The organism is Paenibacillus sp. NEAU-GSW1, assembly GCF_009737085.1.
Taxonomy (GTDB): Bacteria; Bacillota; Bacilli; order Paenibacillales; family Paenibacillaceae; genus Pristimantibacillus.
Genome location: NZ_WOVL01000026.1, coordinates 1 through 57,671, shown reverse-complemented (window position 1 = coordinate 57,671; position 57,671 = coordinate 1). Strand labels below are relative to the sequence as shown.

Sequence of the window (57,671 nt, the reverse complement as noted above, 5' to 3'; positions counted from 1 at the left end):
AAACACGGTGGATTATAATGCCGTTCCAGGCGTCACCATCATTACCTCGACAATTCGTCCACAGTTTATGCAACAGATTTTTCAAAACTACGCACGTCAAAAATGGGTGAAAAAAGAATTAATTATCGTTCTTAACCGCAACAAAATCAGTATCGAACCTTATTTGCAACTGGCGCAGCAATATCCGGGCGTTAGAATACTGCGCCAGCCCCAATCGAAAAATCTCGGAGCGTGCTTGAATTTTGCGGCGGCACGCGCGCAATATACGTATATCGCCAAATTTGACGACGACGATTATTATGCGCCGAGCTATATTCCGGAGGCGATGGCGTTGTTCCGGAAGGTGAAAGCGGATATGGTGGGCAAACGAACCTGTTTTTTCTATATGCCGCACCGTTCGTTGCTTCTCCTGCGCCAAATGCCGATCCGCCCTTACAGCCGATGCCGGAAAATCGCCGGAGCAACCATTATGTTTCATCGCCGCGTGTTCAATAAGGTGAAGTTTTCGACGCAGGTGCGGCAAGGTACGGACGTCCGTTTTGTATCGGCGTCTGTTCGCAAAGGTTTTCGAGTATTTACGACATCGCCTTATAATTTTGCGGCGATTCGCCGGGCCAACCGATATTCGCATACGTGGAAAATTAGCGATCAAAGGTTGCTCGGGTCTAAGAAGAGGCTGCTTATCCGAACCGGCGATTATAAGAGACATGTCAACCGATCGTTGGATCAGCTAAAAGGGATTCGGGCATATCCGGCGCCGCAGCCTCTTTATGGGAAGGATAGTTTGCCATACAGCTTATAGAACAAATACGGCAGGGGTTGCCCTAAAGCTATCTATAACGGCTTTGGCAGCATGACCCCGAGTTCAGCAATTCTCTCTCTCTTGGTGAAAGTTATTAAGTCGATAAAAAAACCGTGCGATTATGCACGGTTTTATGCGATGAAGGCATCCTCTGCCCGTTAATGTTCGCTATCGTCTACTGCGACGCCAAGCTGACGATTCTTTTCTTTAAATTTCGCATTGTGGGAGGAAACATAAGCGACCTTATCGGCCGCAGGATCAATGTACAGCTTGGCGCTGTTGAGCGCGTTAACCGCGTCGGGGAACGTGCCTGCGATCAAGTGAATCTTGCTGTCATGCTTGACGAAATCGCCTGCTGCAAAAATGCCTGGAATATTCGTTTCCATCTTGCTGGACACGTTCGCGTTCCAGTCGCCCATATCGAGTCCCCATTCTTTAATCGGCCCGAAGTTATAGCGGAGTCCGTGATTGACGATGACCGCATCAACTTCGATGGTTTGCTGCTCCCCTGATTCCGTATGACAGATCGCCACTTTGTCGATATCAGCGCCGTTGCTGCTGTGAAGCGACTCGACGGCGTATGGCGTAAGCACATTGGCCGAGGAAGCTTTCATCTTGGCCACATTTCGCTCATGACCGCCGAATTGGTCGCGGCGGTGGACAACGGTTAATTCTGTTGCAAGCGGTTCAATCGCGTTAGCCCAGTCGACAGCGGAGTCGCCGCCGCCGGAGATGAGCACTCTTTTGCCCCGGAAAATCTCCAATTCCTGAACCGTATAGTGCAAATTGCTGACCTCGAATCGGTCGGCGCCCTCAATTTCCAGCTTGGCTAATTGGAGGATACCATAGCCAATAGCCAGCACCACCGTGCGCGTCCAGTGACGCTCACCCGCAGCCGATGTCAGAATGAACGTATTGTCGGGCTGACGTTCATAAGAAGTAATGTATTGGCCAAGCACAATCGTCGGATCGAACGTTTTGGCCTGCTGAACCAGTTGCTCGATCAGTCTGCTGCCCAGCGTAGGCGTCAGGCCGCCGACGTCCCAGATCATCTTCTCGGGATAAATCAGAACGCGGCCGCCAAGCTCGTCGCTCGCTTCAATCAGCTTCGTCTTCAAATCCCTCATCCCGCTGTAGAAAGCGGTGTACATGCCTGCGGGACCTCCGCCGATGATCGTGACATCAAATAGCTCCAGCTGTTCGCTCATGTCGTAGACTCCTTATATTTAACTGCCTCAATCGGGCATAGTTGTTATAAGCATATATCCCATTTTATTTGATAACGATTATCATTGTCAATTTTTAATAGCAAAAAGGCTGTCTTCTCAGGTCGTTGCGACCCGGGAGACAGTCTTTTCTGTTGAAGCTAAGCTTCCAATTGGCAGCGGGCGAGCATTTCTCCCCAAGGCGCGATGCCCTCTTCTTGAAAACCGATTAGATCATCCTGCCCAATTCCAAGGCTCTCTTGGCAAGTCCGTTTCAAGGGAAGCCGCTTCCATGAACTCAGGGCAGAAATAATAGCCGCTGATTTTGATAATCTTGTCATTCTCTATTTCAAAAGAAAGCACTTCGTTTAATTGTGCCGGGGTACTATTCGGCGCGACATTCGCAAAGATAACCGCCTGTTTGCCCCACAGCTCGCGTGTAAACGCCTGCAGATTTTGATTTTCATAGTGTTTAGGATGATGTGAGGCATTCATGATCGTGTCCCGTCCGTATTCCTGACTGCCTTGAGCGACAAAGCTGAATACCGCGTGGTCTGCCAGCAGCTGAGCGATGCCGTTGAAATCGCGTTGGTTAAAGCAGGATACATATTGCTGGATGATGTCTTGATGCTTATCCGAATTTGCCGAGGCCATCGCCAGCGTTTTTGCTGGATCGCCGGTATCCCGCATCTGTCTTAATTTCTTTCTCGCCCGGAAAAGCAGTCCCGTTACGGCTCCTTCTGTCGTTCCGATAATTTCAGCAGCCTCAGCCGCCGTAAATCGGAATGCATCAATGAGAACGATGGCGGCAATTTGACGCGGAGGCAAATATTGCAAAAGCTTCTCGAAAGCTTCGTGCAGCTCGAAGGGATCAACGGCTGCGACATGTCCAACATAGGCTTCATCCATATATTCTTCTGGTGCATGCTTTCGTTTACGGCATGTATCAATCCAATGGTTGGTTGCTACCCGGAAAAGAAATGATTTCGGATGAATCGGCTGTTGCCGATGTGAAAGAGCGGATAATGAAGTAAACAATTTGAGGTAGGTGTCCTGAAATAAATCTTCTGCATCCCAAGGCGACCTTGTAATCTTTAGACAATACCGCCATAAGTCATTCCGGTACGGATTCATAATGGCACAAAACTGATCGAAATAAGGCTTTGTTGCATCTCCAAGCTTTTGTAAATCAGTTTGTTGGGTCATGAATGAGTGAACCTCCATCGCGTTTTTCTATAAAGACGTATGAAGGCGGTACATATTTACGCTGTACTTCACCTTATTTTTCATTCGACATCCGCCCTTTCTGTCATTTCGTATTGCGGAGGGGCTGCGTACGCATCTCTATCATACGGCATGGAAACAAAATTTTACAGGATTGAGTATACTTCATGCACTTTGCGTCATATTATATGACGTGTAAAAGTTCCCTTACAGGTGAAAACCAGCTGAAACAACTAATTTAAAAATTTTATGTAATATTAGTTGACATCAGTTATAAGGGAAGTTTATAGTATCAATATAAGAAAGTGATACTTGATCTTGAACGACACAATGTTGTGTCACCCCCCTAAGGCAATGGAGCCTATCCCTTACAGTATTGTAGACGGATAGGCTTTTTGTGTGCAGTTATTGAAAACAACATGAAAAAAGTCAGTTACGATGGCGTGACTGCAAGGGCAAAGAGGCCGATTAACCGAATTCGCGACTGCGCGGGTTCTGTCAGTCGGCCCTTATTGTTCAGGCGGGATTTGATTTTATTCTATATTGGAGGGATCGACGAACCGAAATGCTGCTTTGCCGAAGAAAAGGATAGAAAAAATGAATGGATAATGAAGGGGAGGAAAAAAATATGGATGCAAAAAGTTTTCGTAAGGCGGGTCACACACCGAGTTTGTTGTCAGCTTTTCTCTACTTTGATGTAAGTTTCATGATTTGGGTGTTCTGTGGAGCGTTGTCGCTCTACATTACGAAAGATTTCGGTTTGACGGATACGCAGAAAGCGACGATGGTCGCGATTCCGATTCTGGGCGGTTCCTTCTTCCGGATTCCAATGGGAATTCTGGCGGACCGTATTGGCAGTAAAAAAACAGGCTTGATCGGGATGGCGATCACAATCGCGCCGCTAATGTGGGGATGGCTTGGCGGAACGAGCTTGCTGCAAATTCACTGGATCGGCTTCTTGCTTGGCGTGGCAGGCGCAAGCTTTGCGGTTTCGCTCTCGCTGGCTAGCCGCTGGTACCCGCCGCAATACCAAGGTCTGGCAATGGGCATTGCCGGAGCAGGGAACAGCGGTACAGCATTGGCTACATTCTTCGGACCGCAATTGGCGCAAGCGTACGGCTGGCATAACGTTTTCGGCATGGCAATTATTCCGCTTGTTATCGTAATGATTATTTTTGCACTGATTGCGAAGGATGCTCCAAATTCGGAAGCTCCAAAAACGTTGAAGGATTACACTAGCGTATTTAGAAAGGCGGATACATGGTGGTTCTCCTTGTTCTATGCGGTTACGTTCGGCGGCTTTGTCGGATTTGCTAACTACTTTGCGATTTTCTTCTATGACGTATACGGCGATGCGGCAGTAGCAGGCGGTTTGACGAAGGTTCAAATCGGTTACCTGGTTACAATAACCGTTATCGCGGGCAGCTTCTTCCGTCCGATCGGCGGCTGGATTGCGGACAAAATCGGCGGCATGCGGTTCCTGACGATGCTTTTCGCAGTCGTTACGCTCAGCTTGTTCGCTATCTCCACAATGCCTGGCTCGTATCTTGTTATGTTGCTGTACACAAGCATTATGATGGCGTGCCTTGGCATGGGCAACGGTTCTGTATTCCAAATCGTTCCGCAACGCTTTTCCAAAGAAATCGGGATCGTAACGGGTATCGTTGGCGCTGCAGGCGGCCTTGGCGGGTTCCTGTTGCCGAAATATATCCTCGGTCCATTGAAAGAATCGACAGGCTCCCATGTTGCGGGCTTCTTGGTTATCGCATGCATTGTCATGGTGACGACACTCATTTTCTACGCGGTTACACGTTCGTGGAAAAAATCGTGGGCAACGACCAACAGCGGCGTTAACTTCTAAATCTTCATTTTAAAATAGCCTTCCGGCAAAGCTCTTGGCTTTGCCGGAAGGCTATTTTGTTGATTGATGCCGTTTCGTATGCGTCTGTGACTTCTGTCCGGGATTGGAAGCCTGCAAATATGCAGTTTTCAAAACGGACGCAACAAAATATAGTACAAATTCCGCGATCAATACAGCTGTGCTCGAGTTGACAGTGAGTTGGGCGTCACGAGCGGAAATCGAACAAGCTGTTTTCTCTTCACTTCCTCCCACGTCGTATCGCTCAAATTTTTTTGAAATGCCATACGAACACCTACCATCCAAATGTGAGCAAGGTATAGAAAATAAAACCGAGAGATACAAGTCCGGATATAAGATTTAACGCGATTACGGCCTTGTTCGAGCAACGATGTTTAAGGAGTCGATAGACGGTAAACAAGATTGTCGCCATTGTAACTACAATCATGAACCTTCGCAGCCAGAGCATATTTTGCATCGTAGACATCATCGAAGCGGAGCTTCCGAGGAATAATAGAATGATCATATGGAGCCAATGATGGGATGCTGCCAGAATGGAAAGAATGACCGATATAATCGGGGAGACGACGGGCGTTTTAACTTTTGCCACTGGTTTCGCTCCTTTCTTTCAGAAGAGCGGCGTTCATTAATTGGAACCCCTCAATTACCTTCTGCTGATCAAGCCCATCCATATGGTTAAGTATGCTTGTATAATAAGACACCGATTGCTCCCGTACCTTGGTCAGCGCATGAATCCCTTTTTGCGTTAAAGAAAGCAGCACCTCCCTGCGGTTCTCTTCATTGGTCTCGCGATGGATGAACCCTTCCTTCACCAGCTGATCCGCCAAGCGGCTTACGGATGAACGCTCAAGCAGCAGCTTTTCCGTCAGTTCATTTAACGTCAGTCTGTGATGCTCCAGTTCCTGAAGGGCCATCACTTGCGATACAGAAAGCGGAAAGCCGCACGGTGTCACATGCTTATCTTGCAGTCCAAATAAACGGACGAACTTTTGAACGTCTAGCCGAAGCTGTAATACCGCTTCTTTTTCCATTATTTAACGCCTCCTTATGTGTGTATAATACAACAGTTGTAAAATACACGCAATAGTCAATAAAGAACCGGCAGCTCTGCAAGGGCCGGCCTTTAAAAACCTCTGCCTGCGTTCGCGACTATAGCGTACGATTAATTTGCTCATGAACCTCAAGGTGAAGAACCGCCTATTTCAAGGCGGTTGAACTGAACGGATTGAACTAACGTTTCCCGTTGGTCAATCACCAATAACTCTTTTTCTATTATCAATGGAATATTTACGTGTACCTTTCGAGGCAAATTTAGTCCATTGCTCATGATAGATATAAAACATTTCTCCAAAGTTAAGTCCTTCAGGGTATGTATCTACAAACTGTAATTCTTCAATCTCATATTGAGGCAAAGTCTCAAATTGATATACGTCTGCAAAAAAAATCATTCCATAGCTGCCGTTCCAAAAATATACTCCAAATGGTTCAATACCCAGTCGGGTCTATAGGTAGGAATTGTCTTTTTTGAAGTAGCAGTGATTACTCCCGGTTGGGGCTTCTTTAAACACTGCGGCTTCATCATAACCATTTTTCAGCTAAAATTTTGGCGCCCGGAAAACTGAAGGCGGGATTTTCTAAATCTTCTGCGAATTGCGCAATCGGTAAATAAAAAGAACCGCAAACTGATGCGGTTCTTCAACATTTTAAATATGGCGCGCCCGATACGATTCGAACGTACGACCTGCAGTTTAGGAAACTGTCGCTCTATCCTGCTGAGCTACGGGCGCGCAGCAACTCTTATTTTAGCATGGCAGCTTTTGGGGTGCAACTTCGTATCTGTTCGCCATGGAATTAGGCTTGCGGCATGGGGTTGTTATGCCTAGCCAGAGCTCATTTTTGGTATGGCTACCGATAATAGTTAGTCGTTTTGGACTAGAACTTTTGGAAGTTATGCCAGCAGCTGTCGAATAATGCCTGAAAATTGTATCTTTCTGTCGACAGGTTTTTACAAACACCTGACATGAAAAAAAGTATAATGTTCGTATTACCACATGAGTGCTGATAAGGAGCGTGCCCCAAAGCGAGCTATGGACAAAACGATACTGCTTAATCAATTGCAATCGCTGCGGCTGAAGCTTCATGAAATCGCTGAGGCACGCGGCAGTTTGACAGATCCGGATGTGATCGCGATTAGCGAAGAGGCGGATGAATTAATTGTGGCGTTGCAGCAGCTGCAACGCGCCCGACTCATTGAACCTCCGCTCCGCACTTATCCAGACAACTTCCAATCCAAATAAAATATTATTTTTGCTTGCGCAGCTTTCGGAAGAACTGGGTCAGCAGCGTTGCACACTCCTCTTGGAGGACGCCGCTGGTCAGTTCCGTTTCGTGATTAAACCGAGGCTCTTGCAGCAAGTTCATCAAAGTGCCGGCGCAGCCGGCCTTTGGATCCCCTGTTCCGTATACGACCCGTTTGATGCGCGATTGGACGATTGCGCCGGCGCACATGGGACAAGGTTCCAAAGTGACATATAGCGTACAATCCAGCAGTCGCCATGCGCCAAGCTTGTCGCATGCCTCTCGGATTGCGACCATTTCGGCATGAGCCGTAGGGTCATGATTGATTTCTCTTAAATTGTAGCCGCGGCCGATAATTTCGCCATCTTTGACAACAATGGCGCCGATCGGCACCTCGCCGATAAGCTCCGCACGACGCGCCTCTTCTATTGCATGCCGCATCCATGCTTGATCTTCTTGCTCTCTAATCATTGCAAATATACCTCCATATTAGATTAAAGCGGTAAATGTATAATTATGCATCGAACAAATATTCCGTTGTTAACATGTAGTGGATAATTCTGTGGATAACTATATGATTGTCCACAAAGATACACACAAACTATTCGAACCATATGTGGATGCATTGTAGATAACGTGAATAACTTGTGGATAAGAACAGTCGAATTCTTACAAAGGAAGTGTTGCATCATTGTCATTCAAAACTAAGTTTTCCATTATTATTACACTTATTATCATGGTCGTGTTCCTCGTTATTGTTATTGTGGACGAAATATCGGCGGTGCGCAATATGGAGCAAGAGGCTAACAAGGAAATGAGAGTCATTGCGACCCAGTTTTCAAGTACGATAGCTGAAGAAATGCGGTATTCCGAACAGAGTGGGGGGAATTTATATTATAACGCAGCAGGTAAGCTGCAAAGTATTGTGGATATGTTGAAGAAGACCGATCCGCAAATTTTGGAGGTTTCCGTGTTTGTTCATCGTTCCGACGTATCCGAGGGGAATAGCTTGAGCGTCGAGGAGCAAGCCCGGCCGTATGTAGCTTTCGGCGACTACAATTATCGCGATGAGTCCAACGATGCGGCCAAAATAGCGCAAGCAGTTAAAGAGCAATATGTCGTTCGAGAGGTCATGCTGCTTGACCGGGAAGTGCTTAAAAGCTATTACAGCAGCGGGCCGTCGTCTCCCTATGTCGTTGGCATCGTATACGATTGTACCGGATTTCATCAAATAGTCGATCTCAAACGGATGAGGGCGCTTCAGCATGCCGGGTTTATTTTTTTATTCGCATGGGTTAGCAGTTATTTGTTGTCCGGGGTGCTGCTGCGGCCGCTTCGCGATATTTTGTGGAAAGTAAACGAGGTTTCGCAGGGGCGGTTTGACTCTGTTATACAAGTGCATGGGAAGGATGAATTTAGTCTTCTCGGGCTGAAAATAAATGCGATGTCGCAAAATCTCACCATTTATATGGACAAGCTGCGCAAAGCGTTCGAAGACAATCGCAGAATGAATAATTATTTGCAATCCTTCATTAATCATACGAGCGATGCGATTCATGTCGTCGATCTGGAAGGGAGAATTACGCAAGTCAACCATGCGTTCGAGCAGCTTTTTGGCTATACCAGCGAGGAGGCTGTGGGCGGCAATTTGCAGCTTATACCGGATTCTCATCGTTCGGAGATGAAGCTGATCATCAATTCCTTGCTGTCAGGGAGGGTATTGCCGGCGCAGGAGACGGTAAGAGTTACGAGAACAGGCGAGATTATTCCGGTCAGCGTGACAGTGTCGCCGATTCGTAACGACCAGGGCGCGGTTCAGGCATTCGCCAGCATTACGAGAGATATGAGAAGCCGTAACCGGATGGAGGAGCTATTGCGCCATTCTGAGAAACTGACGACTGTCGGGCAGCTGGCTGCGGGTGTGGCGCACGAAATTCGCAATCCGCTAACAACGCTCAGAGGCTTCCTGCAGCTGCAGCAGCAGAGCCAGCAGCTGAAATTGGAGCATACTGCGCTCATGCTGTCGGAGCTGGATCGGATCAATCTAATTGTAGGCGAGTTTTTGATTTTGGCTAAGCCGCAGGCAACTCGGTTTGCGACCAAGGATGTCCGGAACGTGCTAAAGGACGTCATGTCACTGCTGGACAGTGAAGCCAATATGTATAACGTTGTGTTTACGACTTCCTTTACAGACAGCCCATGTCTCGTTTCTTGCGAAGAAAACCAGCTTAAGCAGGTTTTCATTAATTTGTTGAAGAATGGCATCGAGGCGATGCCGAGCGGCGGACGCATTCATTCGCACATCGCGGTCAAAAACGAGCAGATTACAATCGCAATTACGGATGAGGGCATCGGCATTCCGGAGGATATGATTCCGAAGATCGGCAATCCGTTTTTCACGGGCAAGGAAAGCGGTACGGGGCTTGGCATGATGATAAGCCAGCGCATCATACATAGTCATCAAGGGTTGATGGACATTCAAAGCCAGGTGAACGTTGGAACGACGGTAACCATTACGCTCCCGGCTTTGAATAACGAGCAGAATGAAGGTATACTGAACGTAATGGAACAATCATAACGCAACGCAATCATTAACTATGGCGGCGGGTGAGCAAATGGCGGAAGCAAAGGAAGCGTATCATACGAGCCGAAACCAGACGGCTCGCGGAATGTTCGGAACGTACCGCTGTCTGTTGGCGGGTGCGACAGGTATGGTTGGAGGGGCATTGTTAAGGCAGCTTCTTGCGGATCCAGCCTGCAGCGCAGTCACTGTTCTGGCCAGAAGGCCGTTGGAGCTTAAGGATGCGTCGCTGGATCGGTCAAAGCTCCGCGTCATCATTGCGGATTTCGATTGTTTAGGAGATGCGCTGGACGATGTCGCGGTTGACGTCGTTTTTTGTGCGTTAGGGACAACGATCAAGACGGCCGGCTCTCAGGAGGCGTTCCGTAAAGTGGATTATCAATATCCGCTTGAGCTTGCCAGATGGGCGGAGCTTTCGGGCGCGAAGCACTATATGGTAATAACGGCGATGGGCGCGTCGACAAGCTCGGCGTTTTTTTATAGCAGAGTAAAGGGAGAATTGCAGGAGCGTTTGGCGGAGCTGCCGCTGGAATCGATCCATTTCTTCCAACCGAGCTTATTGCACGGGGAACGGCAGACGTTTCGTCTGGTCGAGTCTATTGGAGCGGTGCTGTCCAAAGGGATAAGCTGGCTGTTGGTCGGGCCGTTGCGTCCGTATCGTCCGATTGCGGGGGAGGCGGTGGCGAGCGCAATGCGCGCGGCCGCAAGGCAGGCGGCGTCAGGAAAGCCGGCGCATCAGGCGCACGGCGAAAACAAACGGCCGACAGTCTATACGTATCCGTCGGATATGATTGCGGCAATGGCAGTACATACAGATGGGGTGAACAGCAGTGCGGATTAACAAGTTTATTAGCGAGACCGGTTTCTGCTCCCGCCGCGAGGCGGATAAGCTCGTAGAGAGCGGCCGAGTGACGATTAACGGCGTCAAAGCGGAGCTTGGCAGTCAGGCGGAGCTTGGCGACGATGTGCGTATCGACGGCAAGCGGATCGGCGAGCAGAAGCGCCATGTTTATATCGCTTTGAATAAGCCGGTAGGCATTACGAGTACGACGGAGTTGCATATTCCAGGAAATATCGTAGATTTCATCGGGCATCCGGAGCGCATCTTCCCGATTGGACGGCTGGACAAGGACTCCGAGGGGCTCATACTGCTTACGAATGACGGCGATGTCGTCAATCCGATCTTGCGTTCGGAGGGCAAGCATGAGAAGGAGTACATCGTGACCGTCGACCGTCCTGTGACGGACGAGTTTATTAAAGGGATGTCGAGCGGCGTTAGAATTTTGGGGAGCATGACGCTGCCTTGCGTCGTTACTCGCATAGCCCAGCGAACGTTCCGTATTATTCTGACGGAAGGGAAGAACCGGCAAATTCGCAGAATGTGTCAAGCTTACGGCTATCATGTCCACAAGCTGAAGCGCATTCGCATTATGAATATTGAGCTGGGGGAGCTCGCGACGGGCCGCTGGCGCGATCTGACGGATGAAGAACGCGAGAAGTTGTTTCACACGCTTCAGTACGAACCGGCCTCTTTGGCGTAAGAACAAAGAAACCTGACTGTTCGCCGCTTGCAATGAGCGGCCAGTCAGGTTTTTTTGTGTTACTGTTTCGGCGTTGCCGGCACTTGCTGCGCTTTCTCTTGATCGACGTACTTCCGGATAATCGAAACTTCTACGCGGCGGTTTTTCGCACGGCCGTCGATGGTGTTGTTCGTTGCAACCGGGCGATATTGCCCGTAGCCGATTGCGCTGAAGCGTTCCGGTTGCAGATTGGCGTTCTGCAGCAGAACGTCCATAAAGCGGATGGCGCGGGTAGAGCTCAGATCCCAGTTCGACTTGAACTCATGCGTGGAAATCGGCTCGTTATCCGTATGTCCAGCTACGATAATCTCATATTCAGGGTATTGCTGCAGCATCTTCGCGATCGCTGAAGCAAGCTCTTCCGAGTCATCCTTCAAGTCGGCGCTGCCGGAAGCGAACAAAGCATTGTCGCTAATTGTAATCATCAGCTGCGATTGGTTCAGCTTCGTCTCCAGCTCTGTCGTCAGGCCGTTCTTCTTAATGTAATTATCGAGGCTGCGCTTGAGCTTCTCGAGGTCCTCTTGCTCTTTCTTCCGGAGCTCTTCAAGGCGAGCTTCTTCTTCAGATTTCGATTCCGACTTCGAATCTTTCTCTTTGTCTTCTTCTTGGTCTTCATTGATGATTTCTTCTTTTTGCTGTCCCTTCTGAATGATGGAAGGGTTATCCAAAACACCGACACCGTCGTTTAATGCGATGTTGAACGCTTGGCTTAATTCTTCGAATTTCTTTACGTCAACGGAGCTCATGGAATAGAGAACGATAAAGGTTGCGAGCAGCAGGGTGAGCAAGTCGGCATAAGGGATGAGCCAGGACTCGTCGATATGCTCCTCGTGATCGCCATGTTTACGCTTTTTGCTCAACGGCTCTTTCCTCCTTCTCCCGCAGCTTGACGCGCTCGGTTGGAGTCAGGAATACGGAAAGCTTCTGGTTAATCGCAATAGTGGAAACGCCCGACTGGATGGAGAGCAAGCCCTCGACCATCATCAGACGGATTTCAATCTCGCGTTTCGACAGACGCTTCAGCTTATTGGCAATCGGATGCCAAAGGACGTAACCGGTAAAAATACCGAGCATCGTTGCAATGAAGGCGGCGGCGATCGCATGAGCGAGATGATCCATGTCGCTCATGTCCGCCAATGCGGCAACGAGACCGACAACGGCGCCGAGTACCCCGAGTGTTGGTGCGTATGTACCCGCTTGCGTAAAAATGAGCGCGCCTGCTTTATGGCGTTCTTCCGTAGCGGAAATGTCCTCAAGGAGAACGTCGCGAACGAAATCCTGATCATTGCCGTCAATGATCATGCGCATGCCGTTGCGGAGGAATGCGTCTTCGATGTCATCTACTTTAGCTTCAAGAGCAAGCAAGCCTTCGCGGCGAGTGATGGAAGCCCACTCCATAAAGCGGTCGATCAGCTCGACGCGGGCAATCAGCTTTTGCTCTGTAAATACAATTTTGAACAATTTTCCGGTTTTCGAAAGCTCCGATAATGGGAAGGCGATAAGCACGGCTGCGACTGTTCCGACTATAATAATCATGAAGGCGGCGGGATTCAGCAGGTTTTCCAGACCGGCACCCTTTAACACCATACCTACCAAAACAGCGACAAGCCCGAGCACAACACCTAATATCGTAGATTTTTCCATAATACACCCCGTCCAGTACGTATTCGACATTTCTCTACTTTTTATATCGACAGGAAGTATTAATGAGATTAGACTTAATGCATGAATTGAAGCGTTAAATTTCATAAAATGCGGCAAACTGATCGTATGAGGCATCGTTGCAGGCGATCAAATATAGACAAAGGCGGTTGTTCAAAATGGGTGTTAGACATGCCAGAGAATATGCGGATATATTGAAGGAGCTGACGGAAGCGGTCGGCGCGATCGAGCGCAGCTATACTTTTTTTGAGATGGAAGAGGAGGAGTGGGAGGCGCTTGGCGCGGAGGAGCGTCACGAGGTGATGGAGGCGCTGGCAGACGATGTGTTCTTCGGTCTGGGCGAGCAGTCGGTTATCGCGGTCGGCGACGGTGAAATCACGTATCATGCGAAGCATCATGTTATTGAGGTTTCTCAGGGAGATAAAGTAACGCGAATGGTTCGTCTCGTTTAAATTTGAAGGAATTTCGACATATTCGGAGAATAGGCGGCAGATAATCTGCCGCTTGTTTACATTTATTGTCGATTAATATATCATTATAATCAATATTATGATAGATATAATGACATGTTAGTGACACGGGAGAGAGCGCGCAATGAACGACTTAATTATAAATATCGGCTTGCCTAAAGCGCTCGGTTTGGATGGCGAACAATTAAGAGCGTTCTACCAGCCGATCATTGCGATGGATACGAGAAGAATTGTTGGTTATGAGGTGCTCGGGAGGGCTTGCAAGGAGGATGGGGCGGCTCGCAGTCTCGGTTCGTTTTTCTGCAACGAAGCGGTGCCGGTCGAGGACCATATCGTTGTAGACCGCATCTTGCGGGAACAGGCTATGAAGAAGCTAAGCGAGCTCGATCAGCCGCCGCTTCTGTTCCTTAATTTGAAGCCCAATTGGATATCCCGGTATGCGGAATCGGGAGAGCTTTACACGCTGTCTCTTATTGATAAATACGGAATAGATCCGCGCCGCATCGTCATCGAGATTACGGAGGAGAGCTTTAACGGCTCACGCGAGCAGCTGCGCAAGGTTGTCGATCTTTATCGGTCAAGAGGCTGCTTGATTGCAATTGACGATGTGGGAAGCGGCTTCAGCAGCACGGGGCGGATTGCTCATATTCAGCCGAATATTTTGAAAATCGACATGCATATGATCAAGCGGAGCGCCACCCATGACGGTTATCTTGGGGCGTTGCGATCGTTCTCGGCGCTCGCGGAGCAGATTGGCGCATCTCTGCTTGCGGAGGGCGTAGAGACGAAGGACGATTTGGAACGGGCAATCGAGGCTGGCGCCCGCTATGTGCAGGGCTTTTTGTTCTCGAAGGCGGAGCCTGAGTTCCAGAAAGCGGATCGCTTTGCGCCTTTGCTTGAGGGAGAGCTGGAGGCGCATATGCGAAAATATCTCCAGACGGAGCAGTATTGGCAGGAACAGTCGGAGCAGCTTGCCGCTCAGATTGATTTGACGCTGATCCATGACGGCGATTTTGAAATGTATGATACATGGATTCGCGAATTGCTGCCGAAGCTGCAGGAGGACTGCATTCGCGTGTACCTATGCCGGGGCGACGGCATACAGTTGTCCTCCAATTTCGCCCGCGAAACGCAAGAGGGATGGCGGCAGGAGAGGGAATATGTCAGTGCCAACTGGAGCTGGCGGCCGTATTTTGTGCCGAACCTGGTCCAGTTTAACGGACGGCGGCAGACGATCGTGTCCAGGGTCTATGCCGATTTGGACTCGCATGCCTGGATTCGCACCATCTCTGTATTGGCCGAAAATGGCCTTATTTTGTTCGCGGACATGAAGGTTCCGGAAGCGGTCTAAGATCGCGGCAACGGTGATTGAAAAAGCATGCAGTGGAATTCGGCTGCGCCGCGCGGCGTCGCGCGAATGTAAGTATCTTCTATAACGAAGCCTGCTTTCTTGTAGGCGCGGACGGCTCGGTGGTTCCAGGTCAGCACCTCGAGATCGACGGCATTGCCGGGCGATAGCCGTAATGCCTCGCGGGTGATGAGGGATGTTAGCGCCGGCCCGATTCCGCGGCTGCAAAGGTCGGGGCGCAGGCCTAGGCCGATCCGAGTAACGCCGACGATCGGAAAAAGCTGAGCAAAGCCGATCAATTGCCCTTGAGCGTCGAGAATCGCTTTATACTGCTGTTGTCTAAGGACGGGATCGCCAAATTCGATTCCGTCCTTTTGCATGCGTTCCCAAGACGGCCATTCGTACATGCGGTAGGGCGCTTCATACTTCCAATCGCATAGCTGCTCTGCATGGATATTTTCAAGCGGAATGATGGTCATGGCTATCGTTTCTGGTTTATAATATAAGGATGCGGCATCGGATTGCGATGACATTTGGGGCGGACAACTCCCTTACTATAGAAGCAAATGATTGCAATGCAGAACAGGTTCTATTATTATACGCTACTTCTTAGAAGAGCAGCTAGGTCAAGGAGATTGTAACATGCGGAAATTGTTGTGGCTCGGTTGCCTGTCTTATTTGGTGATTGGACTGGCCCATGTCGTGGGCGGAGCTGTACTGGAGCAAATGATGATGAAATACGGCTTGTCGTATAAAGACGGCGGGCAATGGATCATGAATCAGTTTCTTGGTTTCCTTGTCGGCGTTTTGCTTGCCCCGACGATAACGTCCAAAGCAGGGAAAAGAGGCGGCGTGCTTATTGCAATCGGGATATTGACGATAAGCGAGGCGGCGTACAGCTTGCTGCCGTCTTGGGGGCTTATGCTGGCGATTGCGCCGCTGGCGGGCTTCGGTTTCGGAATGACGGAAGCGGTTGTCGGCGCGATGGTCATCGATATGGCCGCTCAGGACGGCAAGGCGTCGGCGATGAGCAAGGTGGAGACGTTTTTCGGCGTCGGCGCTTTTCTGATGCCGACGATGGCAGGACTGCTGATCAAGTATGACATATGGCAGCTTTCTTTTCCGATATTGTCCGCGCTTTCGGGCATAACGTTTATTTTATGGCTTACGATGTCGTTTGGCCCGCTTGACGATCGGATTGGCTTTCATGCGAGAGTGTCTGCTGAGACGGCTGCGGGGCCTCAGGGGAAAGCTTCCGTTTCATCTGGTTTGCTTGGCTACCAGCCGAAGGCATTTGGGTTCATTGTGCTGGCGGCGTTGTTCTTCATGGTCTATGTGGGAATGGAAATGAGCTTCTCCAATTACTTGCCGTCTATTCTCATCGAACGCTCGGATATTGCTGCCGGGAGCGCGCCTGCCGCGCTTAGCTTGTTCTGGGGCATGATGATTGTCGGGCGTTTGTTTGCGGGACGATTGGCGGATCGCGCCGGCTATGCGCGTTACTTGCTTGTTGCAACAGCTGGTGCTGTCTGCGTCTTTATCGGATTGGGAGCTGCGGGCAGCTTGAACGTGATGCTCGTGCTGATCGGCTTAAGCGGCTTGTTCTTCTCCGGCATATTTGGCATAGCGCTCGTCTATGCAACGGAGAAGACGCCGAGCATGACGGAGCGGACGACGAGTCTGCTCGTCGCATTCGGGGGACTTGGCGGCGCATTTTTTCCGCGCGTGACCGGATGGCTGATGGATCGTTACGGCGCAGGCAGCACCTTGTGGATGATCAGCGGCTCGATCGTTCTTATGCTTGCGCTGCTGCTGCTTATGCTTATGCAGGGGCGCCGCCAGCTTGCGGGCCGAGGGGTGAAGTCGGAGGCATGATCGATCAAGTTAGCTATGAGGGCAAATGAGGTTTTGAAATGAGAGGCATTCAGACGGCGAGGAGCCGTTTGGATGTCTTTTTTTAGTTTGTTTTGTTTTGTCCGGCGTGGTGTATGTTGCTGGAGAGGCGACCGCGGCGACCGCGGCGACTGCGGCTGTGGCGGCACCCGGTGGGGGGATTGCGAAGCAGGTTCGCTGATTAGCGAAGGCAGATTCGTTGGAATGGGCGTTTGAAGGTGAGCAGCAATGAATAGCGAAGCCAGTTGCGCTAATAGCGAATACAGATTGCCGGATAGCGAAAACAGCTTCGCTCGGGGCTGTCGCCGTCCGATTTCGGCGGCGATTAGCGAAATTTACTTCGTTATACTGCGAAGCAGGTTCGCTAAAAAGCGGACAGCGGCAAGTAGAAAGGCAGTTGTGTTCGGCGGACGGGAGGGGGCTAGGAGCTGAGAGATGGAAAAGGACTTGATAAAATGAAGCAGAATCGTTATAGTATAATTGTAAAATGAAACACTGTTTCATTAAATGAAACATAGCTTGCTTTATCGAACGAAAGGCGGCGATGGCAGTGGCGTTTGAATTTGCAGGGATTGATCATGTTCAATTGGCAGCTCCCGAGGGGTGCGAACCGGCAGCTCGCGCTTTTTTTGCCGGATTGCTGGGTTGGCCGGAAATCGAGAAGCCTGAGCCGCTTCGACAGCGCGGCGGCGTGTGGTTTCAATGCGGCGTCCACCAGGTGCATATCGGCGTACAGCTCGATTTCGTGCCGGCGCGCAAGGCGCATCCTGCTTTTGTGCTGCGTCGATTAGAGGCGCTTCGGGCGAGGCTTGAAGAGAGCAATGTTGAGATCATTGCTGACGACAGTCGGGCGGACGAAGGCGTAGAGCGATTTTTCGTCCATGATCCGTTTGGCAATCGAATTGAGTTTATGGAATGGGAGAGTGGCGCGCAATGAGCAAAGACAGTAAAGAACGGTTTTCGGATCGCGCAGATCTGTATGCGAAATACCGCCCAAGCTATCCGCCAGCGGCGATTGACTGCTTATTCGAGGAAGCGGGAGCGCGGCCGGGGGCGATCGTCGCCGACATCGGATCGGGGACCGGAATTTTCTCCAAGCTGATGCTGGAACGAGGCTGCGAGGTCATCGCGCTGGAGCCGAATCAGGAGATGCGGCTAACGGCGGAGCGCGAGCTGGCGGAAATGCCCGGTTACCGCTCTGCGGCGGGAGCTGCTGAAGAGACGGGGCTTAGTGCTGAATCGGTTGATCTGATCGTCTGCGCCCAATCGTTCCACTGGTTCGATCGTCCAGCCGCGCAACAGGAGTTTCGCCGAATACTGAAGCCGTCCGGAAAAGCGGCGTTAATCTGGAATTCGCGAAAAACGGGCGGAACACCGTTTCTTGAGGGCTATGAACAGCTGCTGCGGCATTATGCTGCCGATTATGAGAAAATGACGCATAAAAATATATCCGCGCTGGAGCTAAGGCCGTTCTTCCGCAATGGTGAAATGAATGTCAGACGATTTACGAACAGCCAGCTGTTTAACCAAGAGGAGCTTATTGGCAGAGCATGCTCGTCTTCCTATGTTCCTGCCCCGGGGCAGCCTAACCATGATAAGTTAAAGGAAGGGCTGATCGAGCTATTCGCGCGCACGAATGTTAATGGGCGTGTAAGCTTCGATTATGAGACTGAGGTATTCTGGGGCGAAGTGTAGCAGCGCGATAAATAATAAAGCCGCAAACCGTACATCCCTAAGGATCACGGCTTGCGGCTTTATTGGAATATAAAGCTCTATAAGGATTTCACTTATAGACACCTTATATTTCCCTATTATTCTTCGTCAGCATATTTTTCATAAGTAGTCGTATTCATAACACGACGAGCGGTTACATAACGATCCACGTAATACGAATCGCTGAGCTTGCTGATCGTAACGCCCTTGCTGGACGAAGCGTGGGCAAACATGCCGTCACCTACATAGATGCCGACGTGGGATACACCTTTGCCGTTCGTGTTGAAGAACACGAGGTCTCCGGCGATCAGGTCGCTTTTGGCAACCTTTTTACCCATTTTGGATTGTGCAACGGACGTGCGCTCGAGATCGATGCCCATTTTTGCAAAAACATAAGAAGTAAAACCAGAGCAATCGAATCCGTTCGTAGTCGTGCCGCCCATTTGGTACGGCGTGCCGATAACATCATCGATAATGCCGTCCATCTTCGAGTCCGCGAAAACGCTGCCAGCTTGGAAAGCAAGCAACATCACGAGCCCTGCGAGTATTGCAGTAATCTTCTTCAAAGCGGTAAAGCTCCTTCCGATGCCGACGAGGTTAGCTGTGGGGTTCGGTTGAAGGATCCCTATGATTCCTCAGGCGCTGATCACGATGGATGCAGACGTCAGAATCAATTCACCCAGAGATGGTTCCCCCGTTTCCAGTACAAGGAATTAGGCAGTCTAATTATGTACTTGGAAAATATTCGTTTTTTTTCGCTGATCTCCTCCTTCAAGCGGCAAATTCTAATAATTCTCATGTAACCTTTTGCCAAAATGACGCGATTTGCATGTTTTTCATGTAAATTTTCCGAATGATTTAGGGCGTTTAGACTAAATATTTCGTAACTATTTACATTTAATATGTGAGAGTTATGAAGAATATGTGGAGGTTTTGGAGAAGGGGAAAAAATGAAAGCGGGTACAAGCTGCTTAGAAGCGCGCGGGACGTGGCGGAAAATGCAGCGGCAGCAACGGTTGGACAAGTCTTGACGCCATTCGACAGCAACGGAAAGGCGGCTATAATTCTAATACTTCTAATTTTTCGAATTAGCAGAAGGACAGGTTTTCTAGCGTTTAAATCTCCTAAATTGTACCATGAATAAAGGTGCAAACCAATGGGCAATGACCACTGATTTGCACCTTTGAGTTTGTTACTCCTGTGTCCGCGATTGCAAGCAATCGTATTGCGATGCGATCGTCCACACTTTCATTAAAGTGCGAATCAGGTGATAGCCTTGATGAGCGACGAGTGCAAGCAAGCCGGCCCACACTAACGAAAGTCCTGTAACAAACAGAGCGATTCCTGCGCCAATCGCCCACATCAGCAGCGACAGTCCGGCGAATGGGGCCAGATGGCGAAGCGCGCTCCATAGCGAATGAAACGGACCGTTGCCGGAGGCTGCGCCGAATTGCATCGCGAGGAACAGCAGGTGGAGCAGGGCGATCCAGAGCACCCAGCCGATTGCCCCCGGCAGCGTTGTTTGCAGCAGTTCGCTGAGCGTACCGCTTTGAAGCAGCGAATCCAAGCCGCGAGGAAGGAGCCACCAAGCCGGAGCAATTGCAAACAGCGATTCCAGCCAATAGAGCAGCATAACGGGCTTCCATACACGGCGGATGCCCTCTATAAATTTGGTGCCCCCGGCGTCGTCGGCACGATGGAGAGAGTAGAACAAACCGGCGTTGAACAGAGGAGTAAGCAGCATGCGGCAAGCGAATAAGCCGCCGATCATCCATAGGTAGGGCTGAATTAAATCGGTTTTCATGAGCTGAAATTGGGCTTCGCTGAAGAAAAGCCTGACGGCCGAATCATTTAACGCTCCGTCGGCCGGATAGCGTTTAAGCAACGGGGTGACAACCGAATCGATAAAGCGATACAGGAAGAAGCCCCACAGCAGCTGGTATATAAATAATAGGATGACAATATAGAAGTGCTTGAGCGCCAGCCGCCAGCCTTGCTTCAAATGCGTTTTCATCGACGAACCTCCTCGCTTCATTACATCAGGGCTTTGGGCGAAGCCCAAATCCACTCGTTATTGAGAGTCACTACCAGCTAAGCGCTCCAAGCAGCCCTTCGATGATTTTGGCGACGCTAAGGCCCCAGCGGGTGCGCGTTTGCTCCGGCAGCTCGGCAAGCATAAAGTTGTTAATATGCTTATTGTCGAGCACGTTCACATTTTTCGGATCGACAGCGGCCCAGATGACCGGCGACGTATGCACGACTTTATATTGAATGTTCGATTCTTCGGCGTTCCATTCTTTCGGCAGGCTGGAGCCGTCTTTGAATTGAAGGAGAACGGAGACCGGGCCGTTGACGCCGCCATTCTTTTTGACGACGACGACGGATTCGTACAGCTTTTGCCCGTCCTGCTCGACCGGCTTCGCTTGCACCGATTCAATCGAGAAGTCCGCCATGAGGTCGTTGTAGACGAACTGATTGAAATAATCATTCCATTTTTCCTTCGTGACTTGCTCAACGACACGTTGAAAGTCGCTGCTTGTCGGATGCTTGAACTTGTATTTCTGGAAGTAAGTGCGCATGATCTTCTGCATCGTCCGCGAGCCTGCCTGGTTTTCGATGCCAAGAAGCACGAGCTTGCCGCGCATGTACACATTTTCCGCATAATGATTGTGGCTGTTGTAAGCCCATGACGGCTGCTTGAGCGGAGCAGGATCAGTCAAGTAGCTTGCTTCAAGCGCATTGTTCGGCACGACGCCGTACACACTTTCCATCACTTTATCTTCGGCATAGGACGTGAAGCCTTCATCGAGCCATGCCTCCTCGAATTCGTTCGAGGCGACCATGCCGTACCAATATTGATGTCCGACTTCGTGCACGACTGTCCTCTCGAGGCTGTAACCCGGATTATCGTTGTCGGCGGCGAAGGCGGTTACGAGCGTCGGGTATTCCATGCCGCCTGCGCCGTTAGCGCCTTTCGGCGGAACGACCACGGATAGCGTTGAATACGGATATTCGCCGTACCACTGCGCGTATTTGGAAAGCGCGGATTTAGCCGCATGCATGTAACGGTCCTTGAACGCTTCGTGCGCCGGATCGAGATACAGCTTGATGCGGACGCCGGGAATGCCGGTACCGGAAAGCGTATCTTCAACATAGACGAAATCAGGCGAAGCGGACCAGGCGAAATCATGAACATCATCGGCATAGAACTGATACACATGCTCGCCGTTTCCTGTGCTTGAAGGAGCTTTCGTCTGGAAGCCGGTAGCGGCTACGGTATACGTCTCCGGCACTTGGATTTTTACCGTGTAGATGCCGAAATCGCTGTAAAACTCCGAGTTGCCGTGATATTGATGAATGTTCCAGCCCTCGGTCGTGCGGCCGCGCATGCCGGCGGTTTCATAGACAGCAAGCTTCGGGAACCATTGCCCGGCCATAATGAACGATCCGGAATAGCCCATGCGGGCGAATACTTCGGGCAGCTTCACATCGAAGCCCATTTGGAGCGTAACCGATTTGCCGGGCGCGACAGGGACAGGCAGCTTAAGCTTGGCTAACGTAAAATCGTCGGCATTGCCGTCATCGGGCTGCACATAGTGGAGCCGCGGCAGCAGGCTCTCGCCTTCCAGCGTCTCCAAGCTGCTCAGCTTCATATAGCCTTGGCTGTTGGCAGTCGCTTTGTCTTCGCGGAGCTTTCCTTTGGATTCGCGCATGAAGGTCGTTTTGTCGGAGTAGAAGGCGTTAGGATACAGGTGGAAATAGAGCTCGGACACCGTTTTTTTGCCCGGATTGGTCCAAGTTACGGTTTGCTCGCCGTAGAGCGAACGAGCGTCGCTCTGGAGCGCAACGTTGATGTTGTACTCGACGACCCTTTTGCTTAACGCCTGCGGCGTGGCATCGGGAACATCGGGTTCGACAGGCGCGGCGACGGGCGGCTTGGCCGATTGCGAAGCAGCTTGCGGCAAGGCTTTGGCGGCAGGGGCGAATGCGTATGTATATTGAGATTGCCAAGCGTGGCCGAAGCCCTGCTGGATCGATAGGCCGAGCAGGACGGCGGTGAGCGTGAACAGCAATAAACGTTTGACGTGGCGTGGAGTCATTGAACGTTTCCCTCCCGTTGACAAGCATCTAAAGCATGTATATGTTTGCTTTTCGCAGATTATTAGCTAAAATGTAAGTGGTAGTTCAAAAAGTTCGTTAGGTAAGTACGGGGAAGGTGGAAAAGCCATGACGGAACAGCAAGGACAGCCGGCAGAGCCGGAAAAAAAGGAAAAGAAATCGTTGTCGCTCAACGTAGTGAGCAACAAACCACATAGAGGCTTCGGCGCGGGCACGATTGATTTGAGCGCGGTATCCTGCGTCATTATAGATGAAGGCGTTGCTTACATCGACGACGGCGCGATGCATGCGAAGAGCAAGATCGAGAAGGGCATCAAGTTCAGTCCGGACAAAGCTAATGTGCCGAACGGCAGACAGGCGTGGATCGTATGGGTGGCTGTAGAGCGCGGAGAGAGCGGTTCGCTCTATGCGGGCGCAGCAGCTTGCGAGATGCTGATCGATACGGAAGCGCGTCGCGGGTGGAAAATACTCCCGGATCACGTCAACAAGCTCGACGCGACGATCAAACGGAAGTTCAAGCTGGAAGAGCTGGGCGCTGCGGAGAAAGCCGCTTTGCACAAGCTGCTCGTTGAACATAATGAAGAATGGTGGAACAACTCGCCGGAAGAGTTGAAGCAAGCGCTCGCTCCGGAAGCTGTATAATGAAGCTGATCGTTTTTGGAGCAACCGGCAGGGTTGGTCTGCAGGTCGTTCGCCAGGCTTTAAAGGCCGGTCACGAGGTAACCGCCTATGTGCGCGATCCTAAGCGGCTTGTTTTCGGCGCTCATCCGAACTTGAAGGTCATCGAGGGAGATGCGCTTTATCTCGGCTATGTGAAGCAGGCCATCGAGGGGCAGGATGCGGTGATCAACTGCATAGGCAGCAGAGGAACCGGGGAGACGACGCTCATGTCGGATGTGATGCGCAATATTATCGACGGCATGAAGGAGCATGGCGTAATGAGAATCGGTTACGTGGCCTCGGCCGGCATTCATGGCGAGTTGAAGGGGCCGGTCGGTTTTATTCTCGGCTATATGCTCCGCCATGTGCTGGCCGACCATCGCCGCGCCTGCGAGCTGTTGGAGGAAAGCGGGCTGCAATGGACGGTGGCTCGTCCGATGCAATTGACCGACGGCGACTGGACGGGCATCTACCGACAGGCAGACGGCAGCGTGCCGCGCAAAGGCCGCGTGATTTCCCGGGCGGATGTCGCTCATTTTCTGCTGACGACGGTGGCGTCGGATGCGAATGTGAGAAAATCGATAGGATTGGCTTATTAATAGAAGAACGGGGCAAGCAAATCGGGCGAGAGGCCGGGGAGCGGGCTCCGTTTTTTTAGTTAAAGCGGCAGAAGAAAGGTGGAGGAGATTTGAACGCCACTTCAACTTCATGGGGAATATATAGCTGGTTTAATGAGCATGGAGCATGCGAGAGTAACAATGAACTGTAACCTCATTTATGGACAGTGAACCTAGAGTTTACCCGAGACAGAAGGTGTAATGTTCACTGGGGGTAATTTTGAATTGCTATTACGATCAATCCATTAGGTAACATATTTGTCTATTGTACTTAGGGAATTTATGATAAGCGCTAAAGCAAAGGCGGGTGCTGGATATCGATTATATTATTGGATTCTCATTATTGATTTTTATTATTGTCATAGTATTCACTCTTATTAAACACTTCCTTCTAGTTCAAATATTTGATGGAAAGATAATTGATAAACAGAAAGAGACATGGAAGAGCATGTCAGTTTCTAGTAAAGTAACTTCTTATTCACTTATTATACAGACAAATGACTTCGACAGAGTTAGCTTAATCGTTTTAAATCCTAAAAAATTTGAGGATTTAGTTGTTGGTGATTTTGGGACAATTAAAGTCAGGGGAAATTTTTTAATTCATTTTTCAAAAGCTTCGGATTAAATCGCTGAAATTAGGTGTAACTAAATGTTAACTGTAAAATGTATCGATTGTTCACAGCCTATAGCTAATAAAAGCTTTGTCTATTTAATGAATAAGAAAAGGATTTCGTGCCGTGAGTGCAGTGCGGTCACCTATATTGATGATTATGATAGAGAAGGTATCGCGATGATGGCTGTGGTATTGTCGAATGTATTATTAACTTTTTTGACGGATCCTATTAAAAATTCTTTTTTAAAAAATAGCATATTCATACTAGCGTCCTTGGTTGTTTTATTTTTTTGTGTGAGCGCCATCCTCACGATTCATGTAAAAAAAGATCTATTCTAATGCAACATCATACAAAAGGTCAGAATATTCAAGATTAACGAGCGTGAAAGAAAATTTAAGCGTACCTATTTTACAGAGGATTCGCTTGGAGTAAGTATAGATGTTCCACATTCTCTTGGAGATCATGTGAAATTTGTTAACAATTACCTGGATTTAAATTGGAATGAAACAAACGTTCAAGAATAACTGAATGTTAAAGGATATTCGAAGGCAGTGAAAAATCGGGAACTGATAGGGTTATTTCGTGCAACTTGAAGAGAGAAAACCATAGTACTTGGCAGAGAATTTGAATAGGAGAACTAGCCGGATCATTCAATCAGGTTATGGAGCTTTCAACAGGGTTTACCTGAATATGTACAAGTCGAAATTTATAGAACAGTATTAGTAAGGAAGGTGGTCCTAATTAAAAAAAATCATATTAACTTTCGTTGTAATTTTAGTTGTAATTGTTCTTTTTGAAGGTATGAGGGTTTTGTTAAATCCATTAACACGATCAAATGATGAAATAAGAGAAAGAATGTTTTCCCAGTTTCAGTTGGTACGCAAACTGTTTACCACTTGCGAGTGTAACAACTCGATGTGGTAACCGCACAGGCCTCAAGCCGACTAGAAAACTGCATTAGTGCAGTTTTTTTAGTTGCGGCATCTTCCACGGGTGCTCATTCCTGCAAAAGTGCAGTTTTTCGGCGCTCGGAGGCTGTTGTTAGAGTAATATGAGCTAGAAGCCTGCATGTTTGCAGGCTTCTTGTCTATTCAGTCGAGTTTGTAGGAATAAAACTGCACTTTTGCAGGTTTGGAGCGACCATGGAATTGTTTCCTCTTTGCAGCTGTGAAAAGTTTTTTTAAAATAGTGCAGGGTAAGTGTAGTGAACGAACGTCTATTATATCGGGAAGGGAGGAGAGCGAGATTCAGGACGAAGCATGGATCGAAGCCGTTCGAAACGGCGGACCTGCGGAGTTTCAAGCATTCGTGCAGGCCTATGGTCCACATATTTATAAAACGGTATATGCTGTCGTTCGTTCGCCGCATGATGCGGAGGACGTGACGCAGGAAGTGCTGATGCTCATTCATCGCTCCCTCCCGGATTGCCGATTGGATGGCTTCAAAACATGGATAACCCGCATCGCGGTCAATCGAGCGATTGACTGGAAGCGCAGCAAGGCGCGGAAGCCGGAGGAACCGGCGGACAGCCATGTGCTGGCGGATTCAAGCAACATCGCGGGAACCGGAACGGCTGCCGAAGCTCTAGCGCTGGAGCGGGAAGGGCAGCGGCAGGTTCGCGAGCAGGTGGATCGAATGCCGGATAACTACCGCGAGGTGGTGACGGCTTACTATATGGAGGAAAAATCGTACGAAGAGATTGCCGCAGAAACTGGGTTGGAGCGCAAAAGCGTGGAGTCGAGGTTGTATCGGGCGAGAAATTGGATGAAGAAAAATTGGCGGAAGGAGGATTTCGAATGAATGATTATCAAGAGAATTTGGACAAGCGGAAAGACGGTGAGCCGTTACATATCGATGAATCTTTAATGAAGCTCTATGTGGACGACGTCCTGCCGGAGGCGGGACGGGAGCAAGTTGAAAGCCATATGGCGGAATGCGACATTTGCTTGGAGCGTTTCATGGTCGCAATGTCTGCCGCTGAAGCAGAGCCTGCCGAATCGGAGATCGGCTCCGAAGTCGTACAGACCGGAGTAGTTGCCGCCGCCAATAACAGCTTGCCGGATATGGAGAAGCTTGGCCAGCGTCTTGTAAGGCTGCTGTATCCGAACAAGCAAACTTTCGTTCAAGAGAAGCCTTATCGCCGCCGCACATGGCTGCAGCATCCTTCCGTCCATTTTGGAGCGGCTGCTGCCATTACGCTCCTGCTGCTCGGAACAGGGACTTTCAACGGCGTTGCCGATCGGGTAAATGCATTTGATGAGCAAGCCGAGACGGAGCGTCAGGTCAAAGCGGAAGGGAAACCTTCCTATCTGGATCAATCGACTGGTAAAGAACAAACACAGACATGGTCGGACCGGATGGTAGACCGGACGGTGTCTTGGTTCGACGGAATCGAGAAAAGCCGATTCAAATAGATCGATCAAATAGATTACGCAGAGTAAAGGGGATGTATGGACATGCACGGCAATGGATATAAAAGTCCGGTAACGGCATTTCTGCTCTCGGTTTTTCCGGGCGTAGGGCATGCTTATCTTGGCCGGCCTGTAAGGTTTGTTTTGTATGGGGGAAGCTTTTTCGGGGCGTTGGCTCTCATTTTGCTGCTGGTTATGAGTGATTCCGGCGGTGATGAATTTGGGTTGTTCCTGCTGTTCATCGCAGCGTTGAGCTGGATCATCAATATGGTCGATATGATTTTTTCGCTGATTCGAGGCGACGTGAATGCGCATCAGCATCAGCATCCGGTTCCGCCGCCGCCAGGCGCAGATCCGAACTGGGATTCCAGAGTGTACGCCATTGCGCATCAGCGGGAGAAGATGCAGACGATTTTGCTCTCGTTTATTCCCGGAGTTGGACATATGGCCCTTGGCATGCTTCAGCGCGGCGTAACATTTCTCGTGGCGTTTGTCGGTTTGCTGGCTCTCGTTATTTTTATAAGCATCGTGACGGGTACGGCTTCCTTTCTAGTATTCTTGCTTGCTCTGCCGGTGCTCTGGATTTATACGCTGTTCGACGCTGTGCAGCAGCTGGAGCGGAAGCAGAGGGGCGAGATGATCAACGACCGTCCGTTTTTCGAGGAGCTTGAAGAGCATATCGGCTCGGGCCGCAAAAACAAGCTGCTCGCAGCAACGCTGTCGCTGTTTCCGGGAGCGGGGCATCTGTATCTTGGTTTGCAAAAAAGAGGGCTGCAAATTATGGGCGGCTTCCTTATCGCCATTTATTTGATGGATTCCTTGCGGCTTTCGATCTTCCTGTTCCTTATGCCGTTGTTCTGGTTTTTCGCCTTCTTCGATGCGCTTCAGCAAATGTCGCGCTATGAACGGAGCGAGATGAACGATCAAGCAGTTGTCGCGCAGCTGGCTCCTTATCAGAAATGGATCGGCATTGCGCTGCTGTTCCTAGGCGTGTATTATCTTGGCGACCGTTTTATGGGAGCTTACATCCATATTAGATTTCCTCTGGTCTATGAAGAATATTTGAAGCTGAAATATAATCTTCCAACTGCGCTTGTCGCTTTCGTTATGATCGCAGCCGGCTTCCGGCTCGTATTCGGCGGCGGGGGCCAGAGAGGCGGAAGGTCGATTTCCGAGCCGCCGCCAAAGCTGCCGGAGTGGGAGAAGGAGGACGGACGTTCATGAACGTAACGATGAAAGCTTGGCGAGTAGGCTCGCTGTCGATGGGCGTTACGCTCCTTCTGCTGGGCTCCGCCATTGCGGTGTCGATATGGAGCGGCTTGAATTCGATCAATATGCTGCTGTGGGTCGCGCCACTCGTCTTTATTTTGCTTGGCCTCGAGCTGCTGGCATTTCTGTGGCTTGCGGGAAGCGATCGGATTGTCATGCGTTACGATTGGATGAGCTTATTTTTTGTCGCGGTAATCGGAGCGGGAGCAATCGTGCTGGCCTCTTTTACATCGACCGGCTTGCTGGATACGATCCGCGATTCGTTGAAGATATCGGAGCGTACTGTGGCGGTGCAGACGGAAGCGGTCGCTGTACCGGATACGGTGAAGAAAATTGTCGTGCAATCCTTTGATGGCGTTCGGCTGGACGAGGGCGAAAGCCGCGACGCCAAGCTGCTCGGTCAGGTGCAATATCGGTCCGTAGAGCCGTTTGAGCATTCGGAGCCGCTGATGACAACGGAGACGGTTGGCAGCACGATGTATATTATGATCGGCAGCTATCAGCAGAAGGATACGGCTGTTGTAACCGATATGTACCATCCGATGCTGACGCTTGTGCTGCCGAAGGGCGTTAAGGTCGAGCCGCGCGGGTTTTAATGCGAAAAGAGGGAAGAAGCAGCTGGAGGCTGTTTCTTCCCTCTTTTGTTCGCCGCGCGTGTGCGCTTATTCCGCGATTGTTTCCGGTTCCGGATACGTAACGCCTTTCGTATCGACCGTTACTTTAGCCATCTTCATCGGCTCAAGCGGACGGTCGCTGGCGTCTCGTTTTTGATTGACGATTTTGTCGACCGTTTCCAGTCCCTCAAGTACGCGGCCAAATGCGGCATACTGTCCGTCCAGTCCCGAGTTGTCGGCCGTCATAATGAAAAATTGCGAGCCTGCTGAATCCATCATTTGCGAACGGGCCATCGAGATGACGCCGCGTGTATGCTTCAGTTTGTTCTCGAAGCCGTTGCTCGAAAACTCGCCTTTAATGCCGTAGCCGGGGCCGCCGGTACCGATGCCATCAGGGTCGCCGCCTTGAATCATGAAGTCAGGGATAACGCGGTGGAAAATAAGGCCGTCATAGAAGCCCTTCTTCACCAGCGAGATGAAGTTGTTTACCGTATTAGGAGCCGTTTCTGGGAATAGCTCGATACGTATTTTTTCGCCGTTGTCCATTTCGATCGTAACGACAGGGCCGTCGCCCTCAATGACAGGCGCATCTGTCGGCGATGGCGATGGAGAAGGCGCCTTAGTTGGCTGAGCAGTCGCGGCGCCGCCTGCGCCTTCTGTTTTCTTGCTTCCGCCGCCGCAGCCCGCTGTAATGACAAGCATGAGCGCGGCAACGAGCAGCAGTACCATTTTCAAATGAGTACGATTCCGTTTCATAAGTTAATTTCCTCCCGATTCAATAGGTTGTCCACTCGTTATCATAACATATGGAAGCGGCAGGAAGTAAATCATCCGGGCAAAACGCAAAAACGGATGTCTGCCCGCTAGGAGCAGCACATCCGTTTCATTCTGTTAGCCGATAACGTTGTACGCCATAATCCAAATCGAGCCGCCGACGATTGTCACGAGTATGACTAGACCGAAGATAAGCGATATAACGTTGTAATGCGGTTTCTTATCCTCACGGATATGCATGAAGAAGAACAGCTGAACGATGAACTGCAGCGCCGCCATGATCAGGATGAAGACAACGGTTGCTGTACGGCTCATCATGTCGTTCATAACGACGACGAGCGGCAGTATCGTAAGAACAATCGAGAGCAGGAAGCCGATGACGTAGGACTTCATCGAACCATGCGACTCGTGCGAATCATGCGAGTTGTGCGCGTTAGGACCTGCCATCCTACATCACCCCCATCAGATAGACGACTGTAAGGACGAAGATCCAAACGACGTCGAGAAAATGCCAGTACAAGCTGACAATGCTCACTTTGCGTTTCGTTACCGGCGTAATTCCGCGTTTGGCAAGCTGAATCATCAAGCCGACCATCCAGATCAAGCCGATCGAAACGTGAAGTCCGTGCGTGCCGACGAGTGTAAAGAACGAGGACCAGTATGCGCTCGTTCCGATCGTCGCGCCTTCATGGACGAGCTCAAGAAACTCGCTGACTTCAAGGAAAATAAACGATGCGCCGAGAATCGCCGTAACGGCGAGCCAGCCGATAAGCCCTTTGTTGTTGCCGCGATGCATTTGGAGAACGGCGATGCCGCTGGTGAAGCTCGACGTCAACAGGATGAACGTCTCAGCGATGACGCCCGGCATACGGAACAGTTCATCCGGTGTCGGTCCGCCGTCAAAGCTTAAACGAAGCACAGCAAAGGTTGCAAACAACGTGCCGAACAGGATAACGTCCGTTATAAGAAACAGCCAGAAGCCAAAAACTTTTATTTCTTCGTGATCGTGATGATCATGCCCGTCATGGCCGTGGGCATGATCGTGTTTTGCTGCTGCATGTGCCATGTTATTTAGCCCCCTTCAACGCGGCTGCTTCCGTCCGCTCGATTTCATCGACCGGAATGTAGTAGTCGGTATCGTAGCTGAACGAACGAGCCAGCATGCAAGCGCCGACGCCGATCAGTCCCGGCACGATCATCCAAGTCCAGCCCCATACGAAGCCGAAACCTGCGATAAAGAAGAAGACCGACATGACGAAAGGAATGGCCGAGTTTTTCGGCATATGAATCGGTTCAAGCGGCGCAAGCGGTTTTGACTTACCGCCTTTAGCGATTCGTTGTTTTTCTTCCCACCATTCGTCTTGGCTCGAAACCTCCGGAAGGCGTGCAAAGTTATAGATCGGAGCAGGCGATGGAATCGACCATTCAAGCGTGCGGCCGTCCCAGTTGTCTCCGGTTGTTTCTTTCTTATAGAACTTGATGCTGTGCGCGATTTGCCATACTTGGAACAGGAACGCCAGACCCATAATGAAACCGCCGATTGTCGATACGACGTTAAGCGGCTGCCAGCCCATGTCGAAGTTGTATTCGTTGAACCGGCGCGTCATGCCCATCAAGCCAAGCGCGTATTGCGGCATGAAGCAGACGTAGAAACCGATGTTCCAAAGCCAGAATACCCATTTTCCGATGCCGTCATGCAGCTTGAAGCCGAACATTTTTGGCCACCAGTAGTAGAGGCCTGCGAAGTAGCCGAACACAACGCCGCCGATCAGCACTTGGTGGAAGTGGGCGATCAGGAAGTAGCTGTTATGGAACTGGAAGTCGGCTGGCGCAACGGAAAGCATAACGCCCGTCATCCCGCCGACGATAAAGCATGGGATGAACGCAATCGTCCATAGCATTGGCTGCGAGAACGTAATCCGTCCGCGGAACAGGGTAAACAGCCAGTTGAACACTTTTACCCCGGTCGGGATGGCGATAATCATCGTCGTGATCGCGAAGAAGGCGTTGACGTTAGCGCCGGAGCCCATGGTGAAGAAGTGATGGGCCCAAGTAAAGAACGAGAACAAGCTGATCGACATAAGCGCGAATACCATCGATTTATAACCGAAAAGCCGTTTTTTCGCGAATGTCGATACGATCTCGGAGAAAATACCGAATGCCGGCAGGATAACGATATATACCTCGGGGTGTCCCCACATCCAAATCAGGTTGATATACATCATCGGGTTGCCGCCGCCGTCGAGCGTAAAGAAATGCGCGCCGAGATAGCGGTCGATAAACAGAAGGAAGAGCGTTACGGTCAGGATCGGGAAAGCAAAGATGATCGTAACCGACGACGCCAGAACCGACCAAGTGAACATCGGCATTTGCATGAGCTTCATGCCTGGCGCGCGCATTTTCAAGATCGTAACGATAAAGTTGATACCGGATGCGAGCGAGCCGATACCGGAAATCTGAATACCCCAAATGTAGAAGTCTTGGCCGACGCCCGGACTGCCCGAAAGCTCGGAGAGCGGCGGATAAGCGAGCCAGCCTGCGTCAGGCGAACCGCCGATAACAAACGATACGTTGAACAGCATAGCGCCGAAGAAGAACAGCCAGAAGCTGAGCGAGTTCAGGAACGGGAATGCAACGTCGCGCGCGCCGATTTGCAGCGGTACGACGATATTGAACAAACCGAACATGAGCGGCATCGCCATAAAGAGAATCATGATAACGCCGTGCGTCGTAAATATCGCATTATAGTGGTCCGCGTGCAGAAACTCTAGATTAGGCAATGCGAGCTGTGTCCGAATAAGAAGCGCGTCAACGCCGCCGCGGAATAGCATCAGGATCGATGCAATGATGTACATGATGCCGATTTTTTTATGATCGACAGTTGTCAGCCATTCCGTCCACAGCCAGCGCCATTTGCGGAAGTAAGTGAGCACCAGGACGACGGCAACCATGGTAAGCGCGATGGAAACTTGCGCGCCAAGAATGAGCGGATCGCCCGTGACGAAAAAGTCATTTAGCATGAAATCGATAAAATTTTGAAACATGTCGCATCTCCTTTCTTCCTAATTAATGATGCGCATGGCCGGTCGACGCCGTTTCGACATCGCCGTGATCCATGCCTTCCATGTCGTCCATGTTATGGCCTTCATGGCTTTCCGATTCAGTTGCGGATGCGTCAGAATCTTTCTCTGCTTCAGCCTCAGCGCCGCCGTGATGGTGGCCGCCGGTGCTGCCCGCATCTTTATTAATGTATTGCATAACGACACGGTCGAACAATCCTTCAGGGAAGGAGGAGAAGAACTGCTGGTTCGAAGCGCCTGGCTCGGTCAGCTTCTCAAAGCCTGCATCTGTCAGCGCCGGGTATTTGCCTTTGACATCGGCTACCCAAGCGTTAAATTCTTCCTGCGAAGTTGCATTCACATCAAACGTCATCTTGGCAAAAAGCTCGCCTGTAAAGTTTGCGCCGGTCCCGAAGTATACGCCCGGCTCATCGGCTTGCAGGTTAAGCGTCATCGCCATGCCGGACATCGCGTAAATTTGGCCGCCGAGCTGCGGAATCCAAAAGGAGTTCATCGCTTGGTCCGCCGTTACTTTAAAGCGGATCGGGCGATCCTCCGGAATTTGAATGTAGTTGACCGTTGAAATGCCTTCTTCCGGATAGGTGAACAGCCATTTCCAATCGAGCGAGGTCGCTTCGATGACAAGCGGCTCCTTATCGGAGACGAGCGGTTTGGACGGTTCGAGATCATGCGTATATTTAACGGTTATGACGCCGAGAATCGCGATAATAATGATCGGGATGCCCCACCAAATGATTTCAAGCTTCGTATTGTGCTCCCATTCAGGCTTATAGGAAGCTTTGTTTCCTTCTTTGTCGCGATAACGCCATATGATAATGGCAGTCAAAATTAAGACAGGGACAAGAACAATGGCGCAAAGGATAACAGTAATGTAGATAAGATCCTTTTGCGATTCGCCGATCGGTCCTTTCGGATCCAACACGATGTATTGCTCGCTGCATCCTGTAAGCAGGACGATCATCAGCAGCATGAGCATCGGCAGCAGTAGACGGATATACCTTCTCACGTCGGTTCAACTCCTCATGGATTACTTCTTGGCTATAACCTTACCAAAAAACCGAGAGAATAACTGCGGGCTTAACAATTTCGTCGACAATTCGTCTTTTTTCTGTAATAGAAAATTCACGACTTAGACACGGTGCGTTCATAGCTTTGTAAAAAAGGAAAAACCGCCCTGTCCGCCGGTCGGCGGAAGGACGGTTTCAAGCCTTTATGGATGCTGTATCGCTTGTCGATTACAGCCTGTTGTGCATATCCTCGGATTGTTCATGCTGCTGCGCCAATTGATGGCTCATTCTCGCATGAACGAGTCCAATCGCTGTGCCGATTACAAAAATGAACACGCTGCCGACCATGCATCCGATGCCGAGCATGAGCAGTACGTTCTCTTCGCTAAAGTGACCGAGCTTTATGAGACACAACAGAACGCCGATCGTCAATGCGGTCCATGCGAAGCCAGTCATTAAATTGACAAGGCGCTTAACGGCTGCAAGAGAAGAAGGCTGGATGCTGCTTACTGTTGCTGTTTTAGTAGTCATTATGAACACTCCCGAATTAATTGTAAGTTGTAAGTGCTTACTTAATTACACTATACCATAGCTTACGGGTTTTGTTCAAAAAAAATTCATATTTTGATCAATGTTCCGCCATATTTGGGCGAAGGGAAGTCGGTGTCGGCGAACGGGTCGGTGGCAAAAGAGTGCTCCCATGCGAATGTAAGGCCATTTTCGTTCTTACATGCATCGGATGATGCGGCAGGGGCAGCTGTAAGTAAAAAAGTGGCCTTACAGATAGCGATTAGGGCACACATAGTGCTCCCAAGGCGAGTGTAAGGCCAATTTCGTTCTTACATCGGTCGCGTGTAGCGATAGGAATAACTGTAAGTAGAAAAATGGCCTTACAGATCGCGAGCAGTTGAAGGAAGGATGCTGCCTCGTCCTTCAACGCGCCTCTGTTAATCCTTCCACCAGCGTTTCAAATCGTTCCACCAGCTGTGTTTGCCTGCTTCCTCGCCTGAGGCGCCGTCAGCCCCGTCTGCTCCAGCAGCGCCTTCGCCGGCTGCAGCCGGATCGCCGCACACCTCGACAGGCTCGGTGCCGCTCACAAACGATTCGAGCCGTTTGCTCGGGCAGTTCGCGGCTGCGAGCTTGCCGCTCGCCGGATCAATATAGACGTTCACGACGCCCGCCGGGATCGGGAAAATTTTCGGCGGTACAGCCGCCAACGCCTGCTCCGTATAGCGGGCAAAAATCGGCGCAGCCCGATGCGCTTCCGCTACGGTCAGCTTGCGGTCCTTGTCGTAGCCGACCCATACGGCAGTAGCCAGTTCAGGCGTATAGCCGACGAGCCACGCGTCCGTCGATGTCGTGCCGGTCTTGCCGGCAACGGGCCTTTTAATGAGGGAAGAGACGCGATTGGCTGTGCCGCCGCCCTCGAATACGCTCTCCATGAGGCTCGTCATGACGTAGGCATAAGCAGGATCGACAACTTGCTCTTCCTTGCGTTCCGCTTCATATAATACTTTGCCGCTCCGATCGGTAATTCGGAGAATAGCGATCGGCTCAACGCGCACCCCGCCGTTCGCAATCGCCGAGAAGGCCGATGCCATTTGCATCGGGCTCACCGGGAATGTGCCGAGCGCCAGCGACGGCACCGGGTTCATCGGGCTCGTGATGCCTAGCTTGCGGGCGGTCTCGATGACGCGATCTGCCCCAACCGTCATAATCGAATTGACCGCATAAATATTGTCGGAGCTGGCGATTGCCGTCCGCATATCGATAAAGTCGTTGAAATATTTTTCATTATAGTTGCGCGGCTCATATACTTTGCGCCCTTCGTCGTACGTGAAGGAGGTCGGCTCGCTCTTGAATCTTGAGACGGGTGTCATAAAGCCGCTCTGCAACGCCGTCAAATAAAGGATCGGTTTAAAGGAAGAGCCGGGCTGGCGAGTCTCGACCAGCGTTCGGTTGAACTGATTCTTCTTATAGTCCCGGCCGCCGACCATCGCTTTAATATAACCGTTGCGAGGGTCGATCGAAATAAGCGCGGCCTGCTGCTCCTCGCTTCCGGCAAGCCCTTGCTTCACGGCATCCTCCGCTGCTTGTTGGGCAACCGGATCAAGCGTGGTATAGATCGTAATGCCGCCCTCGTTCAACAGCTGTTCGTTAATGCCCAGCTTATCGACGGCAATATAGCGGATGTAGTCGCGGAAATAGGGCGCAAATCCGGCCTGCTCGCCCGAGCCAAGCGGCTGAAACGTAAGCATCTCCTGATAGGCGGCATCCGCCTCCGCTTCGGTAATATCGCCGGCCTTCGCCATTGCGCGAAGGATGACATGCTGGCGGTCTTTCGCGTTCTTCATATCCATAAACGGCGAATAATATTTCGGCCCCTTCGGAATGCCGGCGAGCATGGCGCTTTCGGCGAGCGTTAATTCGGATGCTTTCTTATTAAAATACAGCTGAGCCGCCGCCTCGATTCCGTATGCGCCGTGGCCGTAATAAATCTGGTTCAAATAGAGGCCGAGAATCTCGTCCTTGGAATAATGCATCTCCAGCTGGACGGTATACATCGCCTCTTTCATTTTACGCTGCCACGTCTTTTCGTGCGTGAGATACAGATTGCGGGCGAGCTGCTGCGTGAGCGTGCTTGCGCCTTGTTTGGCCGACAGCGTCTCTACGTTAACGACAACCGCCCGAGCCAGCCCTTTGATATCGAAGCCATTATGTTCGTAAAAGCGGCGATCCTCGATCGCAAGCGTGGCGTCTACGACATATTTCGATACCTCGGCAAGCGGAACCGACCTGCGGTTCTCGCCGGAATGAAACGTATCGATAATTTGCCCCTGCAAATCGAGCATTTGCGAGGTTTGGCTAATGGACGCAGCGGGGAGCGCCTGCATGCGCAAATAGAGCAGCGTTCCGCCGACGATAACGCCGAATAGAACAAGCGCGGCTGCTGCCCAACGCAATTTTTTTCGCAGCTTAAAAACATGGGGAAGGAATCGTTCGGTTATAATAGGGAAAGTGTATTTGCGGCGCGGTTTGCCCGGCCGGGGCTGCTGCTTCTTCATGGAGCGGACTCCCTTCGAATGACAATCGCTTTTCCTTAGTATGGAAAAAGGAAGGGGCCGATATTCAGCGCGCGCAAATTAATCGGTTTTCTTCAATATTGTTTTTTTGTAGCGATGCTGGGAAAAGGTTGATTTTTCCCCCCGAACTACTATAATACATGGAGAACCATTGAACGAAAGAGAAAGAAGGGATTTATCGACATGGAAATGTGGTACACGGAAAAACAAACGGACAGCTTCGGCATTACGGCGAAGATTACAAAAACGTATGTAACTGAACAAACGGATTTTCAACAACTCGATATGATCGAGACGGAAGAATTCGGAACGATGCTCGTCCTGGACGGCATGGTAATGACAACGGTTAAGGATGAGTTCGTCTACCACGAGATGGTTGCCCATCCGGTCCTGTCGACGCATCCGAATCCTGAGAACGTGCTTGTTGTCGGCGGCGGCGACGGCGGCGTTATCCGTGAAGTCATGAAGCATCCGAAAGTGAAAAAAGCGGTACTCGTCGACATCGACGGCAAAGTAATCGAGTACTCCAAAAAATATTTGCCGACTATTGCTTGCGAGCTGGACAACCCGCGCGTTGAAGTGCTCGTCAATGACGGCTTTATGCATATTCATGACCATAAAAACGAATATGACGTAATCATGGTTGACTCCACGGAACCGGTAGGCCCGGCGGCAAACCTGTTTACGCGTGGCTTCTACCAAGGCATTTACGAGTCGCTGAAGGAAGACGGCATTTTCGTTGCGCAAACGGACAACCCTTGGTTCAAAGCGGATCTGATTCAAAGCGTGAACAAAGACGTGAAAGAAGTGTTCCCTATCGTACGCGTATACGGCGCGAACATTCCGACATACCCAAGCGGCCTGTGGACGTTCACAATGGGCAGCAAAAAATACGATCCGACTGCGGTTGAAGAATCGGCGATTCCGGAACTGGACACGAAGTACTACACGCCTCGCTTGCACAAAGCGGCATTCGTGCTGCCTAAATTCGTAGAAGATCTCATTAAATAACAACCGACTTTGGAAAGCGAGGACAGCCTCATGAAATTGGATCAAAAATATTCCGGCAACGTCTTCATCCTTAGCTCGGATGATTACGCGGCTTCCAAAGCCGTTATTTACGGCATGCCGATGGACTTTACGGTAAGCTTCCGTCCAGGCTCGCGCTTCGGCCCTCCGCGCATCCGCGAGGTGTCGATCGGTCTTGAGGAATACAGCCCTTATCTGGATCGCAGCCTTGAAGACATCGAATACTTCGACGCTGGCGACCTGCTCTTGCCTTTCGGCAACGCGGAGCGCAGCCTTGAAATTATCGGCGAATTCGTTCGCGGCGTGCTGGCTGACGGCAAAATGCCGGTAGGCCTTGGCGGCGAGCACCTTGTATCGTGGCCGATCTTCCGCGAGGTTTACGCGAAATATCCAGACCTTGCGATCATTCACTTCGACGCCCACGCCGATCTGCGCGAGTCGTACGAAGGCGAGCCGCTGTCCCATTCGACGCCGCTGCGCAAAGCAGCCGGCCTGATCGGCGGCAAGAACGTGTACCAGTTCGGCATTCGTTCCGGCTCCCGCGAAGAGTGGCAATTTGCGCGCGAGAACATTAACTTCCACCCGTTCGAAGTGCTTGAGCCGCTCAAAAAAGTGTTGCCGGAGCTGGCAGGGCGTCCGGTATACCTTACAATCGATATCGACGTGCTTGATCCTTCCGCCGCGCCGGGCACCGGTACAGCAGAAGCAGGCGGCATTACGTCGAAGGAATTGATCGACGCGGTTCATGCGATCGCCCGTTCCGGCGTGAACGTAGTCGGCTGCGATCTCGTAGAGGTTGCGCCTGCTTACGATCCGACCGAGCAAACGCAAATCGTTGCATCGAAAGTCATCCGCGAGATGCTGCTTGGCTTTATCAAGTAATTGGAATATTTTAGACGATCGCTTCTCAGTTTGTGACTGAGGAGTGGTCGTTTGTTTGAAGGATACTCACACATATTTTCCATATTTTTCCCGACATCATAATACGATTAATGTTACAACTAGATCAACAGATCCCACCACGCCTCTTAACAATGCGTACCAAGGTGGGCCTTTTTATTTAACGGAGGATGTTTATGGGGCAGCAGTCGTCAATTAAGCTACCAGCTACATTCGAGGAACAGCTTCATATTTTGAAAAGGCGAGGTCTCGTAGTTGAAGACGATGATTTCGCTATCCGCGCTTTACAACGAATCAATTATTATCGTTTAAGTGCGTATGGGTTAAGTTTAAAGAACGAAGATCAATATCGTCCTGGAACAACTTTTTCGCAAATATACTCCCTATATGAATTTGATCATCGCTTTCGATATATTATTATGGAAATGACGGAGCAAGTTGAAATAGCTTTTCGTACTCATATTTCATATCATATCGCTCATGCCTATGGTCCTGTAGGGCATTATGAATCAGTGAATTTTGAAAAAGCTGCTTTCCATGCTGCTTTTCTAGCAGAATTAGATAAAGAGATTAAACGATCTCAGGAAATTTTTGTTCATATTGCAAAAAGTTATTATCAACTCCCAGCTGTTTATCTTGAAAGTTGGCTTAAATGTTTGTCGTACATCCGGAATATATGCGCGCATTACGGCAGATTATATAATAGACCGCTAACAAGTAAGCCGAGACTGTATTCCAAAGAAAAGAGTACGGGAATAAGACAGGACAGGGTCTTTGCTCATATATATGTCTTAAAGCAAATGATTTCTGATCGTGATAAATGGAACAATAGTTTTGTTGTTAGATTACAATCTTTGCTGGCTATTGAGGAAGTAAATTTGGAGGAGTTTGCCTATGCGCAATTGCGCAGGCAAGCTCCTTTTTGTATAGAGGTTTGCGAAAAAGGAACCGGATTCGCTGATTAGAGAAACGAATTTCGCTAATGGATCGAAAAAGCTGGCGTCAGCTGCGCGGAACGAACCGTTTTTCCTTATTGAAGAAGGCGGGTTCCCTATTAGCGAAAGTAAGTTCGCTATGGCCTCCCATGTGGCGTCTGGTGAGGACAAATAGCGAAATTTAGTTCGTTATATTGCGAACTGGATTCGCAAACGCCGATGCGATGGATGGTGTATTTGGAGCGGAGAGAAAGGGGCGCATTGAAGGGGGACGGAGCGAAAGGTGCGGAGTGAAAGGTGCCGAGCGATAGGTGCGGAGCGGAAGGCCATAGAGGGTTGGAGGATCGCGGCAGTTGGAGCATAATAAAAGAGTGACGGTTCATTATCCAATTCAGGAGGGTGCGACAACAATATGCGCATTCATTCGTTTCCGCCAGTGATCGACGATCGCGCGCGCGTGCTTGTGCTTGGTACGGCGCCAAGCGTGAAATCGCTGGAGCATAAACAGTTTTACGGACATCCACGCAATTATTTCTGGGGCGTCGTATACGGCTTGTTCGGAGCCGGTGCGCCGAACGATCATTATGGAAGCCGGCTTGCCTTCCTGCAAGAGCATCGGCTCGCCGTGTTTGATGTGATCGAGTCCTGTGAGCGCGAGGGCAGCCTCGACGTCAACATTCGCGATGAGAGGCCGAATGATCTTCCGGCATTGCTTGCGCAATATCCGGGGCTACGCTGCTTCGCTTTTAATGGAAGCAAAGCCTTCTCAACATTCCGCAAGTTTTACCGCAATCATCCCGCCTTTGAGCAATTGACGCTCGTTCAGCTCCCCTCGACAAGCCCGATCCCCACGCAAAAAATGCGCAATCTGGAGGATCGCATTGAGGCATGGAGCGTGCTGCTGCCTTTTTTGCAGCAGGAGGATTGAGCGCTTAGCCAAGCATCGGCAAAGGGGGCAATGCGGCGAATTGCCCGGCAATCGTTGAAATTGCGAGTCTACCTGTATATAGTAGTAACATACGAGAAGACTGGAAGCAGGAGCAGTGTTATGGCATCAGCAACATCGGATAGAAGGCAAGTGTCGATTACGCTGGAGAGCAAGCAGGGGAGTGAATCGACTCGGCACACGTACACCGGCGAATGGTTCCGCAAAGAGCGATCCGTGTACATACGTTATGAAGAAGGCGGCGGCTCTGAGGCTGAAGCGGTACGCACGATTATTCGTATCCGGGAAGGCGAGCTTCTCATTACGCGGCGAGGCGCGGTGGATTCTGATCAGCTTTTTCTGCGGGATGGCGGAAAGCAGCCGGGGCAATATCGTTCTCCGTATACGTCGTTTCAAATGGAGACGCTGACGGAGAAGCTGTCTGTAAGAGCCGGGGGCGGAAGAGACAACTCGGATTTAACGCCGCCTTTTACGATAGAATGGAAATATGAGATTTGGATCGACGATGAAATAACCGGCCGTTTTCAAAACCGCTTGCACGTAGCAGCCATTTAGAAGCGCAACTGATGATAAATAAGGGGGATGTTGGACAGATGAGTTCGAATGTACTGGATCAAATGTATGACAAGGTGAAAGAGGCGATCGCCGATGCGGCGGTAGCCGGAGGCTTGGCGACGCGCGAAGAGCTGCCGGCCTTTGTGCTGGAGGTTCCGAAGGATAAAGCGCATGGCGACTTGGCGACAAACGCGGCGATGCAATTGACGAAGCTGGCGAAAAAAAATCCGCGCCAAATCGCAGAGACGATTATCGCGAACCTGAACGGCGAGAAATTTGGCATTCAATCGGCTGAAATCGCAGGGCCGGGCTTTATTAACTTCCGTATGGACAAAAGCTACTTGTACACTGTTGTTGGCGAAGTTACAGCGGCAGGCGACAATTATGGCCGTATCCAAGCTGGCGCAGGCCAACGCGTCGAGGTGGAATTCGTAAGCGCGAACCCGACGGGCAGCCTTCACCTTGGACATGCCCGCGGCGCGGCTGTAGGCGACGCGCTGTGCAACGTGCTGGATTTTGCAGGCTACGAAGTAACTCGCGAATACTATATTAACGATGCAGGCAATCAAGTGAACAACCTGGCACGTTCGATCGAGGCCCGTTACCGCCAGGCGCTCGGCCAAGAGGCTGAAATGCCGGAGGACGGCTATCACGGCGAGGACATCGTCGGCTTCGGCAAGCTGCTTGCCGAAGAAGAAGGCGATCGTCTGCTGTCGCTTTCCGATGAAGAGCGCTTCGCTTTCTTCCGCCAATACGGCTTGGAGAAAGAGCTCGACAAAATTAAGCGCGACCTCGGCCGCTTCCGCGTCGGCTTTGATATTTGGTACAGCGAAACGTCGCTGTACGAAAGTGGTCAAGTCGAGCAAGCGCTCGACGCGCTGAAAGCGAAAGGCCAAGTGTATGAGGAAGAAGGCGCAACGTGGCTGTCGACAATGCCGTACGGCGACGACAAAAACCGCGTGCTTGTGAAAAATGACGGCTCGTACACCTATTTGACGCCGGACATTGCTTACCACCGCGACAAATTCAGCCGCGGCTACGACAAAATGATCAACATTTGGGGCGCTGACCACCACGGCTACATCCCGCGCGTGAAAGCGGCAATGGCTGCGCTCGGCAACGATCCGGACAAGCTGGTCGTGTTGATCGCGCAAATGGTCAGCCTGTTCCAAGACGGCGAGAAAGTGAAAATGTCCAAGCGTACCGGCAAAGCCGTTACGATGCAGGATTTGATGGACGAAGTCGGCGTTGACGCCATCCGTTATTTCTTCACGATGCGCAGCATGGATTCGCATCTCGATTTTGATATGGACCTGGCGATTTCGACATCGAACGAAAATCCGGTCTTTTACGTGCAATATGCGCATGCTCGCGTTTGCAGCATTTTCCGCCAGGCGGAGGAGCAAGGGCTGTCCCTTGCCGCACTCGAAAGCATCGACCTCGGCAAGCTTTCGACCGAGGCCGAGTTCGATCTGCTGCGCAAGCTCGGCGAATTGCCGCAAGAGGTGGCAGACGCAGCGGAACAATATGCGCCGCACCGTATCGTGCGTTATGTATATGAGCTTGCTTCGCAATTCCACAGCTACTACAAAGCGGAGCGCGTCATCACTGAAGACGCGGCGCAAACGCAAGCGCGCCTTGCGCTGCTCGGCGCTGTCCGCACCGTTATCGCGAACGCGCTTCGCCTTGTCGGCGTATCGGCGCCAGAGCGCATGTAACGCTGTAATGTCTACATTTCCGTAACAATAAAAAAGCTTCCTGGGACGCTCAACTCCCTGGAAGCTATTTTTGATGTTGATGCAAAAGCTGTGGAGAGAAAGATTGAGCTGGAGGAGCGAACGCGTCCGCCTTTGGAAAATGAGTGACTTTGAGCCCCGCTCACAGATCCTGATGTAAGGCCGGAAGTCCAATCTTTCTTGTAACAGCGACCAACAGAAACAACTTCTAATTGCTTTTTTAGGCTATCGCTCCAACGATTGCAGCATGCGCATAATATCGAGCTCGCCGGTTAGCTTGGGCGCTTTCGTTCCCCGGAGCGGCTGAACGGATCGCTTTAGAATCGATTTGATTTCGGCGGGAGAAAGTCCCGGCTTATGGGCGAGCAGAAGGGCTATCGCTCCGCTCACATGAGAAGTGGCCATAGAGGTGCCGCTCATCTCATGGTATTTGCCGCGCAGCCAAGCAGAGACAATTTTGTCTCCGGGAGCATAGATGTCAATGTATGATCCGCGATTGCTGAACGGCGCAACGCGCCGCAAGCGGGTGGATGCTCCGACCGATACGGTTTGCGGATAGCGGGCCGGATAGTCGACCGATCGGCGCTTGCCGTCGTTGCCGGATGAGGCAACAACAATAACGCCTGCATTATAGGCGTTCGTAATGGCGGTAAGCAGCGCTTTGCTGCGCGTCTTCATGCCAAAGCTCATGTTAATGATTTGCACCCGGTTGCGCACGCACCAATCGATGCCGAGAATAATGTCGGACACAAAAGCGCTCCCATTGTGGTCAAACGCTTTGACCGGAAATAGTTGCGCGCGGGGAGCGATGCCGATCATGCCTTGTACCTGATTGGCAGCGGCAATCGTTCCGGCGATATGGGTGCCGTGTCCATTATCGTCATGCGGCAGCATGCTCCGATTGAGCAGATTAATGCCGCGGGACAGCGAATGGCGGAGATCCGGGTGGCTGAAATCGACGCCGGTATCGATAACGCCGATTTTGACGCGATGGCCTGTTGTGGTACTCCAGGCTTGAGGGGCTTTTACATGCTGAACGCCCCAGGGGATGCCTTTTTCGAGCGAAAACGATTTTTGCGGAGCGGCGTGTACGGAAATGCGGCGATCATTCTCGATCCATACCCGACCGGCGAAACGCGACAGCGTTTCGAAAGCAGGAAGACGGCAGGATATTGCTCGGATAAGCTGAATTTGCTTGACGGCTTTAAGCTGCGCCGAATTGGCTGACGCTTCCGCCCACTCGTGCAGAAAACGCTGATAGTCGCTCTGCTGCTCGAAGCGAATGATTCGCTTGTGGGTCGCTTGGTCTTTGGCCGTCACCGTATCCTGCAGCCAATGGAGAAAGGCGGTTGTATCCAATTTCGCGTCCCCTCCCGACGGACGATGCTGAACTATTGTATGAACCGGTGAAGGAAGCCGCGTGAGCAACTTGCCCTTTTTCATATAATTAGGCAGATTGCCGTGTCAAAACGTGGAGCAGGACATAGGATGAAGTAAGAGCTCTTAGGGGCTCTCACGTCTCCGGATCGTTCCTTAGGGGATTGAGTTCCGGATGGATACAGTCAAAGCGAAGGGACCAGCCCTTCGCTTTTTGCTTGTGTGTCCAAGCCTGCCGCTATAATAGGAGCCGGAGGGGAGCTTGCTTTTTTGATGGAAATAGGTTTTACTATACTGTGATAAAGGAATGCGCCTTTAATTTAGAAGATGGCAAGAGAGGACGTGTCCATATGAGCAGCGGCAGCTTTGCATTGAAGCTTGATCCTGAGCGTGTGAAGGAAATGCCTATGGTCGATTTGGCGTTTGAAGTACTGAAAGCGGCAAATACACCTTATTACTACCGTGATCTGATGATGGAAATCGCGAAAATCCGCGGGCTTTCCGCCGATGAGATCAATCAGGTTATTGCGCAAGTATATACGGAAATTAACATCGACGGCCGTTTTGCATGTGTAGGCAGCAATATGTGGGGCTTGAAACGGTGGTATCCGGTTGAGCGCAGCGAGGATCCGATCTCGAACGCGAAACGCCCTCGTATTATTAACGACGACGATGAATTAGAAGACGACGATCTGTTTGCGGACGAAGAAGATGATTCTTATGCAGCCGAGGATGAAGATTACGATTCCTACGATGAGGATCGCGAGTTCGAGGAAGCCGAGGAAGAGTCCGAGGTTGATGAAGAAGTTGGCATCGACGAAGAAGAGATCGATGAGGAAATCGCCGATGAGGAGCTGGCAGATGATGAAGATGCCGATTCCGAAGAAGAAGATTATGACGACGATGAAGATGCGGATGACGACGACAAATAGTTGTCTGCTCTTCTGTTAGCGACCCGTAAAGGCTGTCTCCAAAGCGTAGATTACGCATTTGGAGGCGGCCTTTTATGGTGTAAGGAGCGGCTATGCCAGGAATTTCGCGCCAAAAGATGGAGATGCCCATTTACGATAGCTTAACGCTTGACAGGGGCAATTGCGACCATGTAAACTATTGCATGGGCTTTAAGATTCGCTTAACAGCGCCGTACAGCCAACGTGGAATAAATGCTCCAATCGGTCTGGCGGACAGCTAGCGTTTTGCGGTGAAATATAAGAGCAGCATAAGCGGGTTTGCCTTATGTGCTGTTGTATTTTAATAATATGCTAAACGAAAAGTGCCCCGTGAACACGGGTGTCACTTTTTTTGTTTGTACAATATCCATGTTTATCGGAAAAATGGGCAAACCTAAACATAACCATAGGAGCTTGGAGGGTTTCACACAGTGACGAAATACATTTTTGTAACCGGAGGCGTTGTTTCTTCCTTAGGTAAAGGGATTACAGCCGCATCGCTTGGTCGTTTGCTGAAGAACAGAGGCTTAAAGGTAACGATCCAGAAGTTCGATCCTTATATTAACGTTGACCCGGGGACAATGAGCCCGTATCAGCACGGCGAAGTATTCGTAACCGACGACGGAGCGGAGACGGATCTTGACCTCGGTCACTACGAGCGCTTTATCGATATTAATCTGACGAAGCACAGCAGCGTAACGACCGGCAAAATTTACTCCAACGTCATCAGCAAAGAACGCCGCGGCGAATACTTGGGCGGCACGGTTCAAGTTATCCCGCACATTACGAACGAAATTAAAGAACGCGTCTACCGCGCGGGCAAAGAAGCCGGTTCCGACGTTGTTATTACCGAAATCGGCGGCACCGTTGGCGATATCGAGAGCTTGCCGTTCCTGGAAGCGATTCGTCAAATCAAGAGCGACATCGGCCGCGACAATGTGATGTACATCCATGTAACGCTCGTTCCTTACATTAAAGCAGCCGGCGAAGTGAAAACGAAACCGACGCAGCACAGTGTAAAAGAGCTTCGCAGCATCGGCATCCAGCCGAACGTCATCGTTACCCGCACCGAGCATGCGCTTGCGGAAGACTTGAAACGCAAAATCGCGCAATTCTGCGACGTGGACGCTAATGCCGTCATCGAGTGCCGCGACGCATCGACATTGTACGATGTGCCGTTGATGCTTCAAGAGCAAGGGCTGGACGAGATCGTTGTGAACCATTTGAAATTGACGACGAATCAACCGGATATGACGGAATGGATCGCCCTCGTCGATCGCGTGAAATCGCTTCGCAAAACAACGGAAATTGCTATCGTCGGCAAATACGTTGCCTTGCATGACGCTTACCTCAGTATCGTTGAGGCGCTGAGCCATGCCGGCTTTGATGCGGATTCCGAAGTGAAGCTTCGCTGGGTCAACGCGGAAGAGCTTTCCGACCAGAACGTGGAGGAGAACCTTCAAGGCGTGCACGGCATTCTCGTTCCGGGCGGCTTTGGCGATCGCGGTATCGAAGGCAAAATTTCCGCTATCCGCTATGCTCGCGAGAAGCGCATTCCATTCTTCGGCATTTGCCTTGGCATGCAAGTTGCCGTTATCGAATATGCGCGCAATGCTGCTGGTCTCGACAATGCCAACAGCTCCGAGATCAATCCGGCTACACCGTATCCGGTCATCGATCTGCTGCCGGATCAGAAAGATATCGAAGATATGGGCGGCACGATGCGCCTTGGCCTCTATCCGTGCAAGCTGGTTCCAGGCTCCCTTGCGGCAACGGAATACGGCGACGAGCTCGTCTATGAGCGCCATCGCCACCGGTATGAATTCAATAATGAATACCGCGAGCGGATTGAAGGAGCAGGCCTGCGCATTTCCGGTACGTCGCCGGACGGCAGACTGGTTGAAATGGTCGAGCTGCCGGATCACCCTTGGTTCTTGGCCGTGCAATTCCATCCGGAATTCACTTCGCGTCCGAACCGTCCGCAGCGTTTATTCCGCGGATTTGTGCGCGCGGCAGTAGCTTACTCGGGTCAATAAATGCTTTTCTTACAACAAATGTAAGGTTTTTCTAATAATTTTATAAAGTGTCAGAAGGATAATAGCGTTCTTCTCGCGAATATATTAACGATTATGGAAGAGTTGACCAATTGGTGCTCGGTCGTAGGAGGTAATGAATTTGGAGAAGAAAAAGGTATTGATCGTTGACGATCAGAACGGTATCCGGGTGCTTTTGATGGAAGTATTCAGCAATGAAGGGTACAACACTTTCCAAGCTTCTAACGGTAAGTTGGCACTTGAAATTGTGAAGAAGGATAACCCGGATCTCGTTCTGCTCGACATGAAAATCCCCGGGATGGACGGGCTCGAGATTTTGAAGCACGTAAAAACAATTAATCGTGATATTAAAGTTATCATGATGACAGCTTACGGTGAGCTGGATATGATTAAAGAAGCGACTGATCTCGGGGCGCTCATGCATTTTACGAAGCCTTTTGATATTGATGAAATGCGGATTGCGGTCAACATGCAGCTTCAAGGCGGAAGCTCAAACAGCCGATTCGCAGTGGGGTCCTGAGAAGGGCCTCTTTTTTTATGCACGAGACTTTGTACGGCTGTATTTATGAGAAGGAAGGAGCTGATTCTGAAAGGCGTGTTAGAAAGCTCTAATTCAGGCAAAAGTATATTACGGTTTTACCATTCTGTTAATCAATATGGTATAATGGCTCAGAATGACGAGTCGAAAGCGAGCTTGATGATTTTAAGAGGCATTGAAAGCCGTTACCCGGTTCGGAAGCAATAATGAAATGCAATAAACGGAGCACGGGTCAAGGATCGCCAAATGGAGGCGTTTTTTTCCTATGTTCCCTTCCAACTATGCGGGAGGATAACCATTAATGGAGAAATTGATGATACGCGGCGGTCGTCCGCTGCGAGGAACCGTTCAGATAAGCGGAGCAAAGAACAGTGCGGTTGCATTGGTTCCAGCCGCTATATTAGCAGAATCGGAAGTTGTTTTGGATAATTTGCCTCACCTTAGCGACGTTGCTGTCCTAAGTGAAATTCTGGAGGATCTCGGTGCCGTTGTCGATTGGCAGGGCGACGTGATGAAGATCGACCCTTCCCGCCTGGAGGCCAAGCCTATGCCGAATGGCAAAGTAAAGCTGCTTCGCGCGTCGTATTATTTAATGGGTGCGATGCTGGGGCGCTTCGGCGAAGCGACGATCGGATTGCCGGGGGGCTGCAACTTCGAGCCGCGGCCGATTGACCAGCATATTAAAGGCTTTGAAGCATTGGGCGCTACCGTTACAAATGAACATGGATCGATGCGGATTTCTGCAAAAGAATTGCGTGGAGCTAAAATTTATCTCGACGTAGTCAGCGTCGGAGCGACGATTAATATTATGCTTGCGGCCTCGCGGGCCAAAGGCGCTACAATTATCGAAAATGCGGCGAAAGAGCCTGAAATTATAGATGTAGCTACTCTTTTAAATGCCATGGGCGCAAAAATCAAAGGAGCAGGCACGGAAACGATCCGGATCGAAGGCGTGGACAGTCTGCACGGCTGCCGCCACTCCATCATTCCTGACCGGATTCAAGCGGGCACGTATATGATTGCCGCTGCGGCAACGCGCGGCGATGTATTGATTGATAACGTTATTCCGAAACATATGGAAGCGATGACGGCCAAGCTCGAAGAAATGGGCGTAATCGTCGAGGAGCAGGATGAAGCGATTCGCATTATCGGCGCCGAGAATTATTCGCCGATCGACGTTAAAGCGCTCGTCTATCCCGGCTTTGCGACGGATTTGCAGTCTCCGATGACAAGCCTGCTTACACAAGCGACAGGCGTCAGCATTCTTACGGATTATGTATACAGCAATCGGTTTAAGCATATACCGGAACTTACGCGCATGGGCGCGGACATTCGCGTCGAAGGACGCTCGGCCATAATTGAAGGCGGCAAGCTTAACGCAGCCAAGGTCCGCGCAACCGACCTGCGCGCGGGCGCAGCCCTCGTTATTGCCGGTTTGACCGTAGCAGAGGGAGTGACTGAAATTACCGGCGTCGAGTATATTGACCGGGGCTATGACAACCTCGTCGACAACTTGCGCCGTCTTGGCGCAGATGTGTGGCGTGAGAACGATCCTTCCTAGTTAAAACATCTATTAATCTTGAATTCGGTGCCTACTTGCGAATAGAAGGCACCGAATTCGGTATATAATGATAAATCGGCTCTTTTAAAACATTAAACAAAGTGGTGAGAATATGACGGATCTTCAGATCGCTGATCTGGAAGAGATGAAGCTGACCGACATGTACAAGCTGGCGAAGCAGTATCAGATTCCGTACTATGGTCAGTTGAAGAAAAAGGAATTAATTTTTGCTATTTTACGCGCGCAAGCGGAAACAAGCGGGTTTATGTTTATGGAAGGCATATTGGATGTGCTTCCGGACGGCTATGGCTTCTTGCGTCCAATCGGCTACTTGCCAAGCAAAGAAGATATTTATATTTCAGCCTCGCAAATTCGCAAGTTCGATCTGCGGAACGGCGATCTCGTATCCGGGAAATGCCGTCTGCCGAAGGAAAAAGAGAAGTTTTTCGGATTGCTGCAAGTAAACGCCGTAAACGGAATGGATCCGGCTACCGCGGCAGAGCGTTTGCATTTTCCCGCACTCACTCCCCTTTATCCACAAAAGAAACTCGTTTTGGAGACGGCTCCTAATAAAATTTCGACCCGAATTATGGATTTGCTGGCGCCAGTCGGTCTTGGACAGCGCGGACTTATCGTAGCGCCGCCAAAAGCGGGCAAAACGCTATTGCTCAAGGAAATTGCCAACAGCATCTCGACGAACCATCCGGATATCGAGCTTTTTGTGCTGCTGATCGACGAGCGGCCGGAGGAAGTAACCGATATGCAGCGTTCGGTTAAGGGCGAAGTTGTAGCATCGACATTCGACGAGTTGCCGGAAAATCATATTAAAGTCGCGGAGCTCGTGCTGGAGCGGGCGTTGCGCCTTGTTGAGCACAAGAAGGATGTCGTTATTCTGCTCGACAGCATTACGCGTCTGGCCCGTGCTTACAACGTTGTTGTACCGCCGTCCGGCCGTACGCTCAGCGGCGGTATCGATCCGGCTGCGTTCCACCGTCCGAAACGGTTTTTCGGCGCGGCCCGCAATGTCGAGGAAGGCGGCAGCTTGACCATTCTGGCAACTGCGCTTATCGAGACGGGATCGCGTATGGACGATATCATTTATGAAGAATTTAAAGGTACGGGCAACATGGAGCTGCATCTCGACCGGAAGCTGGCTGAACGCCGTATTTTCCCTGCGCTTGATATTCGTCGTTCAGGCACGCGCCGGGAAGAGCTGCTGCTGTCAAAGGAAGAGCTCGAGAAAATTTGGGTTGTGCGCCGCAATATGACCGATACGCCGGATTTCGTCGACGGCTTCTTGAAGAAGCTGGCTGACAGCAAGTCAAACAGCGAGTTTTTGACGGCTCTGGATACATCGGAGGAGAAACCTCAACAGCGGACGCCGCAAAGAAGCGGATCTGCTGCGAGTTCCAGCTCATCGGCATCGTCGCAGTCTTCGGCAGGAACGGGCTCGGCTGGAAGAAGACCGTCTCCGCGCTCGGCATCGTCGCAATCGTCGACGCATAGCACATAGGCTGCTTGAAGGAGGACATCAAAGATGAATTTGGTCTATGCGGATGATAATGGCAACGTATTTGATCATCCTGAATATATAGCGCTTGGCCGCAGCGGGGACATAGTCGTCGAACTGATGGAAGACGAACTGATTCCGCTGCCAAGCGGAGCGACGCTGGTCGGATTGCCGCACACGCGACCGACGTGCATGGATCCCGACACGGGCGAAATGAAACTGCTCGACGGCAGCGTGCAGGCCGTTGGCGCGCTGCTTCCGCAAGGCTACACCAGACTTGCGCTTCCCGGTTACGTGAAGACCGACAAGAACGAGAAGTTTCCTTTGTTCGGCTATACGGCAGTTGTCTGGAAAGACGGCGGCTTCTATGTCGCTGCGGAGCAAAGCGATGATCCGTACAAGTGGGATCCGCTTAACTGCGACCGCAAACAAGTAAAGAGCCAAGTGGAGACGCTGCTGAACAAATATCCGGAAAACCGGCTGTACAAACATCTCTCCAACTGTGCGCTCGGTTACGAGTGTCTGACGTCGTCGAATACGTTCCTGCAGCGCTGGGAAGGCGGGGTTCCGGTATCGTATTCGTGCAATGCGGGCTGTTTCGGCTGTATTTCCGAACAACCGGACGACAGCGGCTTTGTCGCGCCGCAGACGCGGATGAATTTCAAGCCGACGGTTGAAGAAATAACGCAAATTATGCTGGAGCATCTGCGCACGCCGGAGTCCATTATCAGCTTCGGTCAAGGCTGCGAGGGCGAACCGTCCACGCAAGCGAAAATTATTGTGGAAGCGATGCGCGAGGTGCGCAGCCAGACGTCGCAAGGCTACATTAACATCAATACAAATGCCGGACTGACCGACCACATCCGCGCCATTGTCGACGCGGGTCTTGATCTCATGCGCGTCAGCACGATCAGCGCGCTGGACGATCATTACAACGCTTATTACAAGCCGCGCGCCTACAATCTGGCTAACGTAGAGAAATCGTTGAAATATGCGACCGACAAGGGCGTATACACTTCGATCAACTATTTGATTTTCCCCGGCGTAACCGACCGTGAAGAAGAAATCGAGGCGATGATCGGCTTCGCGAAGCGAACAGGCCTAAAGCTTATTCAAATGCGCAACCTGAACATTGACCCCGAGAGCTACTTGGAGCTCATTCCTCCGGCGCAAGGCGAAATTTACGGAATGAAGCAAATGCTGGAAATATTCCGCGAGGAGCTTCCTGATGTCGTGATCGGCTCCTACACGCACTTGCCTCCTGCAGCGATGCGCAAATAGCCCTGTGCAATTGGAAAAGACAATTACATTGCAAGGCGGATAACGTCATGCTATAATCCGATATGTGTGATTTTAACTCTGAATCCGCATGTGATTCAGGGCAGAAAGAGGTGAACGAGATGAAACAAGGTATTCATCCGACATACCACGTCTCCAATATTACTTGCGCTTGCGGTAACACTTTCGAAACAGGTTCGATCAAACAAAACCTGCGCGTAGAGGTTTGTTCCCAATGTCACCCGTTCTTCACGGGTAAGCAAAAGTTCTTGGATGCCGGCGGCCGCGTCGATCGTTTCAAAAAGAAATACGGCATCTAATTCCGCCACTATTTGGCAGAATACAAGAACCTCCCTCAGCCATCCTATGGTTAAGGGAGGTTTTTTATATGGCTAATGTGAAAGCATTTTTGGCGGGGGCCGCGATTGTTTCGGCTTGCTCGCTTAGTTTATATGGCTGCAGCGCCAATCCGAGTGTGAAGGAAAATAAAACCTACGGACATGACGGCTATCTGGGCTACTCCAACAGCAACCCGAATATACCAAACAATTTTTCCTATCTGAATTACAAGTCGGACGGCAAATTTGCCGGTCAAGTGCTGGACGGGTTGAAAGGCGACGGCGTGGAAAGCAATCAATTGTTTTTCAACGGAGAACATCTTCGCGCTGTTGTCAATGTCAGAGACGATATGTCTGACGCAGAGAAAGAAAATGTTCGTCAAAAAGCGCAAAAGCTGCTTCAAACGAATATGCCTCGTTATGAAGTGACCGTTGAAGCGGTTCGATAGATGCGATTTGCCGCATAAATGTAAATTTCACCCATGAGTTGCGCTTTAGGTTTGAATGGGCTATACTTATTTTTGCCGTGCTAGATGGGGAGATAGCGGTGCCCTGTAACTCGCAATCCGCTTTAGCGAGGTTGAATTCCTGTTTGAGGTTATGCAATGCAGGGTTTGGCGCTTACAATCAGTGTTGACAGTTGGGTCCTCCGCAATGGACGCTTGTGAACCCGGTCAGGTCCGGAAGGAAGCAGCCGTAAGCAAGTTAGTTCATGTGCCGGGGGAGTGCCTGGCTCGAGCTGAGTCGTAAGAATGCCGCCTGGACTGCATGTATCGAGGGCAGGTGCACGGTTCTAACAATTAGATAGGCAAGCGAATGACACCAAAGATGCGTTTCGATTTACTCGGAGCCGCGGAAGATGGTGTTTTTGTTTTTTTCGGACTATTGTTTTTATCGGACAGTTGATGTTGTATAATAGAGGGGAATTCGGAAAGCTGAAGGGAACGGTCCGCGTGACACATATAGCATTGTATCGTGCCTGGCGTCCGCAGACGTTTCGGGATATGGTCGGGCAACAGCATATCATTCAAACGCTGCAAAATGCTTTGCGCGAAAATCGCGTCTCGCACGCGTATTTGTTTAACGGTCCGCGAGGCACCGGGAAAACAACCACGGCGAAAGTAATGGCGAAAGCGGTTAACTGCGAACGCGGCCCTGCAATTGAGCCTTGTAATGAATGCGACGCTTGCCGAGGCATTACGGCCGGACATATTATGGATGTGGTAGAGATTGACGCCGCCTCCAACCGGGGTATCGACGAAATTAGAGATATTCGCGATAAAGTGCGATATGCCCCATCGGAAGTACGTTATAAAGTATATATTATTGATGAAGTCCATATGCTTACCGCCGAAGCGTTTAATGCTTTGCTGAAGACGCTCGAGGAACCGCCGGGACATGTCATCTTCATATTGGCGACAACAGAGCCGCATAAATTGCCTGCAACCATTATATCGCGATGCCAGCGATTCGATTTCCGTCAGGTATCGTTAGAAGAACAGTCGGAACGATTATCGGAAATATGCCGGGAAGAGGGCATTGAAGCCGATGAGGATGCGATTTCATATATTGCTCGGCTGTCGGAAGGCGGCATGCGCGATGCGATAAGTCTGTTAGAGCAGGTAGCGGCGTTCGGCGGCTCGAGAATTACGCTTGAAGCAGCGGTTGACGTTACGGGCGGCATGGCGGCTGAGCAGTTTTATCAGCTTGCGGAAGCGGTTCGCGACCGTAATGCGGCAGCGATTCTGCCTTTGGTAGAAAGCTTGACGCAGGCAGGCAAAAGCGCGGACAAATGCATGGAAAATTTAATCTATTATTTTAGAGATTTGCTCGTGCTCAAGCTGGCGCCTCAGGGCGCTGCAACGGAGCGGGTTGTCGATGCCGAGCAGTTCCGTTCGATGGCGGAGTCGTTGTCTGCGGAACGGCTGTTTCAGATGATCGATACGTTGAACCGTTATCAATCGGAGATGAAGCATGCTTCCCAGCCGCAAACGCTGTTCGAAGTCGCGCTTATGAAGATTTGCACCAGCGGAGACGGCGCGTCGTCCGCAGGCAGGGCGGCTTCCGCCGAAGGAGGCGCGCCGGCTGCGGATTCGGCGGAGCTGCACAGGCTGCGCCAGCAGGTCGAGCTGCTGGAGCGCAAGCTCGAGCAGCTGCTGAAGAACGGCGCAGCAGCCGGCGGAGCGAGCGCGCCGGGAGGCGACGCCGGCCAAGGCAGATCCGGCGGCGCCGTTCGCCAACCGTTTGGGCGGGGCGGCGGCGCGGCAGGGGGCGGCATAAGAACGGCGACAGTTAAGCTGGATCCGTATATCGCCGCTGCCGGCAATACCGCGACAGGCCAAGCTCGCATGAAGTGGAATGAAGTGCTGCAGCGGGTGAAAGAGGCAAAGATCACGGTTCATGCTTGGCTCGTTGATGGAGAACCTGTTTCAATGACGGAGGATTCGGTGCTCGTAGGCTTTAAGAACACGATGCATCGAGAGACGACGGAGAAACCGGCCCATCGCGAAATTATTGAACGTGTCCTGCAGGATACGTTCGGCAAGCCTGTTCGATTGGCGACTGTCATGCTTAAGGAATGGCAGGCGGCAGCTGAACGGGGAGGCGGTTCATCGCCTGATATTGAGCTTACGCCCGATGCGATTGACGCAGGCGAGCCTTCTCAGCCCAAATGGGTTGAGGAAGCGGTCAAGCTTTTTGGCGAAGATCTCGTCGTTGTGAAAGAAGACTAACCAAACTACATTTATGAGGTGAATAGTAATGAACAATATGAACCAAATGATGAAGCAAGTGAAGAAAATGCAAGAGCAAATGATGAAAGCTCAAGAAGAGCTTGTAAACAAAACGGCTGAAGGTACAGCTGGCGGCGGCGTAGTTACAGTCGTTGCAAACGGACATAAGAAAATTCTTAGCATTGCAATTAAGCCGGAAGCGGTAGATCCGGATGACGTTGAAATGCTGCAAGACCTTGTTATGACTGCAGTAAACGATGCGTTGACTAAAGTCGACGATGTCGCAAACCAAGATATGAGCAAATTCACAGGCGGCATGAAAATCCCAGGCCTGTTCTAGTTTTGCAAACGAACAACGCTTGAGCTTGATCCAAGCGTTGTTCTTGCTTTTGCTTCGTTTTTTCTGTTTGCTTGAAAGGAGCTGCGCTTGTTGTATTACCCCGAACCGATAGCGAAATTAATTGATGCGTTCACACGGCTGCCGGGCATTGGCCCCAAGACGGCCGCGAGGCTCGCTTTTCACGTGCTGCGAATGAAGGAAGACGATGTCATCGATTTCGCTAAAGCGCTGGTAAGCGTAAAAAGAAATCTTACGTATTGTTCGGTCTGCTGCAATATTACCGATACCGATCCATGCCGGATTTGTCAGGACAAAACACGTGACGGCTCCATTATTTGCGTCGTTCAGGAATCGAAGGATTTGGTGGCGATGGAGCGAACGAAAGAGTTCCAAGGCTATTATCACGTTTTGCAGGGAGCGATTTCCCCGATTGAAGGGATCGGTCCCGATCAGATTCGGATTGCCGAGCTGCTTCAGCGGCTAAGCGATGAGCGAGTCCAGGAATTGATTTTGGCGACCAATCCGAATATTGAGGGCGAAGCGACCGCGATGTATATATCGAGGCTCGTGAAGCCTTTCGGCATTCGCGTTACTCGGATTGCGCACGGCTTGCCGGTTGGCGGCGATTTGGAGTATGCGGATGAAGTGACGCTGTCCAAAGCGCTGGAAGGCCGCAGAGAGTTAAGCTGATTTATAGATGAAAAAGGCTGTCTTACTGACTTCGTTATTGAGGTCCGGTGAGGCAGTTTTGTTTTTTATTAGAACAAATGGTCCCTCAAGATCTAATGAAATTAGCGGGCAACCGGCTCATTTCACGAGGCTTCTTCGGTTCTATTTTTGTCCTATTGATTATACATATGGAGTAATGAGGACTGATAGAAATGGACAAGCGAAGGAGGGCTCGGCAATGGGGATGCTGAAGCGGCGGGCAGCGGGAGAAGAAATGGCAAGGGGAAGAAAGGCCGAGAAGATCGGACTGGGGCTTGCGGGAGAAATGGACACGGTACAGTGGACGGATCAATTGCGGCAGGAAATTGCAGAAGCGCATCGAGAGTGGGTTAATGCGAATCGCTTTTTTGATGTAGCCGAGGGGCAGGATCAGGTTGATTACGCGATCTATTCGATTATTACAGCGGAAAAGCGTTATGAAATGCTCCTGCGGGTAGCAAAAAGAACGTGCCAGAAATGGCCGGAATGGAGGGGGACTTTACGATGAATGTTTTTTGGCTTGCGCTGTTTATTATTTCGTCTTTGCTGTTAATCGGGGTGTTAGTACGCCAAAGGTTGTCCTGGAGCTGGGTAAAAGGATTCGCGCTTCATTTAGCGCTTGCAGCCGGCGTGTTATATTTGCTTAACTTTTCAGGTATGATATCGAATGTCTACATTCCGCTTAATCCCGCGACGATTGGCACTGTTGTTGTGCTGGGAGTTCCCGGCATCGCGTTAATTGCAGGCGTCCAGTATTTTATTGTATAAGCGGCGAACAGAGCGATTCGTTGCGATCGGAGTCAGCAATTAAGGCGGGGACGATCAGCGTAAAAGATGGCTTATTGAATAGGATTAGACTCTGGGGTTGACGCCACGGATAAAAGTATGCTACATTAGTTCTCGCGCCAAAGAGCAACAGAGAGCAAGGAAATAAAGCTTCAAAAAAGTTTTTTAAAAAAGTACTTGCAATCATCTGGGCGTCTGTGATATATTATAAAAGTCGCCGCTGAGAAAAACGCGGTTGACACGAAAAAGAAATTGTTCTTTGAAAACTGAACAACGAGCGAAACTGCCCCGTTAGAAAATAACGGAAAAGCGATAAAACAAAGTAATGAGCAAGTCAAATTCTGACCGGGATTTTCCGATCAGCCTTGGGCTGGACAATCGGAAAACCCTTTCTATGGAGAGTTTGATCCTGGCTCAGGACGAACGCTGGCGGCGTGCCTAATACATGCAAGTCGAGCGGATCTGATGGAGTGCTTGCACTCCTGACGATTAGCG

Annotated in this window: 55 protein-coding genes, 1 tRNA gene, 1 rRNA gene, 1 other RNA gene and 1 riboswitch; of the genes, 38 read left to right on the top strand and 20 right to left on the bottom strand. The window is 50.7% G+C overall.

The features are described from left to right. Positions 1 to 7 precede the first annotated feature (7 nt). Positions 8 to 802 carry a glycosyltransferase family 2 protein gene (locus tag GOM71_RS18585; protein ID WP_367649697.1) on the top strand — a complete coding sequence of 265 codons (795 nt, stop codon included), beginning with the start codon at positions 8 to 10 and terminating at the stop codon, positions 800 to 802. A gap of 158 nt (positions 803 to 960) precedes the next feature. Here GOM71_RS18585 and GOM71_RS18580 read toward each other — a convergent pair whose 3' ends face one another. Next, entirely contained in the window at positions 961 to 2,010 is a 1,050-nt protein-coding gene (locus GOM71_RS18580) for an NAD(P)/FAD-dependent oxidoreductase (RefSeq protein WP_156283765.1), read from the bottom strand. A 231-nt stretch (positions 2,011 to 2,241) separates the two neighbouring features. Continuing rightward, positions 2,242 to 3,213 carry an RNA polymerase sigma factor gene (locus tag GOM71_RS18575; protein WP_173275798.1) on the bottom strand — a complete coding sequence of 324 codons (972 nt, stop codon included), beginning with the start codon at positions 3,211 to 3,213 and terminating at the stop codon, positions 2,242 to 2,244. Between the two features lie 646 nt (positions 3,214 to 3,859). Here GOM71_RS18575 and GOM71_RS18570 point away from each other — a divergent pair. Then, a complete protein-coding gene (locus GOM71_RS18570) occupies positions 3,860 to 5,092 on the top strand; it encodes an MFS transporter (protein ID WP_156283761.1) in 1,233 nt (410 codons plus the stop codon). Between the two features lie 292 nt (positions 5,093 to 5,384). Here the strand turns inward: GOM71_RS18570 and GOM71_RS18565 are convergent, their stop codons facing one another. The 3 genes from GOM71_RS18565 to GOM71_RS18555 form a co-directional block, all read right to left on the bottom strand. Further along, the gene (locus GOM71_RS18565) at positions 5,385 to 5,699 is read right to left on the bottom strand and encodes a hypothetical protein (protein WP_156283759.1); all 315 of its coding nucleotides are present in this window, start codon (positions 5,697 to 5,699) and stop codon (positions 5,385 to 5,387) included. Then, complete coding sequence (locus GOM71_RS18560; protein WP_156283757.1) at positions 5,686 to 6,141, bottom strand: MarR family winged helix-turn-helix transcriptional regulator; 456 nt, start codon at positions 6,139 to 6,141, stop codon at positions 5,686 to 5,688. The genes GOM71_RS18565 and GOM71_RS18560 overlap by 14 nt, the downstream gene beginning before the upstream one ends. A 679-nt stretch (positions 6,142 to 6,820) precedes the next feature. Further along, positions 6,821 to 6,897: transfer RNA gene (locus tag GOM71_RS18555), tRNA-Arg, on the bottom strand. 300 nt (positions 6,898 to 7,197) lie between these two features. On the opposite strand from GOM71_RS18555, the gene GOM71_RS18550 reads away from it, so the two are divergent. Continuing rightward, the gene (locus tag GOM71_RS18550; RefSeq protein ID WP_156283755.1) at positions 7,198 to 7,407 is read left to right on the top strand and encodes an aspartyl-phosphate phosphatase Spo0E family protein; all 210 of its coding nucleotides are present in this window, start codon (positions 7,198 to 7,200) and stop codon (positions 7,405 to 7,407) included. Between the two features lie 4 nt (positions 7,408 to 7,411). Here GOM71_RS18550 and tadA read toward each other — a convergent pair whose 3' ends face one another. Continuing rightward, positions 7,412 to 7,879, bottom strand: a complete 468-nt coding sequence (gene tadA / locus GOM71_RS18545; RefSeq protein WP_156283753.1) for a tRNA adenosine(34) deaminase TadA — start codon at positions 7,877 to 7,879, stop codon at positions 7,412 to 7,414. 220 nt (positions 7,880 to 8,099) lie between these two features. Here tadA and GOM71_RS18540 point away from each other — a divergent pair, with 220 nt between their 5' ends. Genes GOM71_RS18540 through rluF form a run of 3 tightly spaced genes read left to right on the top strand, consistent with a single transcriptional unit; the run spans position 8,100 to position 11,530 of the window. Next, a complete protein-coding gene (locus GOM71_RS18540; RefSeq protein WP_156283751.1) occupies positions 8,100 to 9,986 on the top strand; it encodes a PAS domain S-box protein in 1,887 nt (628 codons plus the stop codon). 37 nt (positions 9,987 to 10,023) lie between these two features. Beyond that, complete coding sequence (locus tag GOM71_RS18535) at positions 10,024 to 10,830, top strand: NAD-dependent epimerase/dehydratase family protein (protein WP_253944915.1); 807 nt, start codon at positions 10,024 to 10,026, stop codon at positions 10,828 to 10,830. Beyond that, positions 10,820 to 11,530: a 23S rRNA pseudouridine(2604) synthase RluF gene (gene rluF, locus GOM71_RS18530; RefSeq protein ID WP_367649696.1), complete on the top strand. Its 711-nt coding sequence runs from the start codon at positions 10,820 to 10,822 to the stop codon at positions 11,528 to 11,530. Before GOM71_RS18535 ends, rluF begins: the two co-directional genes overlap by 11 nt. Positions 11,531 to 11,589: 59 nt before the next feature. Here rluF and GOM71_RS18525 read toward each other — a convergent pair whose 3' ends face one another. Beyond that, positions 11,590 to 12,429 carry a flagellar motor protein MotB gene (locus tag GOM71_RS18525; protein WP_156283749.1) on the bottom strand — a complete coding sequence of 280 codons (840 nt, stop codon included), beginning with the start codon at positions 12,427 to 12,429 and terminating at the stop codon, positions 11,590 to 11,592. Continuing rightward, entirely contained in the window at positions 12,413 to 13,213 is an 801-nt protein-coding gene (motA, locus tag GOM71_RS18520) for a flagellar motor stator protein MotA (RefSeq protein ID WP_156283747.1), read from the bottom strand. The genes GOM71_RS18525 and motA overlap by 17 nt, the downstream gene beginning before the upstream one ends. Positions 13,214 to 13,389: 176 nt before the next feature. Between motA and GOM71_RS18515 the strand changes: the two genes are divergently transcribed. Then, positions 13,390 to 13,683 carry a hypothetical protein gene (locus tag GOM71_RS18515; protein ID WP_156283745.1) on the top strand — a complete coding sequence of 98 codons (294 nt, stop codon included), beginning with the start codon at positions 13,390 to 13,392 and terminating at the stop codon, positions 13,681 to 13,683. Between the two features lie 142 nt (positions 13,684 to 13,825). Next, on the top strand, positions 13,826 to 15,052 hold the full coding sequence (locus GOM71_RS18510) for an EAL domain-containing protein (protein WP_156283743.1): 1,227 nt from the start codon (positions 13,826 to 13,828) through the stop codon (positions 15,050 to 15,052). Here the strand turns inward: GOM71_RS18510 and GOM71_RS18505 are convergent. Beyond that, positions 15,049 to 15,582 (bottom strand): GNAT family N-acetyltransferase, encoded by a 534-nt coding sequence (locus GOM71_RS18505; protein ID WP_156283741.1) that lies wholly within the window; start codon positions 15,580 to 15,582, stop codon positions 15,049 to 15,051. The genes GOM71_RS18510 and GOM71_RS18505 overlap by 4 nt on opposite strands. Positions 15,583 to 15,691: 109 nt before the next feature. On the opposite strand from GOM71_RS18505, the gene GOM71_RS18500 reads away from it, so the two are divergent. The 3 genes from GOM71_RS18500 to GOM71_RS18490 all read left to right on the top strand — a co-directional run bounded on the left by GOM71_RS18500 (position 15,692) and on the right by GOM71_RS18490 (position 18,637). Next, positions 15,692 to 16,924 (top strand): MFS transporter, encoded by a 1,233-nt coding sequence (locus GOM71_RS18500; protein ID WP_156283739.1) that lies wholly within the window; start codon positions 15,692 to 15,694, stop codon positions 16,922 to 16,924. A 568-nt stretch (positions 16,925 to 17,492) separates the two neighbouring features. Next, positions 17,493 to 17,879, top strand: a complete 387-nt coding sequence (locus GOM71_RS18495) for a VOC family protein (protein ID WP_367649695.1) — start codon at positions 17,493 to 17,495, stop codon at positions 17,877 to 17,879. Next, positions 17,876 to 18,637 carry a class I SAM-dependent methyltransferase gene (locus GOM71_RS18490; protein WP_156283735.1) on the top strand — a complete coding sequence of 254 codons (762 nt, stop codon included), beginning with the start codon at positions 17,876 to 17,878 and terminating at the stop codon, positions 18,635 to 18,637. Before GOM71_RS18495 ends, GOM71_RS18490 begins: the two co-directional genes overlap by 4 nt. A 116-nt stretch (positions 18,638 to 18,753) precedes the next feature. Here GOM71_RS18490 and GOM71_RS18485 read toward each other — a convergent pair whose 3' ends face one another. The 3 genes from GOM71_RS18485 to GOM71_RS18475 form a co-directional block, all read right to left on the bottom strand. Then, positions 18,754 to 19,221 (bottom strand): C40 family peptidase, encoded by a 468-nt coding sequence (locus GOM71_RS18485; protein WP_483311054.1) that lies wholly within the window; start codon positions 19,219 to 19,221, stop codon positions 18,754 to 18,756. A gap of 5 nt (positions 19,222 to 19,226) precedes the next feature. Further along, positions 19,227 to 19,385, bottom strand: a riboswitch (cyclic di-AMP (ydaO/yuaA leader). A gap of 462 nt (positions 19,386 to 19,847) precedes the next feature. After that, positions 19,848 to 20,669, bottom strand: a complete 822-nt coding sequence (locus tag GOM71_RS18480; RefSeq protein ID WP_156283733.1) for a hypothetical protein — start codon at positions 20,667 to 20,669, stop codon at positions 19,848 to 19,850. A gap of 70 nt (positions 20,670 to 20,739) precedes the next feature. Then, positions 20,740 to 22,755 carry a M1 family metallopeptidase gene (locus tag GOM71_RS18475; protein ID WP_156283731.1) on the bottom strand — a complete coding sequence of 672 codons (2,016 nt, stop codon included), beginning with the start codon at positions 22,753 to 22,755 and terminating at the stop codon, positions 20,740 to 20,742. A 127-nt stretch (positions 22,756 to 22,882) separates the two neighbouring features. Here GOM71_RS18475 and GOM71_RS18470 point away from each other — a divergent pair, with 127 nt between their 5' ends. The 6 genes from GOM71_RS18470 to GOM71_RS18445 all read left to right on the top strand — a co-directional run bounded on the left by GOM71_RS18470 (position 22,883) and on the right by GOM71_RS18445 (position 28,941). After that, positions 22,883 to 23,416 carry a YwhD family protein gene (locus GOM71_RS18470; RefSeq protein ID WP_156283729.1) on the top strand — a complete coding sequence of 178 codons (534 nt, stop codon included), beginning with the start codon at positions 22,883 to 22,885 and terminating at the stop codon, positions 23,414 to 23,416. Then, positions 23,416 to 24,033, top strand: a complete 618-nt coding sequence (locus tag GOM71_RS18465) for an NAD(P)-dependent oxidoreductase (protein WP_156283727.1) — start codon at positions 23,416 to 23,418, stop codon at positions 24,031 to 24,033. The genes GOM71_RS18470 and GOM71_RS18465 overlap by 1 nt, the downstream gene beginning before the upstream one ends. 1,799 nt (positions 24,034 to 25,832) lie before the next feature. Then, positions 25,833 to 26,465, top strand: coding sequence for an RNA polymerase sigma factor (locus tag GOM71_RS18460; RefSeq protein ID WP_367649694.1), 633 nt, complete (start codon positions 25,833 to 25,835; stop codon positions 26,463 to 26,465). Next, positions 26,462 to 27,079: an anti-sigma factor family protein gene (locus GOM71_RS18455; RefSeq protein WP_156283724.1), complete on the top strand. Its 618-nt coding sequence runs from the start codon at positions 26,462 to 26,464 to the stop codon at positions 27,077 to 27,079. Before GOM71_RS18460 ends, GOM71_RS18455 begins: the two co-directional genes overlap by 4 nt. A 42-nt stretch (positions 27,080 to 27,121) precedes the next feature. Continuing rightward, positions 27,122 to 28,300, top strand: a complete 1,179-nt coding sequence (locus GOM71_RS18450; protein ID WP_156283722.1) for a hypothetical protein — start codon at positions 27,122 to 27,124, stop codon at positions 28,298 to 28,300. Further along, positions 28,297 to 28,941 (top strand): hypothetical protein, encoded by a 645-nt coding sequence (locus GOM71_RS18445; protein WP_156283720.1) that lies wholly within the window; start codon positions 28,297 to 28,299, stop codon positions 28,939 to 28,941. The genes GOM71_RS18450 and GOM71_RS18445 overlap by 4 nt, the downstream gene beginning before the upstream one ends. Before the next feature lie 66 nt (positions 28,942 to 29,007). Here GOM71_RS18445 and GOM71_RS18440 read toward each other — a convergent pair whose 3' ends face one another. The 7 genes from GOM71_RS18440 to GOM71_RS18410 all read right to left on the bottom strand — a co-directional run bounded on the left by GOM71_RS18440 (position 29,008) and on the right by GOM71_RS18410 (position 36,885). Further along, positions 29,008 to 29,715 (bottom strand): peptidylprolyl isomerase, encoded by a 708-nt coding sequence (locus GOM71_RS18440; RefSeq protein ID WP_156283718.1) that lies wholly within the window; start codon positions 29,713 to 29,715, stop codon positions 29,008 to 29,010. Between the two features lie 135 nt (positions 29,716 to 29,850). After that, entirely contained in the window at positions 29,851 to 30,180 is a 330-nt protein-coding gene (gene cyoD, locus GOM71_RS18435; RefSeq protein ID WP_156283716.1) for a cytochrome o ubiquinol oxidase subunit IV, read from the bottom strand. Position 30,181: 1 nt separating this feature from the next. Continuing rightward, positions 30,182 to 30,799 (bottom strand): cytochrome o ubiquinol oxidase subunit III, encoded by a 618-nt coding sequence (gene cyoC, locus GOM71_RS18430; protein ID WP_156283714.1) that lies wholly within the window; start codon positions 30,797 to 30,799, stop codon positions 30,182 to 30,184. Position 30,800: 1 nt separating this feature from the next. Continuing rightward, positions 30,801 to 32,777 carry a cbb3-type cytochrome c oxidase subunit I gene (locus GOM71_RS18425; protein WP_156283712.1) on the bottom strand — a complete coding sequence of 659 codons (1,977 nt, stop codon included), beginning with the start codon at positions 32,775 to 32,777 and terminating at the stop codon, positions 30,801 to 30,803. Positions 32,778 to 32,799: 22 nt separating this feature from the next. After that, entirely contained in the window at positions 32,800 to 33,789 is a 990-nt protein-coding gene (gene cyoA, locus GOM71_RS18420) for a ubiquinol oxidase subunit II (RefSeq protein ID WP_156283807.1), read from the bottom strand. Positions 33,790 to 34,048: 259 nt separating this feature from the next. Next, on the bottom strand, positions 34,049 to 34,351 hold the full coding sequence (locus tag GOM71_RS18415; RefSeq protein WP_156283710.1) for a hypothetical protein: 303 nt from the start codon (positions 34,349 to 34,351) through the stop codon (positions 34,049 to 34,051). Positions 34,352 to 34,767: 416 nt separating this feature from the next. Further along, on the bottom strand, positions 34,768 to 36,885 hold the full coding sequence (locus tag GOM71_RS18410; RefSeq protein ID WP_156283708.1) for a transglycosylase domain-containing protein: 2,118 nt from the start codon (positions 36,883 to 36,885) through the stop codon (positions 34,768 to 34,770). A 201-nt stretch (positions 36,886 to 37,086) separates the two neighbouring features. On the opposite strand from GOM71_RS18410, the gene speE reads away from it, so the two are divergent. The 6 genes from speE to argS all read left to right on the top strand — a co-directional run bounded on the left by speE (position 37,087) and on the right by argS (position 42,986). Beyond that, positions 37,087 to 37,914, top strand: a complete 828-nt coding sequence (gene speE / locus GOM71_RS18405; RefSeq protein ID WP_156283706.1) for a polyamine aminopropyltransferase — start codon at positions 37,087 to 37,089, stop codon at positions 37,912 to 37,914. Between the two features lie 30 nt (positions 37,915 to 37,944). Then, complete coding sequence (gene speB, locus GOM71_RS18400) at positions 37,945 to 38,814, top strand: agmatinase (RefSeq protein ID WP_156283704.1); 870 nt, start codon at positions 37,945 to 37,947, stop codon at positions 38,812 to 38,814. Between the two features lie 194 nt (positions 38,815 to 39,008). Then, the gene (locus tag GOM71_RS18395; RefSeq protein WP_173275792.1) at positions 39,009 to 39,797 is read left to right on the top strand and encodes an Abi family protein; all 789 of its coding nucleotides are present in this window, start codon (positions 39,009 to 39,011) and stop codon (positions 39,795 to 39,797) included. 382 nt (positions 39,798 to 40,179) lie between these two features. After that, positions 40,180 to 40,695: a DNA-deoxyinosine glycosylase gene (locus GOM71_RS18390; protein ID WP_156283700.1), complete on the top strand. Its 516-nt coding sequence runs from the start codon at positions 40,180 to 40,182 to the stop codon at positions 40,693 to 40,695. 120 nt (positions 40,696 to 40,815) lie between these two features. Further along, positions 40,816 to 41,268, top strand: coding sequence for a YwiB family protein (locus tag GOM71_RS18385; protein WP_173275790.1), 453 nt, complete (start codon positions 40,816 to 40,818; stop codon positions 41,266 to 41,268). A gap of 38 nt (positions 41,269 to 41,306) precedes the next feature. After that, positions 41,307 to 42,986, top strand: a complete 1,680-nt coding sequence (gene argS, locus GOM71_RS18380) for an arginine--tRNA ligase (RefSeq protein ID WP_156283696.1) — start codon at positions 41,307 to 41,309, stop codon at positions 42,984 to 42,986. A 243-nt stretch (positions 42,987 to 43,229) separates the two neighbouring features. On the opposite strand, the gene GOM71_RS18375 is transcribed toward argS, so the two are convergent. Next, a complete protein-coding gene (locus GOM71_RS18375) occupies positions 43,230 to 44,363 on the bottom strand; it encodes a S8 family peptidase (protein WP_156283694.1) in 1,134 nt (377 codons plus the stop codon). A gap of 368 nt (positions 44,364 to 44,731) precedes the next feature. Between GOM71_RS18375 and rpoE the strand changes: the two genes are divergently transcribed. The 15 genes from rpoE to GOM71_RS18300 form a co-directional block, all read left to right on the top strand. Beyond that, positions 44,732 to 45,313, top strand: a complete 582-nt coding sequence (gene rpoE / locus GOM71_RS18370; RefSeq protein ID WP_156283692.1) for a DNA-directed RNA polymerase subunit delta — start codon at positions 44,732 to 44,734, stop codon at positions 45,311 to 45,313. A gap of 449 nt (positions 45,314 to 45,762) precedes the next feature. Next, positions 45,763 to 47,367 (top strand): CTP synthase, encoded by a 1,605-nt coding sequence (locus GOM71_RS18365; RefSeq protein WP_367649692.1) that lies wholly within the window; start codon positions 45,763 to 45,765, stop codon positions 47,365 to 47,367. 139 nt (positions 47,368 to 47,506) lie between these two features. Continuing rightward, positions 47,507 to 47,905, top strand: a complete 399-nt coding sequence (locus tag GOM71_RS18360; RefSeq protein ID WP_301539645.1) for a response regulator — start codon at positions 47,507 to 47,509, stop codon at positions 47,903 to 47,905. A 319-nt stretch (positions 47,906 to 48,224) separates the two neighbouring features. After that, the gene (locus GOM71_RS18355; protein WP_156283688.1) at positions 48,225 to 49,484 is read left to right on the top strand and encodes a UDP-N-acetylglucosamine 1-carboxyvinyltransferase; all 1,260 of its coding nucleotides are present in this window, start codon (positions 48,225 to 48,227) and stop codon (positions 49,482 to 49,484) included. Between the two features lie 112 nt (positions 49,485 to 49,596). Then, positions 49,597 to 50,997, top strand: coding sequence for a transcription termination factor Rho (rho, locus tag GOM71_RS18350; protein WP_156283686.1), 1,401 nt, complete (start codon positions 49,597 to 49,599; stop codon positions 50,995 to 50,997). Positions 50,998 to 51,021: 24 nt separating this feature from the next. Next, a complete protein-coding gene (locus tag GOM71_RS18345) occupies positions 51,022 to 52,275 on the top strand; it encodes a radical SAM family protein (protein ID WP_156283684.1) in 1,254 nt (417 codons plus the stop codon). A gap of 119 nt (positions 52,276 to 52,394) precedes the next feature. Then, positions 52,395 to 52,592 carry a 50S ribosomal protein L31 gene (gene rpmE / locus GOM71_RS18340; protein WP_156283682.1) on the top strand — a complete coding sequence of 66 codons (198 nt, stop codon included), beginning with the start codon at positions 52,395 to 52,397 and terminating at the stop codon, positions 52,590 to 52,592. 68 nt (positions 52,593 to 52,660) lie between these two features. Beyond that, on the top strand, positions 52,661 to 53,059 hold the full coding sequence (locus tag GOM71_RS18335) for a hypothetical protein (RefSeq protein WP_156283680.1): 399 nt from the start codon (positions 52,661 to 52,663) through the stop codon (positions 53,057 to 53,059). Between the two features lie 75 nt (positions 53,060 to 53,134). Then, an RNA gene (ffs, locus tag GOM71_RS18330) (signal recognition particle sRNA large type) lies at positions 53,135 to 53,401 on the top strand. Between the two features lie 162 nt (positions 53,402 to 53,563). After that, entirely contained in the window at positions 53,564 to 55,342 is a 1,779-nt protein-coding gene (gene dnaX / locus GOM71_RS18325; RefSeq protein ID WP_367649691.1) for a DNA polymerase III subunit gamma/tau, read from the top strand. Positions 55,343 to 55,370: 28 nt separating this feature from the next. Next, on the top strand, positions 55,371 to 55,682 hold the full coding sequence (locus tag GOM71_RS18320; protein WP_156283676.1) for a YbaB/EbfC family nucleoid-associated protein: 312 nt from the start codon (positions 55,371 to 55,373) through the stop codon (positions 55,680 to 55,682). A gap of 90 nt (positions 55,683 to 55,772) precedes the next feature. Beyond that, positions 55,773 to 56,372 (top strand): recombination mediator RecR, encoded by a 600-nt coding sequence (gene recR / locus GOM71_RS18315; protein WP_156283674.1) that lies wholly within the window; start codon positions 55,773 to 55,775, stop codon positions 56,370 to 56,372. Positions 56,373 to 56,589: 217 nt separating this feature from the next. Further along, complete coding sequence (locus GOM71_RS18310; RefSeq protein ID WP_253944914.1) at positions 56,590 to 56,898, top strand: DUF2508 family protein; 309 nt, start codon at positions 56,590 to 56,592, stop codon at positions 56,896 to 56,898. Then, the gene (locus GOM71_RS18305; RefSeq protein WP_156283672.1) at positions 56,895 to 57,158 is read left to right on the top strand and encodes a pro-sigmaK processing inhibitor BofA family protein; all 264 of its coding nucleotides are present in this window, start codon (positions 56,895 to 56,897) and stop codon (positions 57,156 to 57,158) included. The genes GOM71_RS18310 and GOM71_RS18305 overlap by 4 nt, the downstream gene beginning before the upstream one ends. A gap of 409 nt (positions 57,159 to 57,567) precedes the next feature. After that, positions 57,568 to 57,671 (top strand): 16S ribosomal RNA (locus GOM71_RS18300); the annotation flags it as partial.

Bases quoted from the DNA above. Each gene is read 5' to 3' on its own strand.
- GOM71_RS18310 (WP_253944914.1), top strand. From the start codon at position 56,590: ATGGGGATGCTGAAGCGGCGGGCAGCGGGAGAAGAAATGGCAAGGGGA.
- rpoE (WP_156283692.1), top strand. From the start codon at position 44,732: ATGAGCAGCGGCAGCTTTGCATTGAAGCTTGATCCTGAGCGTGTGAAG.
- tadA (WP_156283753.1), bottom strand. From the start codon at position 7,879: ATGATTAGAGAGCAAGAAGATCAAGCATGGATGCGGCATGCAATAGAA.
- GOM71_RS18515 (WP_156283745.1), top strand. From the start codon at position 13,390: ATGGGTGTTAGACATGCCAGAGAATATGCGGATATATTGAAGGAGCTG.
- GOM71_RS18505 (WP_156283741.1), bottom strand. From the start codon at position 15,582: ATGTCATCGCAATCCGATGCCGCATCCTTATATTATAAACCAGAAACG.
- GOM71_RS18510 (WP_156283743.1), top strand. From the start codon at position 13,826: ATGAACGACTTAATTATAAATATCGGCTTGCCTAAAGCGCTCGGTTTG.
- GOM71_RS18305 (WP_156283672.1), top strand. From the start codon at position 56,895: ATGAATGTTTTTTGGCTTGCGCTGTTTATTATTTCGTCTTTGCTGTTA.
- GOM71_RS18355 (WP_156283688.1), top strand. From the start codon at position 48,225: ATGGAGAAATTGATGATACGCGGCGGTCGTCCGCTGCGAGGAACCGTT.
- GOM71_RS18490 (WP_156283735.1), top strand. From the start codon at position 17,876: ATGAGCAAAGACAGTAAAGAACGGTTTTCGGATCGCGCAGATCTGTAT.
- GOM71_RS18450 (WP_156283722.1), top strand. From the start codon at position 27,122: ATGCACGGCAATGGATATAAAAGTCCGGTAACGGCATTTCTGCTCTCG.
- GOM71_RS18550 (WP_156283755.1), top strand. From the start codon at position 7,198: ATGGACAAAACGATACTGCTTAATCAATTGCAATCGCTGCGGCTGAAG.
- speB (WP_156283704.1), top strand. From the start codon at position 37,945: ATGAAATTGGATCAAAAATATTCCGGCAACGTCTTCATCCTTAGCTCG.
- GOM71_RS18445 (WP_156283720.1), top strand. From the start codon at position 28,297: ATGAACGTAACGATGAAAGCTTGGCGAGTAGGCTCGCTGTCGATGGGC.
- GOM71_RS18410 (WP_156283708.1), bottom strand. From the start codon at position 36,885: ATGAAGAAGCAGCAGCCCCGGCCGGGCAAACCGCGCCGCAAATACACT.
- GOM71_RS18575 (WP_173275798.1), bottom strand. From the start codon at position 3,213: ATGACCCAACAAACTGATTTACAAAAGCTTGGAGATGCAACAAAGCCT.
- GOM71_RS18475 (WP_156283731.1), bottom strand. From the start codon at position 22,755: ATGACTCCACGCCACGTCAAACGTTTATTGCTGTTCACGCTCACCGCC.
- GOM71_RS18560 (WP_156283757.1), bottom strand. From the start codon at position 6,141: ATGGAAAAAGAAGCGGTATTACAGCTTCGGCTAGACGTTCAAAAGTTC.
- GOM71_RS18455 (WP_156283724.1), top strand. From the start codon at position 26,462: ATGAATGATTATCAAGAGAATTTGGACAAGCGGAAAGACGGTGAGCCG.
- GOM71_RS18345 (WP_156283684.1), top strand. From the start codon at position 51,022: ATGAATTTGGTCTATGCGGATGATAATGGCAACGTATTTGATCATCCT.
- cyoC (WP_156283714.1), bottom strand. From the start codon at position 30,799: ATGGCACATGCAGCAGCAAAACACGATCATGCCCACGGCCATGACGGG.
- GOM71_RS18580 (WP_156283765.1), bottom strand. From the start codon at position 2,010: ATGAGCGAACAGCTGGAGCTATTTGATGTCACGATCATCGGCGGAGGT.
- GOM71_RS18535 (WP_253944915.1), top strand. From the start codon at position 10,024: ATGGCGGAAGCAAAGGAAGCGTATCATACGAGCCGAAACCAGACGGCT.
- GOM71_RS18480 (WP_156283733.1), bottom strand. From the start codon at position 20,669: ATGAAAACGCATTTGAAGCAAGGCTGGCGGCTGGCGCTCAAGCACTTC.
- GOM71_RS18415 (WP_156283710.1), bottom strand. From the start codon at position 34,351: ATGACTACTAAAACAGCAACAGTAAGCAGCATCCAGCCTTCTTCTCTT.
- cyoD (WP_156283716.1), bottom strand. From the start codon at position 30,180: ATGGCAGGTCCTAACGCGCACAACTCGCATGATTCGCACGAGTCGCAT.
- GOM71_RS18395 (WP_173275792.1), top strand. From the start codon at position 39,009: ATGGGGCAGCAGTCGTCAATTAAGCTACCAGCTACATTCGAGGAACAG.
- rpmE (WP_156283682.1), top strand. From the start codon at position 52,395: ATGAAACAAGGTATTCATCCGACATACCACGTCTCCAATATTACTTGC.
- GOM71_RS18335 (WP_156283680.1), top strand. From the start codon at position 52,661: ATGGCTAATGTGAAAGCATTTTTGGCGGGGGCCGCGATTGTTTCGGCT.
- GOM71_RS18320 (WP_156283676.1), top strand. From the start codon at position 55,371: ATGAACAATATGAACCAAATGATGAAGCAAGTGAAGAAAATGCAAGAG.
- speE (WP_156283706.1), top strand. From the start codon at position 37,087: ATGGAAATGTGGTACACGGAAAAACAAACGGACAGCTTCGGCATTACG.
- GOM71_RS18385 (WP_173275790.1), top strand. From the start codon at position 40,816: ATGGCATCAGCAACATCGGATAGAAGGCAAGTGTCGATTACGCTGGAG.
- argS (WP_156283696.1), top strand. From the start codon at position 41,307: ATGAGTTCGAATGTACTGGATCAAATGTATGACAAGGTGAAAGAGGCG.
- GOM71_RS18425 (WP_156283712.1), bottom strand. From the start codon at position 32,777: ATGTTTCAAAATTTTATCGATTTCATGCTAAATGACTTTTTCGTCACG.
- GOM71_RS18570 (WP_156283761.1), top strand. From the start codon at position 3,860: ATGGATGCAAAAAGTTTTCGTAAGGCGGGTCACACACCGAGTTTGTTG.
- GOM71_RS18465 (WP_156283727.1), top strand. From the start codon at position 23,416: ATGAAGCTGATCGTTTTTGGAGCAACCGGCAGGGTTGGTCTGCAGGTC.
- GOM71_RS18390 (WP_156283700.1), top strand. From the start codon at position 40,180: ATGCGCATTCATTCGTTTCCGCCAGTGATCGACGATCGCGCGCGCGTG.
- cyoA (WP_156283807.1), bottom strand. From the start codon at position 33,789: ATGCTCATGCTGCTGATGATCGTCCTGCTTACAGGATGCAGCGAGCAA.
- GOM71_RS18470 (WP_156283729.1), top strand. From the start codon at position 22,883: ATGACGGAACAGCAAGGACAGCCGGCAGAGCCGGAAAAAAAGGAAAAG.
- motA (WP_156283747.1), bottom strand. From the start codon at position 13,213: ATGGAAAAATCTACGATATTAGGTGTTGTGCTCGGGCTTGTCGCTGTT.
- rho (WP_156283686.1), top strand. From the start codon at position 49,597: ATGACGGATCTTCAGATCGCTGATCTGGAAGAGATGAAGCTGACCGAC.
- GOM71_RS18440 (WP_156283718.1), bottom strand. From the start codon at position 29,715: ATGAAACGGAATCGTACTCATTTGAAAATGGTACTGCTGCTCGTTGCC.
- GOM71_RS18500 (WP_156283739.1), top strand. From the start codon at position 15,692: ATGCGGAAATTGTTGTGGCTCGGTTGCCTGTCTTATTTGGTGATTGGA.